The sequence below is a fragment of the Rubripirellula tenax genome, assembly GCF_007860125.1.
Classification (GTDB): domain Bacteria; phylum Planctomycetota; class Planctomycetia; order Pirellulales; family Pirellulaceae; genus Rubripirellula; species Rubripirellula tenax.
The window spans coordinates 276,896-334,566 of sequence record NZ_SJPW01000008.1; the positions used below are offsets into that span (position 1 = coordinate 276,896).

Below are 57,671 nucleotides of genomic sequence, written 5' to 3' on the forward strand. Positions count from 1 at the left end.
CGCGAGTTGGTCGGTTCGCTTACGCGCCCCCCGGCCACCGAACTCCATATCGAGCGGATCACCGAAGAACCGGGCCAGGACTTTGACGCGCTCGGGTACAGCTTGCCCGAAATGGCGACGATTGTCGTTCGAATTTTGCAAGACATTGGGATGGTCGAGAGCTTGCCGCCGATCACGGTCTTCTTTGGACACGGTTCGAGCAGTTTGAACAACCCGCACGAATCGGCTTACAACTGTGGCGCGTGCAGCGGAGGTCGTGGCGGTCCCAACGCGCGAGCTTTCGCCATGATGGCAAACGATTCGCGTGTTCGCGCACTCGTCGCAGAGCAAGGTATCGTGTTACCCGATGACGTGCGATTCGTCGGCGCGTACCACAATACGTGCAGTGATGATGTCGAATACTACGACTTGGATCTCTTGCCACGCAGCCACCGCAACCTGTTTCGCCGCATCGAAGCGTCGGTCAACGAAGCCCGAGCGCGAAACGCACATGAACGATCCCGCCGTTTCGAGTCCGCACCGTTGGACATGACACCGAGTCTCGCACTCGAGCACGTCGAGCAGCGCAGCGAAGATCTGTCGCAAGCCCGACCCGAATACAACCATGCCACAACGGCCATGGTCTTGGTCGGTCGTCGAGAATGGAGTCGCGGCTTGTTTTTGGACCGTCGCTCATTCTTGACGTCCTATGATCCGACGATCGATGATGAAAACGCGACCATCCTGGCTCGCATTTTGGCTGCGGCGATTCCTGTTTGCGCCGGGATCGGGTTGGAGTACTATTTTTCGACCGTCGACAACGAAGGCTACGGTTGCGGATCAAAATTGCCACACAACATTGCATCGATGTTGGGTGTGATGACGGGTGCGTCCAGCGATTTGCGCCCCGGACTTTCACAGCAGATGGTCGAGATACACGAGCCGATGCGAATCCTGTTTGTCATTGAAACGACGCCCGCACGGATGCTGGCCATCATGGCAGGCAACGAAACCATCCATCGTCTTGTCAGCGGACGGTGGGTCCAGTTGGCCGTTTATGACGCAGAGACTTCAACGATTCAGCAGTACGTCGATGGTCAGTTCCGAGCGTATGTTCCAACGACGGACGAACTTCCAATATCGCCGTCATCGATCGATTGGTATCGAGGGCAACGCGATCACTTGGGATTCGCAACACTGAACGCCGGCCATCCACGAGGTGAGCAATGAACGCGACGGAACTGGTTTTTCAGGCGTTGGGCACTGCCGTCGTCGTCAGCCCGCTGATTTTGGTCGCTATCCTTGGCTTGTCGGCGCTAGTGGGTCGGGCTCTAAGTGAGACCACGATCTCGCGATTGACCCAGGCTTCGGTGCTGTTTTCGCTGATGCCGGCGATCGGCATTTTGGCGATGATGTTGATTTTGGGAACTCGATATGTTCCCATCGAATGGGGTGACTGGGTGTCGATCCCCGAACAGGACTTTCACTTTCACGTGAAGTTTGTTTTCGATCGATTGAGCGTTCCGTTTGTGATTCTGTCGTGCGTGCTGTGCGGTGTCGTGGGCGCGTTCACGCGGCGGTACCTGCACCGTGAAGACGGCTACTCACGCTTCTTTTTGTACTACGCCATGTTCTTCACTGGCATGGTGATGTCGTCGCTTGCCGGAACAATCGAAACGCTGTTCGTCGGCTGGGAAATGGTCGGTTTGTCGTCGGCACTTTTGGTCGCCTATTTCGATCAACGTGAAAACCCGGTTCGTAGTGGACAACGCGTGTGGTCGATCTATCGCCTGTCCGATGCTGCGTTTTTGATTGCGGCAATTTCGATCCACCACATGACCGGCGAAGGTGATTTCGGCGGCTTGATGAGCAGCGGTATATGGCCCGAAGGCACCGCGGCAGTCACGCCACAGCAGGCGTTGTTCGTTGGCGCGTTGTTGTTAGTCGCGGCAGCCGGCAAGTCCGCGTTGTTCCCGTTTTCGGGTTGGTTGCCGCGAGCAATGGAAGGACCGACACCGTCAAGTGCCATTTTCTACGGCGCCCTTTCGGTTCACTTGGGTGTGTACTTGTTGTTGCGAGTCAGCCCATTGCTTGACGTTTCGACGACGCTGCGAGTCATGGTGGTCACGTTGGGGGTCGTGTCGGCGGGATGCGGCGCGTTGATGTCGCGAGTCCAACACGACGTCAAGGTATCACTGGCCTACGCGTCGCTGACGCAAGTCGGAATCATCGTCGTTGAGATCGGACTGGGGCTGCACTATTTAGCGCTGGTCCACATCATCGGCCACGCTTGCATGCGAACGATGCAACTGCTTCGTGCACCGACGTTGCTGCGAGACTACCAGAACATGGAAAACGCCATGGGCAGTCGCTTGCCGGCGGGTAAGTCTCGTCTTGCAAAGTGGATGCCCAACTCGATCGAGCAATGGTGTTATCGATTCGGCTTCGATCGAGGCTTTATGGATACGGCATTGGATCAGTGGATCGTACATCCGTTCGTGTTTCTATTCCAAAAGTTTGATTCATGGGAACGAGCGACGACGGATTGGATGTCGCACGAACCGTCACGCGAATCCGACGCGACCAAACTGCATCCCGAATCAACGCGAAAGACTGCTTAGAATGGGTGAACTTCATTTTCCCTGGATGGAAACGTCGATCCTTGTGCCGCTTGTTGGCGCGGTTTGGATCCGATTTTTTGCCAATCCCGACAATTCGTTCCGTCAAGCGATCGCGATCAGTGCCTTGACGCTTGCGTTAACAGTCGGCGAGTTGATTGACTTTGTCACGCTGGGCACGTTCGCGGCTCACGATCACTGGGCATTGATCGATTGGTTGTTTCATCAAGAAGTCTTTGTTGTTGACGAACTGAGTGCGTTTCTGTTGCCGTTGGGGGCGTTGATCCACTTGGTAACGGTGCTGTCGACATTAAGAACCAAGGCTCCCCGGTTTTCATTGACGTCGTGTTTGGTTTCCGAATCCATCTTGTTGGCGACGTTCAGTTGTCGTGCATCGTGGACACTGGTCGCGTTGTTAACCGCCGCCACAGTGCCGGTCTATCTGGAATTGAGACGACGCCGACGCTGCACACGCATCTTCGTGTTCCATATGTCGGCATTCGTTGGATTGCTTGTCGTCGGCTGGGCGATGTTGCAGTACACGGGTTCGTCGTCTGAGTACGTGTTGATCCCAGGCGCCCTGCTGACGGCCGCCGCACTGATCCGAAGCGGAATTGCACCCGTTCACCTTTGGATGACTGACCTTTTCGAGAAGTCAACTTTTGGCACCGCAATCTTGTTCGTCACACCACTGACCGGCGCCTATGCGGTGATGCGATTCGTGCTACCGATCGCCCCGGCATGGGCGTTGCAAAGCATCGCGGTGCTGTCATTGACCACCGCAGTTTACGCGGGCGGCATGTCGCTGATTCAAAAAGAAGCGCGGCGGATGTTCTGTTTCCTGTTTCTAAGCCAAGCGTCGTTGGTTTTGGTAGGCTTAGAAATTGTCACGCCAATCGGCTTGACGGGAGCCCTTTGCGTTTGGTTATCCGTCGGGATGTCGCTGACCGGATTCGGAATCACCCTTCGATGCATCGAAGCGAGAATTTCACGGATTTCGTTGGCCGATTTCCATGGACTCAATCGTCAGATGCCGACTCTTGCTGGCTTCTTCTTGCTGACCGGACTAGCATCGATCGGGTTTCCATTCACCGTCGGCTTCGTCGGAATGGAGCTGTTGATTGACGGTGCGGTCGAGGTGTACCCGATTGTCGGAACTATGGTTGTGATTGCAGCGGCATTGTGCGGAATTTCCGTCATGCTTGCCTACTTCCGCATCTTTACCGGACAAGCGAAAACGACGTTGATTCCGATGCATGCTCGGATGTCCGAACGAATTGCTGTTGTGATGCTTAGTGTGTTGATTATCGGTGGCGGCCTGGTTCCTCAACCCGGCGTAGCATCACGCTATCACGCGGCCAATGAACTATCGCAACAACGTCAATTGAACCCCATGACCACCGTCAACGGCGTGGTACACGAACACGTGACGGCCGCCGACGACGCAGGAGCCCCGGATCCAACTTTCTCCAACGAATCCGTCATTTTGAATCCCCCCGACCAATCACACCCGACCAATCACACCCGACCAATCACACTCGACCGATTGAAGACAACTCAACCGTGAATCAACCCATGACACATGATCGCGAGATTCCGAAGGGCAACGCGGAAGGTTTCATCAAATACTTTAAGCACGACTTCGTGTCGGGCCTTTCGGTATTTTTGATCGCTTTGCCTCTTTGTTTGGGAATCTCGATTGCAAGCGGTTATCCGCCGATCGCTGGGATCTTTACCGCGATCGTCGGTTCGATTGTTGCCACGCTGATCAGCAATTCGGAACTGACGATCAAGGGTCCTGCCGCCGGCTTGATCGTGATTGCGGTCGGTTGCATCGAAGCGTTTGGCGGCGACGGAATGGCCGGCGGCTGGACAGAGATCGACGTCACAGCCTATCGATCTGCCTTGGCGGTGGGTGTTGCCGCGGCGGCCCTGCAGGTCTGCTTCGGTTTTTTCCGCGCAGGCATTTTGGGAGAATTCTTTCCGAACTCGGCAGTCCATGGCATGTTGGCGGCGATCGGCGTGATCATCATCGCAAAACAGATACCGGTCGCGTTGGGTGTCGTCGGATCGGGTGGCCCGCTTGAAATGCTTCGACAGATTCCGGCGTACGTTGCCGAGGCGAATCCTGCGATCGCATCGATCGGTGTTGCCAGCATCTTGATCATGTTTCTTTGGCCGAACGTGGGGAAACGCTTTCCCATTGCAAAGGTATTGCCGTCGCCGCTGATCGTCCTTCTGGTCGCCGTTCCGATGGGCATGCTCTTTGACCTGATGCACTCGCACTCGTACACGCTTCAAAACCACCAATACCAGTTGGGTGAGCAGTATCTGGTTGCGATGCCCGATCGAGTCTTCGGGATGTTCGACCAAATCACTACTCCTGATTTTTCGGCGCTTCGACAACCCAAAGCCTGGACATGGGTGTTCATGTTCTTTGTGATCGGCAGCCTCGAATCGCTGCTGTCAGCGAAAGCAGTCGACTTGATCGACCCATGGCGTCGCAAAACCAACATGGACCGCGATGTGATCGCCGTCGGTGTCGGCAACCTGTGCGCATCGATGGTCGGCGGATTGCCGATGATTTCAGAAATCGTTCGCAGCAAGGCTAACATCGACAACGGGGCCAGAACACGGTTTGCCGATTTATGGCACGGAATATTTTTGTTGGTTTGCGTCGCGATGATCCCGATGGTATTGCACCGGATTCCGATGGCGGCGTTGGCAGCGATGCTGATCTACACGGGTTCTCGCTTGGCACACCCAAACGAATTCATGAATGTGTGGCGAACCGGGCGCGAACAGTTGCTCGTGTTCGTCGTCACATTGGTCGCCGTTTTGGCCACGGACTTGTTGATCGGAATTGGGATCGGAATCGCGACCAAGGCGGTCATCCACTTGTCCAATGGAGTTCCTTTGCGATCGATGTTTAAACCCGACATTGAGATCGCCGACGACGACGGCGAAACGGTTCGGATTGTGGCGTACAAGTCAGCCGTTTTCAGCAATTGGATTCCGATTCGACGACGCATCGAGAGCGTGGGTTTGCTGGAGCGACGAAACGTAGAATTTGATTTATCGGAAACCGAGTTTGTCGACCACAGCGTTATGGACAAACTCCACGAAGTCGAAGAAGACTTCACCCAAGCCGGATTGTCGTTTCGTGTCGTCGGACTAGACGAGCACCAACCCCTGGCAAGCCACCAACACGCCGCGCGGCGAAAGGGTCTGTGTTCGATCAAACGCATCACGATGATGACCGCACCGGAAAACGAAGCGATGCTGACGGCCGAATGCATTCGACTGGGTGCGACGGGTTACACATCGGTGGATTGTCGCGGAGTCGGCAAGCAGGGAATTGACAACGAATCGATCGTCGCGATTTCCCAGGTACGCATCGAGGTGATGGCGACACAGGACGTTTGCACTTCAATCCTAGACTTCATTCGTCGCGAAGTTCAGCCGAACCACCGATTGACGTTCATGGTTGAATCGGTCCAGGTTTCGCGTTTGCACGCTTTCGTCACCCCCCCAAAAGATTCGCCCTCCCACAACCAACCGGTCGAAGCTTAACAGAATGTCCAAGCATGCGGCCTTGTAAAAGTGCGTTTGACGATCGTCAGATTTGGAAGTTCAGATCGTGTTCGAGCACTTCGTTGTCAGCCGACGCACCGCGAACTTTCAATTGCGGTTTTTCCAACACCACCGTCGTGCTTGGTGAAACGCTTTTGGTGATCCAGACGCTTGACCCGATCACTGAATTGCGGCCAACCACCGTACGACCACCCAATATCGTTGCGTTCGCGTAAACGACCACGTGATCTTCAATGGTGGGATGCCGCTTTTGCCCACGGATCAGCGCGCCTTCGTTGTCCGTTGGAAAACTGAGCGCGCCCAAGGTGACGCCCTGATATAGTTTGACGTGCTCACCGATCTCGCATGTTTCGCCGATGACGACGCCGGTACCGTGATCGATGAAGAAGTAGTCACCAATGGTTGCACCGGGGTGAATGTCGATGCCCGTTTCCTTATGCGCCCATTCGGTCATCATGCGAGGAATGAACGGCACATCCAGTTGCACCAATTCGTGTGCGATTCGGTAGATCGTGATTGCTTCGAAACCGGGATAGCAAAAGACGACTTCATCCGTTGTCTGGCATGCCGGGTCGCCGTCATAGGCGGCTTGGACATCTGTCGCAAGCGTCTTGCGAAGCTTGGGAATTCGTTTGAGCAACTCGATCGCCATCGTTTGCCCCTTGGCTTCGAAGTCGATGTCGCTTTCGCAGTCGTTGTGCTTCGCCGTCACACGATCCTCGTGACGCAACGCCCGAGCGATCTCTGTGGTCAATTGGTCATGCAACGTATCGACCAGCCCGCCGACGTGGTAGCGAATGTTACCCGTATGCAAACCGACTTTGCGGCGGTAACCGGGATACAGAATGTCTTTGATGTTCAGCAGGATCTCGACGACCCCGGTGTAGGATGGCAGCGCGCAGTGACCGAGGTGGTTGATCGAGTCTTCCGCCGTGTAGGTGGACACGATCTCGTCGGTCAAGTTTGGAAGCTGTTCTTTTAAGCGAAAGTCAGATGCCACGGTGATCTCTCGATGCGGGTTGGTGAATGGCTTTGCGCTACCCTACGAACAACGACCAGTTCGGGATTTCCCGACTGGCCGCTGTGTGTCTTTTACAATCTCTGGACTGAGTTCTCTCCGATTGGCTCGCGCCATTCCTTGCGTTTCAAGCAGAATTCCTCTCCTCGAATCGTCGGATCGACTTAGAACCCGATTCCTGACTTGACCCTTAGCGGCCGATCGTTGGCGGGTTGTCCACGAAGAAGTCTCGTGGGCCGCGAACGCTATAGTAAGGATAGGCAACTTGAGCCGATGGCGGGCCCGGGGTAAATGGGCGGCTATTCAGCGCGTTGCCCGCTTGATGGCCCAAAAGGCCCGGTTGCAGGTGCGAACTATAATCCAAACCGCCTTGCTGCCATCCCAACGGTCCGGCTTGGCACCCGGTGCGACATCCGCCGTTACAGCATCCGACGCCGGCCATTCCGCCGAGGTGTCCGATCAATCCACTTTTGCCACAGTTGCACGAACCGCTGCCGTTACAGGCATCGGCCGCACGCTTACTCTTGAGCCGGCTTAGCATGCCGACCGGGCCGCTGTTACCACACTCGTTACAGCCGCCGCATTCGCCGCCGCCGCACGACTGGACGCTCGACCCACATGCGCCCGATTGACAGCCACCGCCGCCTCGCACGTTGTGGTGCAGGCAACCGGTCGATCCGACAAGCAAGGCCGCGATCGACCCCATCCATAGCCAACGATACATTGCGGAATCCTTCCGATTTTACGCCCGCCCGAGGGCGGCAATTGATGTTTGGTTCATTGAAGCGGTACTTACACCTCGCTCCCGTTGGTAGTTTCGGCTTCCCATTCGGTCCCGTGCACACAATCGGCTCTACCAGACCAGTCTGAATAAAAAGACGGCGTCATCGTCTCCGCAAATTGCCCAATCCCCCACATTTTGTTCTCGTCTTGCTCTCGGCGGCTCCGAATTGGTAGGTCCAAGCAACTTTATGAGCCTTGGGCGACAATCTTCTGGGAATCCGTTTCGATGCCAAAAACCAACACAACACGCCATTCGCCAATACGTGTCGCTTTGATGCTGATCGCGGCCGCCACAGCCTTTGGTGTCTCGACAAACGCGGCTGCCCAAATCGTTTCGCCGTCACTGACCGTCACTCCGCGCGACCCGATCGCAACGCTTTCTGACCAACTGATCAATCGACTCCACGCGACCCAGCAAGACCAACGCGAGTACTTGGCGATCGTGCTGGGAAAAGTCAAATCCGGCGCCCTGGACGCTCGGCTCGTCGTTGCGATTCAGCGTTACGCCATCAAGCGGAACTCGTCATTCCCGTTCCCGTTCTTCGAGCGAGCGATGCAGTACGAGGCGGCCAAGCGAGGCGTCAAGCTGCCGACGTATCACGAAGTCGCATCGACATCGAGGCCCATGCCGGGTCGCTGAACGCTGGAATCACCGAAGAATACCGCTGGCCGAATTCTCTTCGGGCGCGCATCCGGCGCGGACGTCGACTAAATTCATTGTCGATGGTCGGTGGGACGTTCAGGTCCGTAAAGTCGCCGCCATTCCCGCGATTTCAGGATCGAGCCCCGCATGTCATTTCAACGCACGATGTTTCGCATCGTCCTTCTTATCATGGTCGGCGCCATCCACGGGCCAACCGACACAGCGATTGCGCAGCAGGACATCGGCGCCGAACGCCCGAATGTCGTGATGATTGTGATCGACGACCTGAATGATTGGGTCGGATGTTTGGGTGGGCACCCACAAGTGCAAACGCCTCATATCGATTCGCTCGCCAAACGTGGCGTGACGTTCACAAACGCCCATTGCCAGGCCCCCATTTGCAACCCGTCGCGAATCAGCATGTTGCTGGGCCAATTGCCGTCCACGACCGGGCACTACTTCCTAACGCCCGGCTTTCGCGATGTGGAAGTCACTCGAAATGCCGAAACTTTGTTCCAGTCCGTCCGTCGCCAGGGATATCGAACCGAAACGATGGGCAAGATTTTTCACGCCAGCGCCGACAAACCGTCGTTCGATCTTGCCCAACGTTCAAAAGGGATTCGCGGTCTGCCGAAAAAGCTGCACTATGATTTGCCCGGATCCCATCCCCTGTGGGATTGGGGACAAGTAGATTTTCCCGACGAAGATCAGCGTGACTATCACACGGCATCATGGGCGGCCCAACGGTTTCCCGAACTGGCCAAGGCAGACCAACCGTTCGTGATGGCCGTTGGTTTTTATCTGCCGCATGTTCCCATCTATGCATCCAAGAAATGGTTCGATCTTTATCCGATGGACGAACTGGTGATGCCAACCGTCCCCGAAGGTGATCTCGACGACGTCCCGCCGATTGCGATCGAGTTGAGCAAGAATATGACGGCCCCACGCAACGAATGGATGATCGAAAATGGCGAGGACAAAGAAGCGGTACGTGCTTACTTGGCATCGATATCGTTCGTCGATCACTTGGTGGGAATGGTGCTGGATTCGGTCCAAAAGTCTGGTCACAGCGACGATACGCTCGTCGTGCTGTTAAGCGACCACGGTTTTCATTTGGCTGAAAAGAATAAGTGGGCCAAACGCAGTCTGTGGGAACGGACGACGCGAGTACCCCTGTTGGTTGCTGGACCTGGAATCGCAAACAACGCGCGTTGCGATGCCCCCGTCGGCCTGATCGATGTCTATCCGACGCTGTTGGATTTATGTGCCTTGCCGCAGCAAGAGAATCTGGACGGACATAGCCTGCGGCCATTGCTTGAAGACGTGCAATCGCCATGGCAGCACCCAGCGATCTGTACATTCGGCCCTGGCAACCATTCGGTTCATTCCACCGACTACCATTTCATCCGTTACCGCGACGGATCGGAAGAACTCTATGACCGGCGAAGCGATCGACTGGAGCAATACAATCTTGCAAACGATTCATCGATGTCCTCAGTCCTTGATGAACATCGAAAGTGGATTCCCCAGAACGACGCGCCGATGGTTCCGGGCAGTCGAGGTTCCGACTCGCCACTTTACGGTGAATCCAACGGGCTTCAAAAAGCGATGAAGCGAGAGAAATAGAGGATCACCAATCGCCTTCGATCACTTCATGCCCATTGCGAGTCCCCAGTGCGTGCCAAATCGTGCGGTCGATTGAATCAGTAATCGACGACACGCTGCCATCCAGCTTAGCGGTGTTGACGAGCCCGACGTGATGGCTGCGTGAAGTGATAGCCGCATAAGTCGGATTTCCCGCGGATCCGTCTTTGCCTTCTTGCCACGAATTGAAATCCGTTTGCGGATACGTTTGCCCGGCGATCGTGAAGGCAACATTTGCGTTAGGCGGAAGCGTGACCGTGAACCCGGTGTGGTGGACTCGACCGTCCGGCCATTCGGTGTGCCCGGTGTCTTTGAACTGGGCTCCGCTGGCGACGACCATCTCGGCTTCGGCGGTCGTTTCGGGCAGCGAAGTCGATGATGGGCCACCGTTACGTTGATAGGGCGTCCACGCTTTGACTTCCGATGTCAGCAACGTATGACTGGTGCCGTCCAAACAGTCACGGAAATCAAAGAACTTGTTTGGCGCAAACATGCCATCACCCGACTTCTCCGTCGCCGGATCGAAAACGAACCAACGACCAAAATTGAATCCGTAACATGTCGGATAGAGCGACGGCCGGTTGTCTGAAAACGTTCGCACTTGATCGCTTCCTGGATCACTCGGGCATGCATAAACGGGAACTTTCAACCCATCGATCAAGCGTTGATCGTCCCAAGCCAGCGAAAGGTCGACCGTTTCATAAATGTTGCCCTGTTCCAAGAACGGCAGAATTCGGCCGTGTACGCCCCACGAACCGTTGTTGCCCGTCGCATTGACCGACAGATCAACAATCGCCGAAGGTGGAAGTCGTTTGAACGCACTTTGATAGTTGTGGCACGCCAACGCGATTTGCTTCAAGTGATTGCTGCATTGCATCCGCCGAGCCGCCTCACGTGCCGCTTGGACGGCCGGAAGCAACAGACCCACCATCACTCCGATGATCGCGATGACGACGAGCAATTCGACGAGGGTGAAGCCACTGTGTCTGGATCGCATGTTTCGCAAAAAGATCGAGGATGAAATCGAATTTACCGTTCCGATTCATCAACGTACGCAGACACCGTGCCAAACCCGCGATCGTTCCCAAACACGCGATTGAGCAGGGTCGACGACGACGGTCCATCACACGGGGCGGTGTTTTCACCTCGCATGGTGGTTTTTCCGACACCGGTCGGCGATGCCAGCGATCGATCCAAGTGAGCTGCGGCGAATTGACCTTTGGGGCTGCCAGCAATTGCCGAAACAACGGGATCCGGCGAAAATGAAGAACGTACAGTCCTCGAGTATTCTCCGACTTTCCCCGTGTTTCAATCGGCGTGACCCTTCCCAAGTTGTTTGTCGGCAAACGAACCCATCGCAGCTGCATCGGATGGACGATGTTGGCAGTGATGGTCGCTACGCTATTTGGCGTGCCTTCGATGGGGCGATTCGATCGCCAAAGTGCATCCAAGACCGAAGAACGTTTTCCGTGTGAAGATTGTCCGTGCGGTTGCTCGACGGCTGAATATTGCTGGGACAAATGTTGTTGCCATAGCGATCGCGAAAAGTTGCGATGGGCGGCGAAAAACGCGGTCAAACCGCCTCGTTTTTTGGTGAAACGGGTCGCCGACGCAGATTCTGTCTTGGCGTGTACGATTTCTGCGACGAACGATGACGGCAAAGTGTCTTCGTGCTGTTGTTGTGCTAAGAAACCCACTCCCAAGCCCACGAAAGATTCCGTCGCCGATGATTCGACCATCGGTACTTCGGTGGTTTTGATTTGGAAGGCTGCGGAATGCCGCGGCTTAAAATCGTTGTGGACGTTGTTGTCGACGGCGCTGATCGAAGTGAAATCGTTGTCGATGGATCCTGGCACGGCCATCGTCGACCGAATCGTTTTTCAGGACCACTTTTTGCTCGGTCGCGTTGATCATCCAGATCCGCCGGTGCCCTAGCACCCCTTCTTGATGGGCGGCGAGCAATCGCTGCTTTCTCATTATTTCGTTTGAACACCCCGACGCGGTGCTAGCGTTGTGCAGGAGGGTTGGTCGTGAATATCACGATTGCTCGACAGCCGATGCTGGCGTATCGCCGCGGATCAGCACCTTCGTTTTTCGATGGATGCGGATGCGCCGCGTATCGGGCTGCGCAAGCGATGCCTATCGATCCAAAAATACCTTTCGCTTGATTGCAATTTGATATGAACTATCCAAGGATTTCTCCTATCCACAAACCACTTCCATCCGGTCACCGTCGCTCGTTCGGATTCACGTTGGTGGAGTTGCTGGTCGTGATCGCTATCATCGGCGTCCTCGTCGGAATGTTGCTTCCCGCCGTCCAAGCGGCGCGCGAGTCAGCGCGGCGAATGAGTTGCAGTAACAACTTCAAACAGATTGGGCTGGCGCTTCACAACTATGAATCTGCCTTCAAGACACTTCCTCCGGCCGGAACGCTTGATGCAGACTTTTCGGTTCAAGCCCGCATCCTGCCGTACATCGAGCAGTCTGGGTTGAACGACCAACTCAGCTTCAACGTGCCTGCGTTCAGCGGCAATTGGGCCGGAAAAGTACCGCATCCCGCAAACGCCGCGGCGTTTGCGAATGCAGTAGGAACTTATCTATGCCCCAGCGATCCCGCGGCGGCAACAACAACCGTCACGGTGTCGGGCAACGATTACACGTACGGTGGAAACAACTACCTGGCCAGTTTCGGCAGCAACCGAAAACAAAACTATGATTTCCGTTGGAAGACGGACGGCATGTTTTTCTCGCCGCACGGCGTCAAGTTCAATCACGTTCTCGACGGCCTTTCCAATACGGTGATCATGAGCGAGACAGTACGCAGCGAAGGCGGCGACCAAACATTGCCAACCGGTCAACTTCCGCGAAGACCGTACACCATGACGTTGAACGGGTCATCGGGTGTCAGCCCGGCATTGCAAACGAAGCAGGGCATGTCGGCGGGCGGCGTTTGGGCGGCGTATTTGAACGCCGACGGGTTGATCGAAAACCCCGACGTCGCCGCGATTTGGAACACGTTTTCGAATTGGCGTGGTGGATCGAGCCCCGCGATTCGTGGCCGGGGAATGAGCTGGGCATTTACGGGCGCAATCAACTCGATGACCAACGGCTACCTGTCACCTAACAGTCCCACGCCCGACATTGTCACGCATTGGACCGGATACTTCGCGCCACGCAGCTATCACACCGGTGGCGCACTATTGCTGTTTGCCGACGGATCGGTCCACTTCCTAAGCGACAGCACGGATACCGAACTGCATCGTGACTTGCACAGCGCCAACGGTCACGAAGTGATTCAGGGTTTCGCACCATGAACGATTCACCCTCTACCCAATCGAAACCAAGTGGTCGTCGGCAATGGCCCGACTATGCGTCGGTTTGGCGCTGGCATTTTTACGCAGGAGTGTTTTGCATTCCGTTCGTGATCGTGCTATCGATCAGCGGAACCATTTACCTGTATCGGCCTCAGATCGAGGCGTGGCAAGAAAGACACTACGACCAATTGCCCGTGGACGGACGATCGCCCATATCGCTGATGCGTCAAGTTGAATCTGCCGTCGCGAGCGTGGATGGCGGTCGATTCGTTTTGGCAGAACGCCCCCACGCCTTCGATGACTCCGACCCTACGACATCGGCTACACGAGTGATCGTCGATCGCGGAGGTGATCGATTGCGAATTTTTGTCCACCCCATCGACGGATCGGTCTTGGGAACCGTCGAAGAGGATCAGCGGTTCGTCCGTGTCGTGCGGCGCATTCACGGTGAACTCTTGCTGGGAAAGCGAGGCTCGTATCTGGTCGAACTTGCGGCAAGCTGGACGATCGTGATGGTGTTGACAGGACTGGTGCTATGGTTGCCGCGCAAGTTCCAGCTTGCCGGAGTGGTCTATCCACGATGGAACGCCAAGGGGAAATCGTTTTGGAAAGACATCCACAGCGTTGGCGGTCTGTGGGCGTCCGGACTGATTGTGTTCTTAGTCGCAACCGGGTTGCCTTGGTCACTTTTCTGGGGCGACTATTTTAAGTCGATCCGCAAGGTGACGGGTACGACGCACGCCAGTTCGCATTGGGACAACGGATCACCGAAGGGCGAACATGCCAATCACGAGGAGAAACGTCCGGCCCGATCGGGTTCTCCGCCTTGGAGAAGCCCTATACCCGATCCATCCACATTCCATTTATCGCAAATCGATCGCGTGGCCCCGTTTGCACAGTCATTGAATTGGTTGCCGCCCATCACCCTTGCACCGCCCAGCAACGGCGGTTCGATTTGGACAATCAAATCGGAAACCGCGAATCGGCCGCACCAGCAGACGTTGCGATATGATGCCGAATCGCAAGAGCCGGTCGGTGTCGAAACGTTTGCGGACAGGCATTGGGTTGATCGTGTCGTTGGTCAAGGAATTGCCCTGCACGAAGGACAACGATTCGGCCTTGCCAATCAATTGATCGCATCGGCCGTGACCGGAATGCTGTTGATTCTGTCGGTTACGGGGATCGTCCTTTGGTGGCGTCGGCGCGATTCGTTTGGGCTCTCGCCGCCCGCGTCGATTTCTCGACACGGCAGGATCACCGATCGCATCAGTCGCGGACGCTGCATCGGACTGGGGTTAGCAGTCATCGGACTGACGATCTACTTACCGCTATTCGGGCTTTCGCTGGTGGTGGTTTTGCTGCTCGATGGGTTGGTCTTCACCAGGTTCACGCCCCTAGCGATCTGGTTGGGGCGCCGATGTGCCGCCGTTGGACCGTGAAAACAACGGCGATCCATTGAAAACGCCGCTGCTGAACTAACATGTACCGGAACAGCCGACCACGCTGAAAATGCCGCGAAAGAAGGGAGTTCCGTAGTGACCGTTGCGCCGTCTGCCGACCGACGGTGCGGGTTTGTGAATGACCGATACGTTTACCCGTACGATACGGGTATAACTAAAGGAAGTATTCAAGCGTCTTGATCCCCGTGGGGCATCTTGACGCGGGACACGATGACGATGGGAATGCAACGTGTGGCGGAGCAGACGGAGACGTCACAGTCCTTTCTGTTGCGACGCTTGTTCGAGTTACACGATTGCAAATGACCTCAGGAGGATCGAGATAATTCATCATGCTTTCCATCTCCAGCACCGACATCCAGCTTCCTTCGCCGTTGCCAACGGGCCTCGATCGATACGCCGATCGGAAGGAAATGGCTCGCGGCGGCAATGGACTTCTCTATTCGGGGTTTGATCTGATCGTCGGACGGACGGTTGCGATCAAGATGTTGTTGCCCGAGCATCGTCTGGATCGCACGTTTCGCCGGCGACTGCTTCGCGAAGCACGCGTCACGGCCCAATTGCAACACCCCGGTACGGTGCCGGTGTACGAAATCGGTGAAGACGACGAGTGCGGCATCTACTACACGATGAAGCGGATTTCGGGCGAAAATTTCTTCAACGTACTGCGGTCCATCGCAAAGGGCGACGAGGAAGTGTTGCGGGCTTTTCCGCTGTATCGACGGATCGAGATCATTCAAGACGTTTGCCAAACGCTCGCCTCGGCGCATGTAAGCGGCGTGATTCACCGTGACGTAAAGCCTGAAAATATTTGGGTTGGAAATTTTGGTGAAGTCACATTGCTGGATTGGGGCACGGCAAAGGTTTGGGGCGAATCGATGCCGTTCATGACCGAGCCCGAAGGCCAGCGTCGCAACGTGATTCGCGACTCGGCTTCGGACGACAGCGTCGTCCACCAAACGGGCGACTACGATCTGCCGCCGTTGACACCGGCCGAGAAAATGGTCGGGACCCCGACCTACATGTCGCCCGAGCAAATCGGAAACCGCGACATCGACGATCGCAGCGACATTTTTTCCGTGGGAATTTGCCTGTACGAAGCGATGGCGATTGCGGAACCATTTCGAGGGGCCGATCGCGACGAAACGTTCGACAACATCTGTTCGCGTCAACCGACACCTCCGAGCGAGCGATCCCCGACGCGAGGGATCCCGGAATTGGCCGATGATATTTTTGCCAAAGCGACTAGCAAGCAGCCGTCCCGTCGACAACAAACCATGCGTGAGTTAATTGCCGATTTAGATAAGCTCTTGCAAGTGGTTGGTCAGTCGCCCGACCCGTAGCGATCCCGAACTCCCTGCGTTGATCGTATTCGCGTGCTAGCGAGGCGATCGCCGCGGCGGCCTTTTCCTTTTCCAGCTTTTTCGGAAATACGCTGGGATGTCGATCGCTCGACGGCATCCTTGAATGTGACGACCTTGATTGGGACGGAACAGTGAAGCCATGGGCGACCATGCGGAAACTCGGCACGCGTGACTGGAGACGCATCGAACGTGATCGACGCGGCAGATCTATCGCAACTTTGGAACGATCACGCGAGCCGTTTGCTGCTGATAGCGCGGTCGATGGGTGATGCTCGCGGTGTGTCACTTGCCGACGATGCGGTGCAGGAAGCGTTCATCGCCTTGGCGTTGCAACCAAAGTTGCCCGACGATCCGTTCGCTTGGATGGTACGCGTCGTACGGAACCAGATTCTGAGTTGGCACCGATCGGGTGGTCGCCGAAAGAATCGCGAGTCCATGCTCGCGAAATGCGACTGGTTTCAAACGGACGTCGCTGCCGGCATCGACGCCGACGAAGTGACACAACGATTGATGCACTTAAACTCGCCAACTCGCGAGGTGATCGTGATGCACGTTTGGGGCGAAATGACTTTCGATGCCATCGCCGAGGTACTTCAAATTTCGCGGTCCAGCGCCCATCGCCAGTTCACCCAAGGCATTGATTCGCTGCGACAACAACTTGCCCCGCCCGACCTGGCTACGGAAGTATCCCATTCCGAGAGATCATCATGAACGACAACGACAACCAGACGTGGGTCGAGAATCTGCGACGATTGCAACCGACGCCTATCGAGTCACCAAACGAAACGATGTTTCGAATCGGTTACGCGACCGCGCAGCGTGAAGTCAGTCACGAGCGTCGCAGTTTTCCGATTCGCGGTTGGATGATTGCCGCGTCTTTGGTCGCTTGCACCGCCGGTCCGCTCGGTTACTGGACGATTCAACTGCGACGCGAATTGAGACACTTGACCAACGTTGCATTGCCGAAGGCGACGTCTAAGCAGGAACCAACGATCGGGATTGCTGCCCGAGCCCGCCAAAACCCTCTTCCGATGAAACCAACTCGCGTCTTCGTCGACCCCTCGTTGCCCGACGACATGCTTGTCGCCTTTCATCGGTCGATTGAAATCAACGAAGACGGCAGCCTTCCGATGATGGACCGTTGGACTGGGTTTCAGCAGGCTTCGCGAAGCCAGCACAGCGACTCCGCCGCACAACCGTCGACGCTATCCGTTCGCGACTTGCATACAATGACCCACGCATTGGAGACCCGACGATGAAAAACGTCTTTTCGTTACGAGCCATCGGGTCGTTTTGGATCGTGGCATTGGCGTCTACGGCGCCGATGACCTGGGCCGACGACGGCGCGGCGCCGCGAACCGTCTCGATCGCACCGATGGCTGCCCCCGATCCCATGCTTCGCTATCGCTTTTGGCCTGCTGCCGAACATCGCCAGGACCGCGATCCAATGCCGGGTGTTTTGCGGGCGTTGATCCTGATGCATTCCGCGGTTGCGAACGCCGCGGACGACGAACCGAACGAATATGAGCAGCATTTTCAATGGAATGAACTGCCGCTCGACCAGCTTCCCGTCGACGACGTGCATCGCTCGCTCGACCGATTCAATACATCGATCAACGAATTGATGCGAATCGAGAATGCGATGAAGATTCATTACGACCTTGGCGTCGAAGCGTTGTCGGTGAACGAGACGATCGGGCTTCTGTTGCCTGAATTTCAAGACATGCGGATGCTTTGCCGGATCTTGGAACTAAAAGCTCGGCTGGCAATATTGGAACATCGCTACGACGAAGCGATCGAAACCGTGCGCATCGGATTCAGATTGTCGGAAGTCGCGTCGCAAAGCACGCCATTTTTGGTCGGGCGACTGATTGGAATCGCGATCGCCGAAAGAATGCTGCAAGTCGTCGAGGCCGCCGTGGTGCAGCCCGACTTCCCCAACGTCTATTGGGCGCTGGCGGCGCTGCCCAGCGAAAGACTGTTCGAAGTACGTCAGGCGATCGAGTTCGAATCGACGCTGCTGACAAAAATGTTACCCGGTGCGCCCGACATGTCGTCACCAACAATCGGTCAAGACGCGGCAGCTTCGCAACTTCTCGATTTGGCGGACCAAGCACACGGCGTCCTCGTCGGAACGACGTCTTCACCAGACGATGATCATCGCGCTGCAATGCTGATGATGGGAATGTACGTCGCGATGATGGCGGAACCGTCTCGGGATGGGCTGCAATCCACAGACGTTTGGAAAAACCGTGCGGGTGAACTTTCGGATTGCGAAGCGGTGTTACGTTGGACGAGCCTTCGTTTGCGTCGCTTCCGAGACCAATGGGAAGCATGGCAGACGCTCCCACCCGACGTGTTCGCCGCGTCTCAATCCCAGCGCTGGATGCTGGCCGATGATTCCGAATCGCGTGACTTGGCTGTCCGTGTAGCTCGTGAGCTGACGCCGTCGTTTCAACAGTATCTATACAACTTGCGAGCATACCAGCATCGGTCTTGGTTGATGACCATCGAAGCAATTCGAATGCACGCGGACCAAACGGGCGAACTTCCGGCGACGCTAGAAAAACTTTCGCCGGTTCCGGCTTGGGACGACCCGATCGCGAGTGGACCGTTCGTGTACCAACGTACCGATGCCGAACACGCCACGTTGACGAGGGCTAGCACCAGCGGCAACGACGTTGACTTGACGGTTCAACTTGTCTTGAAAGGAAAATCATGATTTCGTTTCGTTTGCTCGGTTCGATACTTGCGTTGCTTCTGTTTTCCCCGGTAGAAGCCATGAGTCAATCGGTGCTTCATGTCGAAATACCGCCGGTCCTGATCAACGATGTAGCCCCCACCGGTGTCAGACCTCACGCTATGACGCCCTATTTGGAATCGTCGTCATGCATCTTGATGGAGCTTGGGATCAAGGAACTAGATTTGGAAAGCGTTTCGCTTTGGATCGGCGAGCTCGGCGATGAAAGTCCGATATTGAAATCTCCATGGTTTGAAACCATTCGGCGGATCGCCAAAAAAATTGTCACCGAAGGTGGCAACCGGGCGTTCGTCGCTGCATCACCACGAATGTATCTTGAGGGCGCACCGCTGGTGATGATTCCGACATCGTCTCCTGCCGCGGCGAGTCGGCTTGCCAGTTCGATTGAATCTGTCCTGGATTCATCACCGTGGAAAATGCTCGTGCGTGTTCAGACAGATCACAAGTCGGTTTTGATCGGGACCGCTGAGACGATTGGGCGCGTGATGCAGCCGCGACCGGCCGGACGTGGGGACCTGTCATCACCGCTAACCAGCGCCGATGTGTTTCCTCATCGCGCCGTCATTTCGATTAGCGATGCGACTCGCGGAAACTTGGTTGCACTGTGGCCAGATACGCTGCCCGGTCGCTGGGGTGTGGACCTGAACCCGAAGCAAACAATGGTCGATGTCATACGAATGACTCTATCGATGCGATTAACGCCGAAGCTTGACGCCAGCTTGAAACTCGAGACCCCGGATCTGGCCGCGATGGAGCGGACGCAGGAAGCCGTTACCCGATGGATTTCTTCAAGATCTGGCTGTGATGGAGTGACGGTCGCTGATGAAGGAACCGAACTTACTGTGTCGCTGCCAGAATCGTTTTTCGCCGAAATCTTGAAAAGCAAGAAATTCCAAGCTCAAACGCCCGACTGATTCACACGGCCGTTCATTACCGCAGTAGGGTCGTCTGTGGTTTTTCCTTGTTGGCAATACGAACCGTTCCTTCCGCGTCTTGCCAGTGACGCTATAAAATAAGGCTGCCGTCTCGAACGTATCGATGCGACACAAGACGATCGACACACGCGGGAAACGGTCATGGGATTTACGATTCAGTACTGTTCGACCGAGGCGATGCATCCGGCCCAGGCGTTCGAGATCAAGCAGGACGCAAGCATTTTGAGCAGCGGATTCACGTGGCTGAGTTGTGAACCGGTCATTTTGAATCAAAAGTCGGACGGCCGGTTGGCGGGTGCCAGCAAACCGAACTTCTTTGCCGATCCGCCCCCAAGCGATGATACGAATGCCGAGGGACTTCCCGATGGCAACGTTTTGACCATGACCGACGTCCTTTGCGAACTGTCGCGCCGGCACAAAATCAATTGGAAGATCGGCCACGATTATGAACAGGACCCCATCGGCGAAATCCGTGCCGGTGTCATCGACCCGGACCTTCTAGAACAACTGGAAGCATTCGGATCGATCGGCGAGTTGCTCGACAGCATGGCGGACGATGACGAGGAAGAAGACGATCTTGCATTGAGGGCGAGTAGGCTCTCGTTTCTTGCTGATCAAGACAACGTCAACAAAGGCAAAGTCGACGAAGACCAAGCGGATGATGACGATGAACCTCGCTTGTTGAAGTTTCCCGGACGAGACTGAAACGATTTCTACGCCTGAATCTAGCCTTCGATGGTCACCGGACGGGGACCTTTCTAACTCGGCCGTCGTCATGCGATTGCTGCGATTGGCTTGGGGCTACCGTGGTTGGTGCGCCGCGATGTTGGTTTTACAGGCGGTTCTGATGGCACTCGCCGTGATGTTGGTCCAAATCGGTGGGCTTGCAATCGATGTGATCCGCTTTCATGCAGGCGACACCCCGTCGATGCCGACACTTCCCTTTGGCATTCGCTTTCCCGAATCCTGGCCTGCGATGACGCAGGTGATCGCCTTGTCCGGATCGATGATCTTGATCGCAGTGGTCCGCGCGGCGTTGAACTATTCGTATGCGCTCGTTTCTGGGACTCTGGTCCATCGCAAAATCGTCGTTGATCTTCGAGCCGACGTTTACGCGAAACTGCAACGGCTAAGTCTGCGGTTTTATAACGACCAACCTGCCGGCACCATCATCAATCGCGTGACCGGCGACGTCCAATCGACGCGAACGTTCATCGATGGCGTTTTGATTCAGTTGTCGATCTTGGTGATGTCGCTGGTCGTGTATCTGTTCTTCATGTTACGAATCGATATCGGTTTGACGATTGTTTGTCTGATGACGACACCGATCGTGTGGTGGACCAGCATTCGGTTTTCGCAAGCCGTGCGGCCGATGTATGACCAAACCCGCCATTTGTTTGACGCACTGGTCTTGCGAGTATCCGAATCCGTCGATGGTGTCACCGTGATCAAATCACTCGGTCGCCAATCCGCAGAGATCGCGCGGTTCAAGGAAGCCAACGATCTCGTTCAGACTCAACAACAAGCAGTATTCGTAAAGGTCAGCCGATTCGGTCCGTCGATTCAATTTCTGACTCAAATCAACTTAGTCGTTCTGTTGATGTACGGCGGATACTTGACTTCGATCGATCGATTGTCGCTGGGCAGCGGGTTGATCGTCTTCGCGGGACTGCTGCAACAATTCAGCAACCAAGTCGGTAACCTGTCGGGCTTGGTCGGTACCGTTCAACAGTCGCTGACCGGTGCCCGGCGCGTTTTCGAAGTGCTTGACGCGGCAGAGGAAGTCGTACCGCCCGATGATCCATGGGTACCCGAAACCGTTCGCGGCGAGATCCGGTTTCAAGGCGTCTGGTTCCAATACGGAGATGGTTCGCCAGTGTTGTCGGACATCGTTCTAAAAGTGCGCCCGGGCGAGAAGATTGCGATCATGGGTGCGGTGGGGCAGGGTAAATCGACACTGCTGAGCTTGATTCCCCGGTTCTATGATCCGCAGTGCGGAACGATCGAAGTGGACGGCGTCGACGTGCGCCGCTGGGACCTACCAACGCTACGCCGCAGCGTCGGCCTGGTGTTGCAAGAACCGCTGTTGTTAAGCAACACGATCGGCGCCAACATCGCCTTTGGATTCCCGAATGCTTCGCGAGAGCAAGTTCGTATGGCTGCGCGATTGGCGGCGGCGCACGAGTTCATCGAAGCATCGCCGATGGGTTACGACACGATGTTGGGCGAATTTGGGATGTCGCTATCGGGCGGACAACGGCAAAGATTGGCGCTCGCGAGGGCGTTGCTGACCGATCCGGCGATTCTGTTGCTTGACGATCCGGTCTCGGCGATCGACCCGGAAACCGAACACGAGATCGTGTCGGCAATGAACGCGGCAAGCGTCGGACGGACCACGTTGACGGTCGCCAATCGAATCAGCACGCTGCGGGGCGCCGACCGAATCATCATTCTTGATCATGGAAGGATCGTGCAAGAAGGCAGCCACGAAAAGCTGATCGACGAAGCCGGCCACTACCGCGACGTCGTGCTCAGCCAATCGTCATCGGAGTCGCAGCCATGAACTCCTCGAACGCTTTCCCCGCAATGGTCAAGGTGATCCGCGATCCGGATGCCGAGGCACGGCGCCGCCCGCTTTCGATGGCGTTGATTCGTCGACTGTGGACGCTGATGCGTCCGTATTCGCGCAAACGAAACGCATTGACCGGACTCGTGTTGCTTCGTGCTTGCCAATTGCCAGCCCTAGCATGGTCCATCGGCGCCGTGATCAACGGCCCCGTTTCTGGCCGGGCCCCGTTCGCCTCCATCGCGTTTGCTTCGCTGGGCGTGTTGGCGTTAGCCGCCTGGACTCAGTTGACGCTGGTTTATCGGCAACGAATGGCACTTGAACTGGGCGAGGCGATCATTCACGACCTGCGTGGACGCGTGTACGAACATCTGCAAACGATGCCGATGTCGTTCTACACGAAAACGAAAACCGGTCGCGTGATCAGCAGGATCACCAGTGATTGCGATTCCGTTCGTACCGGTGTCCAAGACGTGTTGTTTGTCAGTATGGTTCAAGGCGGCCAAATGATCATCGCGGCGATCGTGATGGGATGCTATGACCTGCCGCTGCTTGTGGTCGTGTTGGCGATGAGTCCGATACTTTGGCTGATCGGTAAGGTCATGCGAGGTCGCTTGAGCCAAGCGTACCGCGACGTCCAAGAGAGCTTTAGCCGCGTGACGGCAACGATCGCCGAGTCGGTCTCGGTAATCCGAGTGACCCAGGCACTTGCTCGCGAAGAAACCAATGCCGAATTGTTTCGCCAGCTGACCGTTGACCACGCCGAATACAACATGAGAAGTACGCGCGAGGGTGGCCGAATGATGCCGCTGCTTGAATTGACAGGCCAAGTTTCGCTGGGGCTGGTCCTTATCGTGGGGGCCTATCGGGCGATCATCGCCAATGATCCCATGCCGGTCGGCGACCTCATTCAGTTTTGGTTCCTAGCAGGACTATTCTTCAGCCCCATTCAAGTGCTTGGCAATCAATACAACCAAGCACTGACCGCCATGGCGGGTGCCGAGCGGGTGTTTGCATTGCTGGACACCGAGCCGCTTTGGACGGACCTTCCCGATGCCAAACCGTTCGCCGAACCGATCCTCGGCAAACTTGAACTCAGCGAAGTAACGTTCGCATACGAACCCGCGCGTCCGGTCTTGATCGACGTTTCGTTGCACGTCCCCGCGGGTTCGATGGTGGCGTTGGTTGGCGAGACCGGCAGCGGCAAGTCGACACTGGCGTCTTTGGTAGCTCGGTTTTATCTTCCCGACCAGGGAACGATTTGTATTGACGACCAAAACTTGCGTGAGATCACCACCGCATCGATCGCCCGCGCCGTATCGGTCGTTCCCCAACAGAACTATCTGTTTAGCGGCACGGTGCTGGATAACATCGTGGCCGGCCGCAGCGGCGCGACCGAGTCGGATGCGATCGCTGCTCTTGAATCACTGGATTGCAGTTGGTTGATCGATGACTTGCCCGAAGGGCTACACACCCAGGCCGGATCACGTGGCGGGCGGGTCTCGCTGGGCCAAAGACAATTGATTTGTTTTGCTAGAGCATTGGTGGCTGATCCGCGCGTCTTGATTCTTGATGAGGCCACCAGCGCCGTGGACAGCTTGACGGAGGTGCGAATTCAAGCGGCATTATCGCGATTGCTTCAAAACCGAACCAGCTTGGTGATCGCCCATCGTTTGAGCACGATTCGGGCGGCCGACCAAATCCTGGTATTGTCCAACGGTCGCGTCGTAGAACGAGGCCAGCACGCCGAAATGCTGCGTGCTGAGGGGCCCTATCGACGCCTACACGATCGTTTTGTGGCGGGGCACGACGTGTTTTAGGGAATCGGGATTGAGCCGGCGGACTTCGTCACCTAAAGGTAATGGCAAGGATTTAACTATGAAAAACAGCATCGATCTTGCCGGCGACCTTGATGAGTTTCTTATCCTGTTGCGCGGATTGGTTCGTGAACCGTCGGTGATTGGCAGCGAGGACGCTTTCTTTCGCGTGCTCCGTCGCGAACTCGACGAACTGCCGATCGAGGTGACTCGGTACCACGGACTGTTGGTTGCTCGTGGAAAAGCCCCCAAGGGCCAGATTTTGTCGGCTCACGTCGATCGGCACGGACTGATTTGCACCGGACCCAATGAATTCCAATATGCCGCGTTTATCATTGCCAATCGCAGCGAAATGACCGGCGACAGCGTATCGGAACAAACGATGGAATTGATCGCCGATCGGTTCCACGGCCAACGCGTTCAAGCTCACACCCCGTACGCGGGAAGCTACCTGGGCCAGGGCACGATCAACCGATCCTTCATCTGTCCGAAGCGACGAAACCTGATCTTTGAAGTCTCGGGGCTCGACTTCTTGCAACCTGGAACGCCCGTTTCCTTTTTGGACCGATTGACGGTTTCGAGTGGCTTCGTGCGTGCCCAGCTGGACAATGTTTTGTCCGTTGCCATGCTGGTCTATCTATTTCGATGCGGCTTTCAAGGCACAGCGTTGTTCACTGCCGGCGAAGAAGCGGGACGAAGTTGGCAGCACGCGCTTGCATGGTTTCAACGACATGACATCGCCACCGATCGGATGATCGTTTTGGACACCAGCCCCTATTCCAGCGAACAAGATGCATTGGCCCAGCATGTCGTGCTACGTACGCGAGATGCGACGTCGACGTTCGCGTCCAACGTGACACAAGAACTGGAATCACGCTGCAAAACGCTGGGAATCGAATACACCTACAAAGACAAGTACGTCGAAATGCTGAACCGATCTCGCGAGAAGCCCCTCTCGTTCGGCCGCACAGAACTAGGCCGACTGATCGGTGCTACCGAAGGGCGCATCACCGGAACGACTTTGCAAGTCCCAACGACCGGCTATCACACCGCCAACGAAACAGCGTCGCTCGAATCGATTCAAGCGACGCTGCAATTGTTGAAAACGTATATCCGCTAAGCAATGTGCGGCGTCTTATTCTTTTGGTGCGTACTTGAATTCGGGATTGCCGACTCCGATGATTCCGAGTCCCACGCGAGGACCGGCCGCACCGCTGGGCTGACTGGTCAAGTCGTCCTTGTCCGCGTGAATCACAAAGGCACGACCGAGCACAAAGTGCAGTTGGGTGTTCTTTACGGTAATGTCGATACTCGCAACGCCTTCGCCATCGGCGGTGATGTTTCCAAGGTCACCGACGTGACCGTGATCGGGCGCGCCATGCGGGGCACCGCTGGGGTTGAAGTGACCGCCGGCGCTGGTGCCGTCTTCCATATTACGTAGGTCACCAAATTCATGAATGTGAAACCCATGTTCGCCCGGTGACAAGTTGCGAATTTTGCCGACCACGTGAAGGTGATCGCCGGTTTGGGAAAGGCGAATCACGCCCCGAACTTTGTTTTCCTTTGTCGGCACCACGACCGCAATTCCAAGGTTAGGCATCGCCGCGTGAGCACCCTCGGCATGATCAGCGTGAGCCTTTACTTCTTGGGCTGAAAGCTGTGGTACGGTCAGAAACGCAATGGAGAAAACGGTGGACGCGGTAAAGAGAGAGCGAAGCATGCGCGATCATCCTCGGTATCTAGAGTTGATGGGGGGGAACAGGAGTGGAAGAGTTTAGCAGCTTGAAAGTTGGATCAACAGGAATCATAGCCGCATACAAGCAAGACTGGATAAAAGGTCAGTCAGCGGCGACGAGTTGCCCTGATTCACCCAACAGCCCCATCGTCGCTGACGAGCTCTGATCGAGCACAAAAGGGCCGATGGTGCGATCCAGGTGGAGCATTAGTTTCGTCTTCGCCGAGACCGTCAAACGGCGAACGGGCGAAAAGGCGTCCGCATAGTCAGCTCCCTCGGTGATGCGGACTTCGTCAATTTTCCCAAGAAAACTGCGAGTCGCGCCCCCATTGGGGTTCGTGTCTGCACCGATGTAGAGCGGCAAACGGTTTCGCTTGCGTGTGCCTTGACCGGGCGTTGAACCGGCCAAGTTTCCGTTGACGTAGAGCCGTACCGTTGTACCGTCGAAAACCCCGGCCAAATGAGTCCACTGGCCTACCGACAATAACCCGGTCGCCTTCGCTGAAACATACTTGCCATTCAAATGTACATCGAATTGCGGCACGCCTTCATCCATGAAGATTGCAAACTCACTGCTTTCAGTTTTTGCGACCACGCCACGCATGCCAGCCAACTGCGAAGGATTGACCCACGCTTCTAACGTAAAAGGGCCATCGCCCAGCTTCAGATCAGAAGATTCGATTCGCACGGCGTCACGTTCCGTTGTCATATTCAAACAACGGTTGGGTTGGTCCGCAAAGTAGTCCGCCGGGACAGCCGACAAACCGATCGCAATGGGCGTGAACACCGGCGGCAATGCGATCCGTGCGGATTCCCCGACATAGTCCAAGTCCAATCGAAGTCGTGGGATCACCAAATCGGACTTCGGATCCGGCAACCGACGTAATTCGAGTTCGACCAACTTTGACTGCCCCGCAGCAACAGTGAAGTGATCGTGGTCAAGCGTTGTTTTCCAATCACCACCTGGCTGATCAAGTGACACGGTCACATCCACGGGGTTGGACGCGGGATTCTTGATTGTGAATTCCAACGTACCCGAAGCCGAGCCATCGACGTCCAGCAAAATTTGGTGATCCGTTTGCTCAGGACGAATTCGTTGCGCCTTGCCCATTTCGGCCAAGAATTCTTCCGTAAAATCTTTCGGGTCGATGACCGAACCGATGGGAAGCGCAGAAACGGAGATCCCGCTTTTACGAACGGTCACGACGTTCAAGTGATGCAAGTATCCGGCGCCGGGAAAGTCCGCCGACAGATGTCCGCCCGTCGTCGCCAGCGCGTAGTATTCGATTCCATCCTTGGGGCCATCAAAACGCATCTGGTGAATATGACCTGCAAAAACGGCGGACACATTTCCGGCCGACTTCAAGGTTTCGTGAACGACGTCCCAATTCCCACCAGCGTAACCGCGCCCGACCCAGCGGGGATGGTGCAAGAAAACAAAGACGTTCTCGCGTTCTTTGTGCTCATCGAGTGCTATTTTAAGAAAGTCCAATTGCGCGTCGCTCATCGTTTGCAATCGACCTTCGTGAAAACCCTTGGCGTTTGTTTCGGGGTCACCTTCGTCGCTATACAAGACGATGAAACCCGCGTCTTTGTGTCGGAAGGAATACCACAACGGACCAAAGTGTTTCTCGTAATTGGATTCATGCTGACCAGGCGGTGGCGGCGTTTTGCCTCGCCAATAAACATCGTGATTTCCGGCAACGGGGAACCATCGCATTTTCAGCCCGTTCATGATCTCCTTGAACTCGACCATCTGCTCCATCCATTCCGGCGGCTCGTTGTAGCCTTGAATCAAATCGCCCACCGTCATGACCAGGTCGGGATCGAGCAAGTTTGTATCGACCACGGCTTGTTCTAAAACCTTCAAGCCCGCAGGAACGCCACCGGTTCGGTCACCATAGATGACGAAATGAAAAACGTCCTCTTCTTTGGTCAGCGGCAGCGACTTGTGCTCACCACGGGTGGTAAAGATCTTTCGCTGATCTTCTGAAGTCGACGCGTGGTCGTGGTCGTGATCACCCTCATGACCCTCATGACCTTCGTGGGCGAGAGCCAACGAAGCCAGTAAAAGACTGGCCATCGACGCGGTCATGCAAAGCCGAAAGCGAAACAGGAAGAGATTCATGGCGGGCGATGTCCGATTCAGGGGCGTCGAGGCGGGGGCAATGGCGGGTCGTTGCGGTTGCAATTCTACATGCAACGTATTTTGCCGTGTTTGAATCCTGGCAGAGCATTGGGCGAAACAAGCAGGATTTGGCGAGCACCCCCCTCCAACGCGTCAAGAGTCTATGCCGATTGGCCGATTCCGCTGACAATGGATGCGTAGAGCAACCCTTCCCCCAAGTGATGAAAATAGTGCCTTGCGATTTCAACTGACCTCAATCTATTCGTGCCTTGCGACCGGACTGCTCTTTAGCTTCATAGGATGCGATCGCGTCGCCAAACCCGTCGCGCCGCCGACTGCTGACGTCTCGGTCGCATCGGAACCCGCGCGGATTACCGCAGAAGCGCCGGCACCCGTTTCAACGGAGACTCCAGCAGCGGTGCCAACAGATTCGGCGTCGGTCGCGCCCCATGTCGGCGAAAAGATCCGCATCTTGGCATGGAACATTGAATCCGATGGTGCGAATGCTGACGTGATTGCCGACCAGCTGGACGCCATGCCCCGTTACGACGTCTACGGATTCTCGGAAGTGCGTCCTTTGGACTTTGCGGTGATCAAGGATCGCCTGGGGGACGAATACACTTGTCGCTATAGCAAATCAGGCTACGACGATCGGTTGGCATACGCTATACGCAGCGACCGGTTCGAGATTGTCGAGCAATACGAGATCAAGAATTTCGAAGACCACGTCTTGAACCCGGGCAACTATCGATCGCCTTACATCACCGTCGTAAAAGACCTGAAGTCGGGCCAGACGTTGACGTTGATGCTGAACCACCTGGCGCGTGGCAAGGCCGAAGTTCGCGCCATGCAAGCTGCTGGTCTGCGTGCATGGGCAGCGGCGCAAGGCGATGAACCGATTGTAGCGATCGGTGACTACAACTTTGACTATGTGTTTGCGACCGACAAAGGGAACGAATCGTTCGATGAGTTCTTGCGAGACGATACGTTCGTTTGGCTACGTCCCGAACCGATGATCGACTCGAATTGGTTCGATGGCGATGGGGATGGAAACGACGACTACCCCGGCTCATTGCTGGACTTTGCGTTTGTCGCGGGAACCGCGAAAGAGTGGAAAGCCGAATGCCGAGTCCTGGTTCGTGACCAAGACTTCCCTGACGATAAAACCACCAGCGACCATCGCCCGATCGAACTGACGATTTGGCCAAGCTGGTAGTGGCTCCGCGTTGAGAGTTCTGCGTCGTTGCCCGACGAACCTGAAAAGAAAAAGTTTTCAATTTCTGCGTTGGTCTCCCGATAGCTGCCGCACCCGACGTGGCACCAAGGCGCCACGCAAATCAGGAATCTGCAAGGGTCATTGAATCGCGAAGAAGGGGGCCCAGAAGGCTAAAACGCAACCCTTCAAGTCCGATCGAACTCTATCGGTTTGAAACGAGGTTTTCGCGAAGCCGTTGCGGGGCTGGCCCCATGCGCCGACGAGCACAATGAGACCGAAGAAACGGCATGATTTTTCGGACCGGCCCTTTCCTGGGGCGACGTAACCTATAAACTACGATATTCCAGAGGCGGAAACTGGATGAAGCTCGCAGCGGGTTGCCCTGCATTTTGTAAATGCATCTACCCCGTCAATCGTTGACTTAGCAACCTGCTAACGAACGGTTTCCCCCGGTGCGATCACACCACTTCGTCGGTCTCGTTGGATCTATGACGCACAATCGTTCGCAGTCGCAAGCCTCTGCCACCCAAAATCAATCACAAACGTCCGCCCTCACTGAGCAAGGCTTCGTCGCACCTCAATTGGCCGGATACAAGTGTGAAGGATTTTTCGACGAATTGGTGGATGAAAACAATTTCGCCCGTCCAGATGCGGAAAACCTGATCGAATTGATCAACCGTCTTCCGCCGGAAGAACTCTTGCGGCGACAAAATGCGATCGAAAAATCGTTATACCGGATGGGCATCACCTTCACGGTCTATAGCGACGAAGCCGGCACCGAAAAAATCATGCCGTTCGACGTCGTACCGCGAATCGTTTCGGCCATGCTTTGGCAGCACATCGAAGCCGGCCTTAAGCAACGAATCCGTGCACTCAACCGGTTCCTATCGGATATCTACGGCGAACAAAAAATCATCCAAGACGGTGTCATACCGCGCGATATCATCGACTCGGCTCCTTCGTTCTTGAAAGAGTGCATTGGCTTGAAACCGCCCGGTGACGTTTGGTGCCACATCACCGGCACGGATTTGGTGCGAGACAATTCGGGCGGCGTCTACGTTCTGGAGGACAACCTTCGCTGCCCATCGGGCGTTTCATACGTGTTGCAGAATCGCCACGTTATGAAGCGAAATTTCCCGCAAGTCTTTGCCGCTTCGCAAGTCCGTCCCGTGAACGACTATCCATCAAGGTTGTACGGGATGTTGCAGGCGATCGCGCCGAAGGGTGTCACCCATCCGATGATCGCAGTGTTGACGCCGGGCGTTTACAACAGTGCGTACTATGAACACTCGTACTTGGCCCAACAAATGGGCGTCGAGCTGGTCGAGGGTCGCGATCTGACGGTCAAGAACGACATCGTTTACATGCGAACCACGGACGGATTGCAACGCGTCGACGTGATCTATCGCCGCGTCGACGATACGTTCCTAGATCCGGAAACATTCCGCAAGGATTCGTGCCTCGGTGTGGCGGGTTTGATGAAAGCTTATCGAGCGGGCAACGTTTCCCTAGCCAATGCGCCGGGCACTGGCATTGCGGACGACAAAGTCGTTTACGCATTTGTACCTGACATGATCAAGTACTATTTGGGCGAAGAATCCATCTTGGCGAACGTGCCAACCTACTTGTGCCATCGCGACGAAGATCGTGAGTACGTGCTTGCCAACCTCGACAAGTTGGTTGTTAAGGCGGCAGGCGAATCCGGTGGCTACGGAATCTTGATCGGCCCGCACGCTTCGCCCGCCGAACGTGAAGAGTTTGCTGGCAAGATCCGGACTGACCCCCGCAACTATATCGCGCAACCAACACTTCAACTTTCCCGCGTGCCGACGTTGGCTGGCAACGCGCTGGAAGGACGACACGTCGATTTGCGGCCTTACATTTTGTGTAGCGGCAAAGACGACATTTGGGTCATGCCGGGCGGACTAACTCGAGTCGCGTTGAAGAAAGGATCGCTGGTTGTCAATTCGTCCCAGGGCGGTGGCAGCAAGGATACATGGGTCTCCGCCGAGGCGGGGCAAGATATCGCCAGCGACTGGCAAGACGAGTAAGAAAAGTCATTGGCAGGTGGTTCCGCCGGCAACAATTGACTGCCCGATCCGCACCATTCGCTTTCAATCAGTGTCTTCGACACCAAACATCTACAACCTAGCATCTAAACCTTAATCCCATTTGCCTCATGCTCTCCCGCGTTGCCGAATCGATTTATTGGATGAGCCGCCAAATGGAACGGGCTGAAAACTTGGCCCGCTTCCTGGAAGTCACGCTGAACCTCACACTGGATCAAGCTGACTCGCTGGTGGATCCCTGGGAACCACTGGTCCAGGTTACCGGCGACACCGAGTGGTTCGTCGAAAAATATGGTGTGCCGACCCAACAAAGTGTGGTCAACTTCCTGGCGTTCGACTTGGAATACCACTCGTCCATGTTGACCTGCTTGCGAGCAGCGCGCGAAAACGCAAAGAGTGTCCGTGAGATGCTTTCCAGCGAAGCTTTCGAGCAAATCAACGAGTTCTATCACTTCGTTTCTGATTCCAGCGCGACTCAGATTACCGATCCGACGGCGGCATTCTTCGACAGTGTCCGGGACTACTCGCTGCTTTGGTCGGGAATCCTAGACAGCACGATGGCCCATGACATGCGTTGGCACTTCGCCAACGTCGGTCGGTTGCTGGAACGAGCGGATAAGACATCGCGGATTTTGGATGTCAAATACTTTAACCTGTTGCCCAATGTTACGGACGTGGGAACCGCGATTGACGACCTTCAATGGTCAACGCTTCTGTTGGCGATTAGCGGGTTTGAAGCTTACCGGCGCGAACACCATCTCGTGAATATCGAGAAAGTCGTCGCGTTCTTTTTGTTCCACCAAGCGTTCCCTCGTTCCGTTCGATCATGCGTTGCCGGCGCACACTGGTCGCTGACCGAGATCGAAGCAAAGTCAAATTCCGACGAACCCGGCGAAGCCATTCAACATATCGCCACCCTGCAACACCGATTGACCGAAAGCAACGTCAAGGAAGTGATCGCTGGAGGTATGCACCAGTTTATCGACTTGGTTCAACTCGAATTGAATCAAATCGGTGAGTCTCTCACTTACGACTATTTCAACGCACCTAGGCCTTCATGACCATTCGCGTCGCGCTCCACCACGTCACACGTTATCAGTACGATCGTCCCATTGCTGTCGGGCCCCAACTGGTCCGCCTTCGTCCCGCTTACCACGGCCGGACAAAGATTGAGGCGTATGATATTCGGGTTTCGCCCAAGCAACATTTTTGCAATTGGCAACAAGATCCTTTCGCCAATCCGATCGCGCGATACGTTTTCGAGAAGCCGACGGACCATTTCTCGGTTACCGTCGACTTGATTGCCGACATGACGGTGATCAATCCCTTCGATTTCTTCGTGGAAGAGTCGGCTGATTGCTGGCCATTTGAGTACGACGCGGAACTGAAGCTTCAACTGTCTCCCTACTTGGTCAAAGCGGAATTGACACCGAAGTTGGCCGAGTGGGTCGAATCGATGCCAAAGAAGACGGATCGCATCATCGATTTCTTGGTCGAAGTCAATCGACGCGCGCAAGAACGTGTTAACTACAACATCCGGCTTGAACCGGGCATGCAGTCGCCCGAAGAAACGCTGACGATCAATAGCGGATCATGCCGCGATTCGGCGTGGATGCTTGTCGAGTCGTTCCGCCAAATGGGCATGGCCGCTCGCTTCGTGTCCGGATACTTGATTCAACTGGTTGCCGACGAACCGCCGATCCCCGAAGCCGACGGCAGCGTCGCGCCAACGGGTCCGCAAGAAGACTTTTGCGATCTGCATGCTTGGATCGAAGTCTATTTGCCGGGTGCCGGATGGGTCGGATTGGACCCAACCAGCGGGCTGTTTGCCGGCGAAGGCCATATCCCACTGGCCAGCACGCCTTCGTATTCGGGGGCGGCACCGATTTCGGGCGGACACGAAAAAGCGGAAGTCAAGTTTCATCACGAAATGAGCGTCACGCGGGTCTACGAAACTCCGCGAGTGACGAAACCCTATAGCGACCAGCAATGGACGCGCATTATGGAAGTCGGCGACGAAGTCGACGACTTGCTTGACAAAAATGACGTTCGGCTGACGATGGGCGGCGAGCCGACTTTCGTTTCCATCGACAACATGGATGATCCACAGTGGAATAGCGAAGCAGTCGGCGAAGAAAAGCGTGTGCTCAGCAATGTGCTGCTACTGCGTCTTCGTGACAAATTGGCGCCGGGATCGCTGCTGCACTACGGTCAAGGAAAATGGTATCCCGGCGAGTCTCTGCCGCGTTGGGCGTTGACGTGTATGTGGCGCCGCGACGGCCAGCCGATTTGGAACAAACCAGAATTCATTGCGGACGAGGGAACCGATTACGGCCACACACCCGATGACGCAAAGAAGTTTGTGCATAGCTTGGCTGCGGAGCTGAACATCAGCGCTCGTATGACGGTGCCGGTCTACGAGGACTTGTTCCATTACCTGTGGCGCGAAGATCGATTGCCCATCGATGTCGACCCGACCGATCCGAAATTGGACGACCCCAACGAGCGTGCGATGATGATGCGCGCGTTCACGCAGGGCCTTAGCAACCCCGTTGGCTTTGTATTGCCCGTACGCCGCGCATGGTGGCAAGCACGCGCGGGTTGGGTCAGTGGTCGGTTGCCCGTTCGAAGCGACAAGCTGTTCTTGATCCCCGGCGATTCGCCGATCGGATTGCGATTGCCGTTGGCCGCCCTGCCGACAACTTATGCTGCGACAGCACCGTTCTATACCACGCCTGCGGATCCGTTTTCGAAGCGAGCTCCGTTGCCGGGAATGCCACGCGGGAACGAACCGGCGGTTCGCCATAGTGAACCTAGCCGCGGACCGGGGGAATTTGGCGGACGGGTCAACGAACAAGAACTGGACGAAGAGAATCCCGACGATTTGCCGACCAGCGATGACGTCGTCGGTACGGCGCTTTGCGTTGAATGTCGTTTCGGGCGTCTGCACGTTTTTATGCCGCCGACTCAGCGACTGGAAGACTATCTGGATTTGATCACTGCGATCGAAGCGACGTGCGAACGACTGAATACGCCCATCGTGGTCGAAGGTTATCTGCCGCCGCCGGATGATCGCATCGACTACTTCAAAGTCACGCCTGACCCCGGCGTGATCGAAGTCAACACGCAACCGACGTCGTCGTGGCCTGCGTTGGTCGAGCAAACGGAGTCGCTCTACCACGAAGCCAGAATGAGCCGCTTGGGCGCCGAGAAGTTTGACCTGGACGGTCGTCACACCGGCACCGGTGGTGGCAGCCACGTCGTTCTGGGTGGTTCATCGCCGTCGGAAAGTCCTTTCATTCGACGTCCCGACTTGTTGGCCAGCGTGATTCGGTTTTGGCACAACCACCCCGCGCTGTCCTTCATGTTCAGCAGCCGATTCATTGGGCCGACCAGCCAAGCACCGCGGATGGACGAATCGCGACGCGATGCGGTTTACGAAATGGAAATCGCGATGTCTCAACTCGATCGGATCGGCGAGCATCGCCCGCCTTGGTTGGTCGATCGATTGTTTCGTGATCTTTTGACGGACCTGACGGGGAACACGCACCGCGCCGAAATCTGTGTCGACAAACTTTACTCACCCGACTCGTCGACCGGACGATTGGGGCTGGTCGAGTTCCGCGGTTTCGAAATGCCGCCGAACTCACGCATGAACCTGTCCCAGCAGTTGCTGATTCGTTCCGCCGTGGCAGCGTTTTGGAAGCATCCCTATCGTCAACCGTTGGCGAACTGGGGAACTAGCCTGTATGACCGCTACATGCTGCCGCACTTCATTTGGCAAGACCTTTGCAACCTAGTCGGCGACCTTCGCCGCGAGGGTATCAATATCGAAAGCGAATGGTACGCGCCCCATCACGACTTTCGTTTCCAAAAGATTGGCGAAGTCTCCTTCAAAGACGTTCACCTACAGCTGCGAAATGCCATCGAGCCGTGGTATGTGATGGGCGAAGAACCGGCCGCAGGCGGAACAGCCCGCTACGTAGATTCCTCTCTTGAACGGATGGAGGTCCTTGTCGATGGATTTGATTCGGCGCGGATGGATGTTCTTTGCAACGGCATTCGCGTCCCCATGCACCCCACGGGCGTCCAGTCGCAATCCGTTGCCGGTATCAAGTATCGTGCTTGGCAGCCGCCGCGTTGCCTGCACCCGACGATCGGCATTCATACGCCGCTGCAGTTTGACATCGTCGAGCGGGCAACCGGTATGTCGATCGGCGGCTGTCGCTATCACGCTGTCCATCCGGGCGGTCTGTCGCACGCTTCGTTCCCGATCAATGCGAACGAAGCCGAGTCGCGACGAGCTTCGCGTTTTCAAGCAGGCACGATGACGGGCGGCGTGATCGACGTCCCCCGTGTTCCGCCACCGACCGGCGCAACCGAGTACGCTGTAACCCTGGACATGCGGTCGGCTTTCTAGGATTGTCGCTGAGAAACGCAAAAAGCCTCACCAAGAATTTCCTGGTGAGGCTTTTTTAGTCAATCCGCGTCGTCCGGTAGAGTTACCAGTTCAGTTCTGCACCTACATAGGCTCCGTGCAACAGATAGCTGTCGTCGGCATGAACTTGGCCGCTGGCGGCAACGGAAGAGTAGTAGTCGGGATAGTTATCGACCGAGCTTGCGACCCCGGTGATTCCCATCACGCGGTAGCCACCACGAATGGTCCAAGCGTTGCTGATGCGGTATCCAAGTCCCAGATCCAATTCGCCGAGCGTCGACAAGACCGTATCCGTCGACGTGGTGTTGATGTCGTCGGTTCCCGAAGCGGTCAGGTAAGCGATCTGATCTTCGGTTCCCAAGCGGTGCTTCAGTTCTGCACGGTTTCCGTAGACACCGAACTTGCCGCCGATGTTCAAGTCCAGGCGACTGCCCAAGCAGTAAGTCAAGCGACCACCGAACTGGTATCCGAACAGGTTGTTTTCGACATCAACATTGTCGTAGATATCGCCGACTTGATAGCCGGGTGCACCGTCAACATTGTAGGCGGTTTCGATGGAGTCGTTGATTTGGAACCAACGGAAACCGTGGCTCGTCATCACACGCACTCGGCCGCTGTTGGATCGTGCAAGCGGGCCGGTTGCTCCGCCGAAACCGCGTCCGCCACCAAGCCCCAGTCCATTGCCGAACACGGAACCGTTGCCGCAACCGGCATAGGCAGCCCGTTGGGCACCCATCAAACCGAAGCTGAACAAGTTCGCTTCAATGCCCTGGAATTGAACGTCACGATTGACGCGAACATTCGTGGCCCCCAGCGAGTCGACCGAAGTCCCGTCGATATGATCGTAGACGCTGTCGGCTCCGCTACCGAAGTCGAGGTTGACGTCACGGTACTGCGGCATCGAAGCACGAATCGAACCTGCTGCTCCGCTGGCGATGACCTGTTCGTCGCCGGGGTTCCACAAGAAGTAGCCGATTCCCAGACCGAACCGTCCGTTGTCCAAGTAGCGGCCGGCCGAGATGTCGAATCCAGTCGAGTAACCAGGATTCACCATCGACGTGTTGAAGCCATTGCCAAAGTTCGTTCCCGTCGCGATCTGGCGACCGACGCTTTGCTCAAGCGTGAAGAACAGCAAGTTCGCGCTGCCGAAATATGGGAACAGTGCCGGACGCGACGCTCCATATCCGGCTGATGCACCCGAGCTGCAAGCCGATCCGCCGTCGTAGGTCGTGCCGTCCCAATTGGACGAGACCGCGTTGCTATAGGCGCTTCCGCCTGAGCAATTACCAGACGAATGACCGCTGGAGCCGTAGCTCGAGTAGGGCTGCGATTGGCAGGGCGCGCAACCGGCCGCCGAAGGCGTCGAGTACGAAGCCGATGGCGAGTATGATGGAGCAGCGGGCGAATAGTTTGGAGCTTCGCTTTGCATGGGCTGCGAGTAGTGCGCGCCATGATCGGGCGTCGCAATCGGAGCTGGCAATTCTTCGGCTGGGCCACGCAGTGTCTCAATGGCCGACTTCGCCTGTTCGGCCGCGCTATTGCCAGCACTGTTTATTTTTTCCGATACAGGTCGGAAATTATCCCAACGCGAAGGCGCGCTGTACGTTGATTGAGCGTGGGCCGCGGTTCCCGCCCCGATGATTCCTAGCCCAAGGGCTACCGCTGATGTACGAATTAGGTTGGTTCTCATTAATCGAATCCTTTGCAATGTCTCGTCGCCGCGTAAGTTCGGATTTTTGGAAATTCCGTCGAACCGAAGCCTCGACGAGCGAACCGGATGGAGGGCGGAGTCCTTTCCGTTGATATCGATTCCGTTCTGGGAAGGTACCGGTAAAGGAAGACGCGGCTCCTGCCACGCCCAACGATCAAAGAACTAATCGCAACCTTATGGAAGTCTTCCTGCGGTAAACATCGACACAACACCAGCCGTGGTTCCCAACGAACTTGCAATCGACGGCCGAACAAAGTGACAACCAAGACTACAAGTCGGTTTTCAATGCCGATTTGACTGACCGGAAAACTGGCCATCGATCGTCGGACTCTCGTCAACCGCTACAGATTCACAACCGGCCAAGCCCCTTCGAGCGACCTGTACAACGATCGCATCGACACAATGAATGAAGACGATCGTTGTCAATCGTCGTTGCCGCGAGTCAAGTGGCCACTGCGGTTGATGGCCAACAACAGCCACATCATCACCGAGATGCTGCCCAGGATTCCAAGGATGCCGATCGCACTAAGATCTTGAATTCCCATGAACATTCGCTCGTGAAATAGCAACGGCGGCACTTTCATCGCCAAGATCAACGACGACCCCAGGAAGACGGCACTCGCCATCAATCCCAGCACCATCCGGTTGACGGTCGGCCCAAGCTTTTGATGCTCCAGGGTCACCCGAATGTCGCCCTGACGGGCCATCTTCAGCAGTGCGATCAATTCATCAGGCGCCGCTTCAAGAAAGTTTTCGGCTTCCAAATAGACACGGCGCGCCTGTCGAAGCCGTCGACCGGGGCTCAACCGTTTCAGCATCGATCCGCGCATGTACTGGTGAACGACGTCCAACGAATCGAAACTTGCGCCGAGCTCGCGGAGCGTACCTTCTAAAGAAATCAACATCTTCAGCAGCAACGCCGATTGGTTGGGTAACTTGATCAAGTGCCGGTGAAGCACATCCGTCAATTCATTGAGCGCGCCGGTCAGATCAAACTCGCCGAAACTCTGTTTTCCATAGGTGCCAATAAACTCAGCAACGTCGATCGCCAATCGCGATTCGTCCAGCGTCGGTGGTGGATCGCCGATTCGGCGAATCAGTCTGGTCAATCGATTTTGATCACCTGATGAAATCGCGACCAACATGTCTTCGATCGACTCACGAAGATTTTCGTCGATCCGGCCGATCATCCCAAAGTCAAGAATTCCTAGTTGCCCGTTCTCCATGACAATCAAGTTGCCCATGTGGGGATCCGCATGAAAAACCGCTTCGTCAAAGATCATGGTCAGATAGACGTTTGCGATCGATTCACACAAGCGATGCTTGATCTCAGATCGCGATTTCGCTGTCATCTCATTCGATGGCGACTCGTCGCTGGATTCCTCGGCCAGAAACTGGGCCAACGGTTGACCGACCAACTCGTCCATCACCAGCACGCGCCGTGTGCAAAGCGGCTTGTGTGGACGCGGCACTACCACATTCGATCCTCGTCGATCGAACATCTCGGCGAACAGTTCAAGATTTTGACGTTCGCGAGTGAAATCGAGTTCACGACTGATCATGGGTGCGAGTTGGCGAACCATGTCGGTGGGTCGCCAAGCAGCGAACCCTTCCACGCGCTCGGCCAATTGTGCGACGCCTGACAACACTTCGACGTCTTGTCGCATGGTCGGTTCAATATTCGACCGCTGGACCTTGATGACGACGTGAGAGCCATCGTTGAGAATAGCGCGGTGTACCTGTCCGATCGAAGCGGTCGCCAAGGGTTGAGGATCAATCGATTGGAAATGGGTTTCATAGTCGTCACCCAATTCACTTGCCAACGTTTTACGAACTTGCTCGATCGTGTCCGCTTGAACATCGGCGCGAAGACGTTTCAGTTCTTCGCTCAATTTTGGACCGACCAAATCAGGCCGGGCAGCTAGAATCTGTCCGACCTTGATGAACGTCGGCCCCAGATCCACGATGGCCATGCGAACGCGTTGCTCGCGCGAGTATTGCGACAACGGGACACCACGACCGTCCTTGAGCATGTCGCGAAACGGCAGCCGAAACTCGGTCAACCAGTCCGCCAAGCCGTAACGCCGCAACACCGTCAGTATTTCCCGCCATCGCTTCAGATTGCGGTACAGTTGAGGAATCGAGGTGATTTTCATGGACGAAAGGCAACGAGAAAACGAACCGGGCCGAGCAAGCAGGGATGGTTTAAGATGCGGTCAAAAGCGACAAACTGCTTGTTCATTCTATTTCCGCAAAGGGACTTTCCTTGGCCTGGTTTACTCCGCTGATGATGACGCTGCAATTGATGGCGGCTTCGGTCGCGATCGCAGCGATTATCGGTATTGTAGGTGCATGGGCCGGATCGAGCCTTCAATTGGGCGGCCGATCCTCGCGTTTTTTGAGCAGGCTGTTTTTCGTGTCGATGACCGCAGCAGCCGTCATGCCCATGATTTTGCATGCAACGGCCTGGGAAGCGACGGCGGGAAAATTTGGCTGGTGGCTACTTACCCAGACCGGATCTCGGACCAATGAATCAGGCGTCTACGGCTTTTTCGCCGGATCAGTCGCCTCGGTTTGGATCCACGGTATGGTAGGCGCTTCGCTGGTCACGATCGCGACTTGGTTCGGTGTCACGCGAATCTCGCCGGCGACCGTCGCGCAAAGCCGCCTTGATTTCGGGCCGGTCGCGGCGTTCTTTCGAGTTCAGTTGCCACTCGCCGCGCCATGGTGGATCGCAAGCTTGGTCGCAACGGCGGCGCTGGCAGCAACAGAAATGACCGTCGTGGATTTGTATGGATATCGAACGATCGCGGATCAGTTCTATTTGTTTTACGCGATGGACCCGAGCACGTTTTCGATCATCGCGACCTGTATGATTCCACTGGCAACGGTGTCGACCGCTTTCGTTTGGATGTTTGTTTCGAAACGCAACCTGAGCGTCGGACGATTGCGAACGGTTGAGTCATCGATGGCGACAGAGTCGTTTTCGTGGCAGCATCAGTCTGTTGCAGCGGGGTTGGCGGCCATCGTCGTCTTGATCGTGGCCGTGGTCCCCATTGCCGGGCTTGTGCTGAAAACCGGTCAAGATGTCATCGTCAAAAACGATTCCGTCGAATGGACTTGGTCAGCAGCTGCATTCGTACAACGGCTGGCGGAATCGCCGGTTGTGTTTGCGAGCGAGTTTCAGTGGACGATTGTGCTTGCGTCGTTGACTGCGTCCGCGGCGGTCGTATTGGCGTGGCCAGCGGCGGCGATTGCCACTCAGCGGCCGCGACTTCGGTGGGTCTTTGACGCCGTTTCCATTTTGATGATTTGCATTCCCGGTCCGATTATCGGTCTAGCCGTCGTTCGCCTCTTCCAGTTCGATGCATTGTGGTTACGAACGCTATACCAACAAACTTTGCTACCGACCGTGATGTCGCTGTCGATGCGAGCGGTTCCCGTCGCCTATTGGGTGCTTCGCGCCCGGTACCAGGGTATCGATCGTGTCATCTTCGAATCGGCTGCGATCGATTGCACTTGGTGGCAGCGCATTTGGAAGATTGACCGCTCCTTAATCAGTCGATCGCTTGTTTCGGCGTGGTTGGCCGTGGCCGTGATTTCGTCCGGTGACGTTCCAGCGACGCTGCCCGTGATTCCGGCAGGCGTGACAACTGTTTCGGTAAGACTGTTCGGCCTCCTGCACAGCGGAGCCCGCTATCAGGAATCATCCTTGGCGATCCTTTACGTCACGATGCTGGTTGTGTTGGTTGCGATTTGCTTTCGACGTGAAGGGCAACGACGTGCTAAAATGGTCCGTGGGGCGTGAGCCGGTCGCTGACCCCATCCTTCTTCTTGCCTCGTTGTTGCTTTGGAAACCGAATGCCAAGGTTGGTTACACTCGTCATCGTTTGCATTTTCCTTCCCGCGGTGGCCAATGTCGCGGCGGTGGAAACGGTGCGTTTCAATGATGGCGCCGTCGAGCGAAGCGTCGTGGGAAAGCTTTTGGTCGAAGCCCAAAACGGCGACGTCATGATTCAAGCCGATGACGGACGGATCTGGACGATCGAAATTGACGATCTGATTGATCGGAAGTCCGATGACACCGAATTGGTACCCATCGACAAGGACCAGGCGGCCAAACGACTGCTGGACGAACTCGGCGATGGATTTGCGGTCTACCAGACTCAAAACTATGTGATTCTTTATAACGGCGATGAACGATATGCGAGGCAGGTGGGTGGGCTGTTCGAGAAGTTGCATCGCGGCTTTTTTACGTTCTGGAAGAATCAACGCTGGGAGCTTCCCGAACCAGAATTCCCTCTCGTGGCGGTGGTGCTTCGTGACCACCAAGCGTTTCTAAGTCATGCGGGAAATGAAATCGGCACTCGCGCCGAGTCCGTGATCGGTTACTACAACCTAGCGACCAACCACATGACCACATTCAACGTCCCCAACTGGGAACGGAATGTCGCAACGATCATCCACGAAGCGACCCATCAATTGGCGTACAACAGCGGAATGCAACAACGCTTCGCGGACAATCCGATTTGGGTCAGCGAAGGTTTGGCGATGTTCTTTGAAACGCCCGACATGAAGAATCCCGGAAATTGGCGATCCATCGGAGCAGTGAATCGTGTCAAGTTAGCTCATTGGCAAAAGTACGTTCGCTATCGACCGGACGAATCATTGGCGACGCTCTTGTCCGATGACACTCGCTTTCTCAATCAGGCGACCGCGACAGAAGCGTACGCCGAGGGATGGGCGTTGACTTACTTCTTGATCACGACGAAGCGCGAAGAGTACATCGAGTACTTGAAGAAACTGAGCGAAGGCAAGCCGGCAGCCGTTCAAACTCCACGCGCACGCATCCAAATGTTCGAAGAAGCCTTCGAAACAACACTGGCGGATCTCGACAAAACGTTCGTCAACTACATGAGGCGCGTTCGCGGTTGACCGTTGAATCGAAGGCAAGTGCTTTGAAAAAGCTAAATGTAGAGTAGGCAACTTGCCAATGGTGTTCAGCACGGAATTGGTATCCACAGGATATGTAGCAAAACGATCCTGCCTTGCGGTGGATTTGGCGTATCGAAATTCCTACTCCACCGTGAACTCATTCAACTTCGCAGCGATCTCTTCAATGACGCTGATGGGCATCGATTCGATGTGATTAACACCGCTGACCTCGACAAAGTGTTTGGGATCGCTGCGGGCCGAATCGTAAAGCGTCTTACCACGGACAAACGGGATGACCTGGTCATCGGTGCTGTGGACCTGAATCAGCGGTCCCTTGTAAACGGTCAGCTTGGCAACGGAATCGTATCGATTGCGCATCAAGAATCGAACTGGGACGAACGGATAGCGCAGCGCGGCGACCTCAAACATTCGATCAAACGTGCTCTCCAAGATCAAAGCCTTGGCACCATTGCGGCTAGCAACCGCGACGGCGCATCCGCCGCCCAATGACCGACCGTAAAGGACTAAGTCCGTCTGCTTCAAATCGTATCGCTTGCACAGGTAGTCGCTTGCCGCCACGCAGTCCTCGATCACGCCCCGTTCGTTTGGCGTGTTATCGTCTTCAAACCCACGGTACTCGGCCGCCATGACGGTTGCGTCGCATTGTTGGGACAGTTCGATCAGCCATCCGTCGAGCCACTTCGCCTTACTCTCATTGCCGTGAAAGAACAGGATCGTATAGCGGCTGCCTGGACGCTCGAGCAATCGACCGGATAACTGGATATCACCGGGCGAATTGTAGGTGACCGTTTCGACCGGCGAAGAAGCCTCGGCGACCGGTTTGCCGTCGTCCTTCATGTAGGCACCCGGATAGACCAGCCGGTCTTCCATCAAAACGAGGACGACTAAAATTGCCGCGTAGCCAATCCCGATGATTTGAAGCAGAGCGATCACGGCACGCGCGGCCGGCGACCGATACTTCACACGTTTCTTGCGATTGGGGTTGGGCTGGCTCGGTTGATGCGTGGCTGGGCGTTCTCGGCGTGGCGTTGCTGAGGTTACGGTTTTTTTGGGTGCGCTTGGATTCTGGGCCGATGCGATGTTTTCGTTCCGGTCGTCAGATTTCGCCATGGTCGGTTTGTCGGGTTAAGGGCAGTCGCCGATCATCAGTGTTAAAAAACCGACAATTCGAGCCTTCGGTCCAATCGTATCCGATCGAGCCCCGGTTTGGCCCTGGCCTTCACGACACGAAGGTCCTGCGGGCCAATTGTGTGCTAGGTTTTTATAGTCCGTTGTCCGGTTGTAGCGACTTCGAAGAACTTTCATGTTGCGACTCGATTCCACCACCGACCCCATTCACGATGCCGAGAAGCTTCGCAAGTGGCGATATGGTCGCATTGTCATGCGCGGCGGAGCTTTTGTCGAAGTCCAACGCCGTTTGACGTGCGGCAGCGTTTCCATGGCCCAGGTTTGGTGGCAAGCCAAATATGGCCGCAACGACGATGACGTCTGCTGGATCGACTATCACCAACCGCTCGGCATGCGGTCTTTTTTGACGCTCGACTATATTCGAGCCGGAACGTTGGCCGGATACAAATCGTTTATCGGCGCCTGTAACGTGCTTGACGAAGTCGCACGGATTCGCGGCGCCAACGCGATTGTTGCGCACGTTTCCAACGGAAACATCAGTGACCGATTGTTGACGCGATTGGGGTGGGAGCGGCACCTGTTGAGTTGGAAGGGTCGCCACTGGATCCGACGTTTCTATGACGGATATCCACCATCGACGTTGCATCGTTACGCAAACGTCTAGTTCGAATCACAGGGCGATCCGCCCTATGCGATGCGAACTTCGATTTTTCCGCCCTGTTCGCGGACATCAAATGTTTTCATCAGCGGCTGCCGGTTGATCGTTTGAATCCCGGTTGCCAATTCGTATTGCCATCCATGCCACGGGCAGGTCACGCAACCGCCTTCGACCTTTCCCTGAGCGATCGGGCCGCCTTGATGGGCACACATGCCGTCCATCGCGAAAAGTTCGCCGTTGTTGCGAAATACGGCCAAGATCAGGTCGCCAACGACGACTTCGATCGCTTGTCCTTCATCGATCGCGTCGGCGTCCGCGATTGGGGTCCAAGGGTTGTTTGTCATTTGATTTGAAAGGGTTTTTGCGGGCTGTTATCCGTTCGGATCGACAAGGGTACAATCCGTGTCTGATCGATCAAGTTTGTCTATCACCTAAGGAGTATGGCCGTGGCCATGGATCACTATCAACCGGACCCGACGTATTTCACGAAAGCGCGAGGCACGTCTGTGTCGTTGGCTTGCGTGGCGATTTGTTTTTTAACCGCACAAGTCATGCGGGCTGACGAGCCCATCACCGCGACTGACGAAAAACCAGCAAAAGTTCAAACCCAGGAAGCCCCCATGGATGGCGTTGCGAGTAAGAGAATGCCCGGCGTCGAAAAAATTACCGAGATCGAAGGGATCTCGGAATATCGACTCGACAATGGAACGCGGATTTTGTTGTTCCCGGACGAGAGTAAAGAAGTTGTGACCGTGAACATGACGATTTTCGTCGGTTCGCGTCACGAAGGGTACGGCGAAGCCGGCATGGCCCACCTATTGGAACACATGCTGTTCAAGGGCACTCCGATGCATCCCGATATTCCAAAGGTTTTGAAGGAACGCGGTGCTGGGAACTCGATGAATGGCACCACTTGGATGGACCGCACCAACTACTACGAAACGCTGCCCGCCACGGGTGATAATCTTGAGTTCGCGATCCGCTTGGAAGCCGATCGATTGGTCAACAGTTTCATCAAGGGTGAAGACCTCGAGAAGGAAATGACCGTCGTCCGCAACGAATTCGAGAGCGGCGAGAATTCGCCGATCCGAGTCCTGATGCAGCGGATGCAATCGGCGGCATATGATTGGCACAACTACGGTCGATCGACGATCGGCAATCGCAGCGACATCGAACGCGTGCCAGTCGTCAATTTGCGGCGTTTTTACCGCAAATTTTATCGCCCGGACAATGTGATGGTCACCCTCGCGGGCAAATTTGATCCAGACGAGGCCTTGAAATACGTCGATCAGTATTTCGGTGCGCTCAAGAAACCCGATACGCCGATCGATGCCACCTACACGACCGAACCGGCTCAGGATGGCGAACGAACGGTGTTGTTGCGCCGCGTCGGCGAGATCCAATTGGCTGGCGCCGCCTATCACATTCCGGCCAGCAGCCACCCCGACTTTGCCGCCGCAAAAGCGTTGGTTTATGTCTTTGGCGACGAACCGAGTGGGCGTTTGTACAAGAACATGGTCGAAACAGAAATCGCGTCCAACGTCTACGCGTTGGCATACGCGTTCACGGAACCAGGCCTTTTCATGACATTGGCAGAGGTCCCTGTCGAAAAATCGGTGGAGGCTGCTCGATCGACCTTGATCGAGCTCATGGAAGAATCGCTGAAGAAAGACCCCATTACCCAACAAGAACTGGACCGCGCGGTTCAACAAATTTTGAAGCAACGTGAGTTGGCGGCGGGTGACTCGGATAAGGTCGCAATCGCGCTGAGCGATTGGGCTGCGCAGGGCGATTGGCGACTGTATTTCATGTTCCGTGACATGGTCGAATCGTTGACGTTGGAACAAGTCCAAGCCGTTGCCGAAAAGTACTTCGTTCGCAACAACCGCACGGTGGGATTGTTCATTCCCAGCGAAACATCTGAGCGAATCGAGATCCCGGAAGCTCCCGACTTGAAGACGGTCTTGAACGACTACAAGGGACGCGAAGCGATGGCGGCCGGAGAACAGTTTGATCCGTCGCCCGAAGCCATCGAAGCACGTACCGAACGCGGCAACCTGATCAGCGGCATTCAATACGCGATTTTGCCTAAGAAAACACGCGGAGCAACCGTATCGTTGATGCTGACGCTTCGGTTTGGTACTGGCGAAACGTTGAAAGATCGTCTCGGTGCTGTCGAGTTGCTTGGATTGGTAATGAACCGCGGTACCCAAAACCTGGACTACACCGCGCTGCAGGATGAATTGACGCGTTTGCGAGCCGAATTGTCGATGAATACGACCGTCGGTTTGATGCAAATGACGGTCAAGACGAAACGAGAATCGTTGCCCGAAGTGATCGGGCTGATTGGTGATATCGTTCGTCGTCCACGGCTAGACGGTGACGAATTGGATGTGTTGAAACGCCAAATCGTGGCGAGTTTGCAAAAGAGCACGACCGAACCGCAAGCTCTTGCGCCGCGAAGTGTCCAGAAGTCGTTGTCGCCATATGGCCCCGATGACATCCGGTACGTGATGTCGGTCGAGGAAGAGATCGCGATGTATAACGCTGTCACGATTGAAGAACTGAAGGATCTGCATGCCAAGTTCTTCAGCAATCAGGCCGGCGAACTGTCCGTCGTGGGCGACTTCGATGCTGATGAAGTCAAATCGCTTTTCAAAGCTGAACTGGCAGATTGGGCGACCGACATGGCTTACGAACGTGTGGATCGTGATCCACACACCGACATTCCCGGTTCGACCGATTTGATCGAAACGCCCGACAAAGCGAATGCATTTTACTACAGCAGCCAGCAATACCAGTTGCATGACGACGATCCCGAGTATGCCGCACTGGTGCTGGGGAATTTCATCCTTGGTGGCGGATCTCTGAGCAGTCGGCTCGGCGATCGCGTACGGCAACAAGAAGGTTTGTCGTATGGCATTCGGAGCGGGTTGAGTGCGCGAACGAAAGACGATCGAGTTGACTTTACCCTGTACGCGATCACAAATCCGCAAAACAAGGATCGACTCTCCAAAGTCATTCGCGAAGAGATCGACCGAATCCGGACGGACGGCGTCACGGCTGATGAGCTCGAAAAAGCCAAAGTTTCGTACTTGCAGGCTGCTCGAGTTAGACGCGTTGCCGATGCGTCGTTGGCGGGCGAACTGTTAAGCACGATGTTCAACGACCGTACGATGGCATACTACGCCAAGCACGATCAACAGATCAGTGATGCAACGGTTGACAGCGTTAACGCGGCGATTCAAAAGTACATCAACCCGGACAGGTTGGTGATCGCAATCGCTGGTGACTTTGCCGCTGTAAAGGAATAGCTTCCGGCGGACGCAATCCGTTGGCGTGTGCATAAAAAAAGGCTGGACTCTCTTTGGAAGGAGTCCAGCCTTTTGCGTTGATTGAGATCCGTTCGGCTGCGGTCTGTGAAGAGTGTAGATTAGAACTCGAACTCTTCTTCGCCCGCGGGCTTTGCTTCGGCCGCGGCAGCCGGCGCCGCGGCGCCAGGTACTGCAGCGGGCGCTGCGTCGGCGTCACCCATCGGTTGGGCTGCACCGGGTGCTGCACCGGGTGCTGCACCGGCTACCTTGTCGTCGGCTCCAAAGATGGCTTCCTCATCGACGGGGTCTCCTGCGATCAAACGCAGGGCTTCGGCCTGGACTTCGAGTCCTTCGATATACTTCGTGCGATCGTCCAGCATTTCATCGTTCAAGCCGTCAACGACCTCTTGCATCGACGTGACCCACGCTTCGATGACAGCCTTCTGATTCGCGTCAGCAGATGACAACAAACCGCCGACGTTGCGAGTTGGCAAGCCTGCGACACCTTGACCGGTCACGCCTTGGTGGAGTTGTTGCAGCATAAAATTGAGCTTACGACGTGATGCCAAAACTTCGGGAGGCTGAGGCTTTGCTTTGGGGAGCATCGTGCCCATTCCCATTCCCATTCCCATCATGTCCATTCCCATCATGTCCATGTCGTCGTATCCCATTTCCATATCCATTCCCATCTCAGGGCCGCCGTAGCTCTCCATTCCCATATCCATATCTTCCATTCCGTAATCGCCGCCTCCCATGCCGCGCATTCCGGGACGGATCGTCGTCTTGACGGCTTTGTTGACAAGGTCGCCTGGTTTTCGCGGCTGCTTGGTAGCTTGTGGCAAACGCTCGAGAGCTTCCAGCCGTTCGACTTCGTCTTTGAAAGATTCCCTGATCCGACGCGCCCAGCTGGCCAGCACTTTCTCGTGGTTGACGGCGGCGCCTTTCATCGACGGCCCGATTTCGCCGATTCGTGCAACCGAGTGCATCGCGATCATGTCCGATGACTTCTCGGCCGTACTGATGCTGATCAGTTTGGTTCCAAGCGTCGCATCATTGGCCGCACGAAACGTGCTGAGAATATCAACGGCATATCGCTGAAGAAACGCATGAACATCGTCGGTGCGGAACATTGGTGGTTCGCCGTCAAGCAGCGTCGTCATCTCGCCCGCGATCTTGCCACGCACGTCTGGCGGAATGGCGGGAAAGCCGAGCGTGACCTGGCGATGGATACCCTGCAACGCCGCTGCCCGCACGCCGTCTGGATTCTTCTCGTTCGAATAAATTGACATGAACACCGGCAGCGCGGCCAAGTAGGGAACCGGCGGCGTCTTGGTTGCACTTTCGGCTTGTTTCTGATCCAACCGTGACATCAGAAGAATTGCACTGATTCGGCCCGCCGGTAGGTAGTTTCCCTCGGCAACTCTCTTCAAGCCGTTGAATGCATCAACTGTGATCTTCTGGCTGATCTCAGCCCGGTTCGATCGTGCCGCTCGCGCAATGTACCCCGAAACATCGGAAACGATCTTCGGCATCTCTTTGACCGAGTCGGGAGCCGTCAGCATCGCCGGAACGTAAAGCGTGTAGTACGCCGTCACCATACGGGGGTTGCCGCTGCCGTTGGACGCGTAAGATTTCGCGGCGGACTCGACCTGTTTGATGACCGGTTCGGTCAAAGCCTGGTGCATCGCAATGGTGTCGTACTTTTCGCCAGCTTGTGCGAAAACGCGCGACGAACACAGCGCCGCCACAACAAAAACCACGGATGTCATCAGCACCCAGTTCAGCCGATCATGGGCGTGTTCATCGGATCGGACTGCGGCTGAAGGACCAACGTGGGAATTCGAGGTCGTTCGAGGACTCATGGGCATTCCACCATGGAGAAAGGGGTGTGAGTACAAGCGCTGGCATCATTGGCCGGCAGAGAAGAGACTTTTTCACAACCTAAGTATCCTCGAACGGGGCCCTTGCCGTCAATGAAATTCAGGGGTTCAACCCGGTAACCACGGTAAAAAAGACACTCTGGCGCGTTCCGGGGACACATGACGGCCCGGTCGTGGCCGTGTCGCAGTTGCATCACAGCGGCGATGGTCGCCGGGTAAGCCCTACAATCGATTCCCCGTCCCGTCGTCCTTTTCGTGCCCAGCGGGCCAAATGGACTTTCAAGCGTTCCGACGTTTTTGATAGTTCCCAACATCATGGAATGTTCATCTCGCACCACCGCCGGGGATCCCCGGTCGTCGACGTCGTTTTTTGCCGGGTTGGATGCCGTTCGCGCCGGGGCCGCCCTTGCCGTGGTCGCGTTGCATGCGGGAACTCCGTACTTAAAGCACTCGATGCCGGGTTTGACGTGGTCGATGCGAGACGCGTCGAGCCCCGTGGTCGACTTTGTTTTTTGGTCGATCGAGCTGATGATCATGCCAATTTTCTTGGTCGTCGCCGGTTTTTTCGCATTTCAATCACTCAAGCGAGGCACGCCGAAATCGTTGGTTTCTTCGCGAGCCCGGCGGTTGCTGGTACCTCTCGCCTTTGGCGTGTGCTTCATTCTTCCGCTCAGCCTCTACAGCTGGGTTCTCGGCTGGGTCATTGAAGGCTGGGTGGCACCGGTGAAGCTGCGAAGCTTGAAATTTGACGGGGTGATCGACCGCGATTTATGGGGTCTGGGCCATCTTTGGTTCCTTCAATACTTGTTCACGTACATGATCGTTTTGGGTGTCGGCGCCGTTGGGTTGGATCGAACGAGCGCCTGGCGAAGCCGACTTGCCGTTTCGGATGCCGCGAAACGAATCGCTGCGATTCCACGTCGGTGTTTCCTTGTCGCCGCATGGATCACTGTTGCGGCGACGGTTCTGTGGTTTCGGCCAAACGTTGTGTGGGGATTTCAGCACGCATTTTTTCCCGTACCGAGCAAATGGCTGTACCACGGACTGTTCTTTGCCGTCGGAGTCGCACTGGCGAGAGTTGATCCGAAATTTGCGTGGCTGAAGTCGGTCACACCGCGACTGGCGGCTCCGGCCGCTTTATTGGCGGCAATGACAGTGCTAATGGGGCAATGGCACCTTGCCGGTACGAATACCGAATTTGCCGCGGCGCCCCTGTCCGTTGCTAGCGGACTTGCCGATCTGACATTGGCGGTCATGACGGCCTCCGCCGCCTTGGCATCGACGCTCGCTGTCATCGGCCTAGCGGTCACTTATCTACGCCGAAACATGGTCGCAGTCCAGTACTTAGCGGCGGCGTCTTTCTGGGTGTATTTAGTACACCATCCGATCCTGAGCATCGTTCACATCGATCTAAAATGGCTAACCCCTGGGCTCGCGCCGGCGGTAAAAGCGTCGATCGCATGCGCTGTTGCCATCGGGTTGAGTCTTGCGACTTTCGAGGTTTTCGCCCGGAAAACTCGCCTGGGCCGACTACTCGGATTCGATTGGACGTTTCCCAGCAACGAAGTTTCTGATTCAAAGCAAAGCAATGACCGCGATACCAACAGCGATTTTGAACGCGAAGTGATCTCAATCGAGTTCACAGGCCGGTCGGAACCACCGGGTCCGTCTGAAATCCCTTCAAGTGACGGTATTTCCACTCGCCGAGCGGCCTAGCGCGTCGTCAAAGCTTGGCTTCCGCTCCGAAAACATCGTGATACTGGCATCCGCTTCGGTTGCTGATCCCCTCGTGAACGAACGGTCGTTGCGGTAAGTTGATCGATCAAAGTTTGTCGAGTTGGTTTGGCGAGGAAGTTGATGGCGAAGGGTCTGTTCACGCAAGGAATGTGCATCCTGCTGCGCAATCCCATCGCGATTGCCAGCTTGGAAGAAAGGCTGAAAGACTTCCAGCTTGTCGGTCGTCACGATTCGATCGAGGACGACCACGCACCGCGAACCTTGGTCTATGACTACCGCGCCGACGTCGGCGGGCATCTGTTGGTCACGCCATCAGACACCGTTTGGCCCGACGACATGGGCGATCCCGATGAGTCGCCCGAACGGTTTGTGGCTTGGTCGCTGGGCCAATTTGGGCCGCTTGCTTTTCCAGGTTGCCTGCGTCGGTCGACCGAGCAGTCTTGGCAGTGGGAAGACGGCGAATCAATCGTCAAAGAACACACCGCGCACATTCGATTGCTGATCAGCTATGTCCTTGGGGCCGAGGATCCCGTGGACGACGACGACGATATGCCGTTGATCCCAGATGACTATGATCCGCTGGACGAATTGTCGTTCATCACACGCGCCGTCACGACGCTGCTGGAGGATGAAGATGCGATCTGTTACTTCAACCCGGGTGGTGAAGTCCTGCTGGACGAAAATGGTCTACGACGCGGCCTCAATCACGCTTGGAACCAGGAGGTTCCGCCTCTGGAAATGTGGACCAACGTGCGTTTGTTCCATGCCACCGAACAATGGTCGTTGATGGACACGGTCGGCAATGCACAGTTCGATCTGCCCGATCTGGAAGCTGTTTACGATGCCGAAAAATTCGAAGCCGGTGATGTGGAAACTTTTCTGCGCAGTGCTTCGTTGTACATGATGCGGGCGGACGACGGCGTCGAGGACGGCGATACTGCCGACGGTCCCGGCGAAATCAGTTGGAAGGCGATGGAGTGCTTTGATGCACTTTCGGATCCACCACGCGAAACGATCCGCTGGCTTCCCCAAGACGGCTCGACGCCGCCCGACGAGTTGCTCGAACGGGGTGAGGAACCCGACTACGACTACGACGATGATGTCGACGAAGATTTGTACTTGGACGACGACGGCGACGACGACGGTTTGGATACCAACATCGAGTTTTAACCGCTTCCATTTTGAACGGCCGTCTCAAAACAAGCTGGACGAATCCGCTTGTACCATCGCGTTCATCATTTCATTCGTCATGCGGATCTCTTTACCTTCCTGCACAACAGTGTTGACGATGGTCCGCTCGGTGTCGCTAATCGGAAACGGTGGTGCGTCGGCGCCGACAGTTTGAATCACGGGCGTTGCGTACGAACTGTCGTGACGTCGAACGACCGTTGCGATGGAACCGTCATCAAGCTCAACGCGACTGCTGATCGGGTAAAGCGTCAACTGATTTAGGAATGCGCGCATGACCGTGGAATCAAACACTCCTCGACCACACTGTCGAAGCAGGAATACCATTGCATCGTGTTGCGAGAAGCTGAGCCGCCCTGGCCCCGGTCCAGTCAATGACAAAAAGGCGTCGACGACGCTAAGTAGCTTCGCAATCGGATGAATGATGGTGCCTCGGATGCCGCGCGGATAGCCCGTTCCATCCGCTCGCTCGTGCACTTGATGAGCGATCAATCGCGTTTCGTCGGAAATGACGGTCATGTTTGCCATCAAATCAACGGTCACGGTCGGATGTCGGCGGTACTGCCACACCTCGTCGGCGTTCATCACTGAGGACGGGTCGCGAAATTTTGCCGGGAATCGGTAGAGGCCAAAATCGTGGACAAGTCCCGACGTTCCCGCCTGGACCACTTCGTTTTCTGTCATCCCCAACTCGATAGCAGTCCCAATCGCCAAGACCGACATTCGAACGCAACGGTCCGCCAGTGGGTCGGGCGACTGTGCTTCACCCGATGTCACGATCGCAAGCGCCGAGTCTTCTTCGGCCAACGCCATCAGCGTGGTCGGGATTTTGCGCAGCGACTTCAATTCGCATATGCTGGCCCAATCGATCTGCGAACCCACAACTGAAACGAAATTGATCGCTGAGCTGACTTTCGATCGCATCATCGCCGCAAGCTTGGGCGAGTACGCTTCGCTTGCACGATCGACCACACGCGACTTCACCGATTTATCGACGACCGACTTCTTGCTGACGACTGGCGGTGCACCACCTTTCGGCATTTCGCCGCGAAGCGATTTCGCGTCGTCGGGATGAACTTCAAGAAACGACACGCCGCGCTCGAGGATTTGGTCGCGCACCGTCGCCGTAAGCGGACGACCATTGCCCAGCAGCAAGATCCCCAGCTCGTCGGAAATGTCAAATCTACAGGTGGCTCCCAGACTGATTTCGTCTAGGCTGACGCGCACCGTGCCCTGATCCTGCATGGTACGTTTGCCCCTACGCATACCGGATAAATCAAAATTTCGAAGCACTCATTGCGAGTGCGATTGTCTAGTCGTCATCGTTGTCGGCGCCCTGATCACTCCATCCCATCCTTCGATAGGGCATCAGCATCGTTGAAAGGCATTTGACCGTACCGGTTCTAACGATTTTCGGTTCCGCCTTCGTTCAAGCCAAGGTCGTCGGTTAGGCTTGCTTCGATGCCGGACTGGGCCGCGTCAAGACTCGCTTCGATGCGTTCAACAGCCGAAATTTCGGTAGCGTCGGCTTGCTTTTTTGTTTGCGACGGACCGGGCCCTGTCGTCGGTGCCTTTGCGCGTGGGACGGCGCCGCGTCGTCGGGATTCGTTTGATGCGGTCGTCGCCGGCGGATCATCCGTTACCAACGCGTCGGTTCGGATACCCATTCCGCAAAGCAATGCGTCGAGTTGTTCACAAAGTTCGCGATTGTTGCTGTCGTTGCTCGACTCGATGGACTGCAACAGGCTTTTCAAACGGTCAGTCGTCTTCGATATCACTTCGATGCGGACCGCTAGCGAAATATGGCTTCGATGTCGAAGGCTATCGACAAGGTTCTCGAGACGGCGAGAAACTTGAAAAATCTGAACCAGCCCGAGGCTGTCTGCTGTGCAAACAATTTTATGAAGGGACTGATAAATCGAGTCGACAAGATCGCCGCTGACTTGATCTTCGGTCGTTTCTAGCTGCTGTAAGTTCGTTCGGACATCGGAGAGGTACCCGCATGCACGATCGGCGAATTCACGAATCAAATCTGCGTCGAGCATGGCTCTCTCTGCCAACGATTGAAGGCGTGGCGATTGCTGGGGAGGACGGCGGAAGACGGAGGAAATGTCCGTACCTGTTGCAGTTACCTATGTCGCCGATAGTGCTGGGGCAAACGCTTTCTGTACCAGAATCGCCGATTCCCCGTACCAACATGTACCGAACGCAAAAATCAGTTAAATCCTATGCAAAATCGTTCGAAGGCTCGTCCTTTGATGTATATCAAAATCGAAAAGCGTGGCCAAACGCGTCGCAAACGACCGCAAAAAGTTCGTCCACACTGCCTAGGCAAAATACAAACCGATCAATCCGCCTGCCTGAAAGCTTGAACGTTGGACGGTGAAACGGAATATTCGACACCGGACAACACCAACGGCTGGATGATCGAATCGGCGGTCGCTTTGACGATCATTTCGTAGTCATCCGTCTCGACGCGGATGAGTTCCGCTGGAACCGATTCGGCGATATCACCCACGTGAACCGTCATCGTGACTCGGACCGTCCCCTTTGCACGCTCCAATTCAGCTGTCCAGTCCGCAAGCGATTTTTCCGTGTCGTCGCCTTCATCGGTGGCTTTCGATTGGATCAAGCCCGCGACGACATCATGATCGACCGGGACTCTGTCTTCCCATGCTAGCCGTTTGCCGACATCAGGCCCGAACCAAATTCGCGATTCGTCGTTCCACCGAAAAGCGATGGCGTCATCCATGGCAAACGCTGCGGCAACTTCAAACAGCCGACGCGTCGCCATCGGAAGTTGATCGATGATCGCAATTTTTAATTGCTTCGCCTCTTTTTGGAACGCGTCGCGATTCCGCATTGCAAGCGCTGAACTGCGAACCGTCGGAATCGATACTTCGAACAGCAAGTGCTGTCCGGATTCGGACGTGACGGACCAAGCCGTTGAAATTTGCTTGCCAGTGGGCTGAGGAATGTCGCGAGCTTCCACTGTCTCGCCTAACTCACGCTCAAACGTTGACGTCAAAATTTCGATCGTCAGTGGTCGATCGGCCGGAATCCAAAGAACGCCCTCGCTTTCCGCGACAAAGTAAGTGACCCAAAGCGGATACGTATCGATGATGGACGATCGCAACGCTTCAACGTCTCTTACCAGCCATCGACGACGGGTCGGTGACGTCAACCATGAAGAAACTTCTTCGCGATCGACGTCTTTCAACAGTGAAACAAGTTGCTCGTTGTCGCGAAGTGCGAGCGCGATGAGCGCTTGATCCGACAGAGAATCTTCCGCATTGAAAAGGGATCGCTTGATCGAACCGGTGTCGACCACGGGACGATCACGCACGACGTTCGATGCTTCTTTGAAGTCTTCGCATTCCAATAACGCTTGAAGCCGCAGATTGCGTTGGATGGCGATCCAAGGTGGTTGCGACTCGACGTCCCCGATCGCGGTTTCCGCAACAGCCAATTCCTTGGCGGCTTCGGAAAATTGGCCGGTCGACATCCTCAGTTGGGCGACATTGTCCCGGATCGCAGCGAGATGGCCCTCGTCCTGGATCGATCGGGCTCGTGGGAGCCAAGCCCGTACCGTTTTCGAATCCAGCAACGCTGACGCTTCGGCGATCACACTTCGCGACAGTTCTGCAAGATCGCCATCGTTAATCTGAATCTCGCTGGGCACGACTCGATTGGCAACGATGGCTCGCGCGCGGTCACGGAGCGTTGTCGACTGAAGTGACGTGTCCTGTTCGGTATCCATTGTTTTCGCGATCCGCAAAGCCTCGCGAAAGGAATTGTCGGCCGCTTCGACTTGGACTTCATTGAACGCAATGAACGCCTTCAGCATCTCGCGTGTCCAAGCGATTTCCGGATCCGAAAAGCCCATGGTTTTCGCAAGAAACGATTCGGAAGTCGCAGCTTCCTCTCGCTGTAAATACTCAACAATCTGCAATTGCACATCGATGTCGTTCGGAAATTTTTCAGCGACGGCTTCCGACTGCCCCATTTCCAGCATCGTTTCAACAATCACTCGCCGCAGTGCTCGGGTCACGTTCGCAGCTTGCTCATCCGATTGCGACCGATTCCATACTTCGAATCGCGTCAGCTCGGGCAATGCCAGGGGGTTCTGATCAAGAACGTGATGGCAGTAGCCTTGGATAGCGTCACGAAAATGACTCGCCCGTTCACTTTCCTCGACCCGCAGGTCAACGGCGTCGGATTGCAGCGCATCGGACAAGGATTGCAAGTCGCCATAGAAGTCATCGCCAAAAAGCCACTGCGTGATCGTAGCGAGTGTCTGCGGCAAATCGTCGGTTTCGCGAAACAATTCCGGATACCGATTGCTTTCGATTCGAGCGTCCAAGTGGTCTTGGATCGCGACATCGTGAATGGATCCCGGACCGGATTTGTCCCGAGCAACTAAAAACCACTCGGCCGACTTGTCATAGTCCCGTCGCGACCAAGCCTCGTTCGCTTTCAGGATCGCCACAACAGACTCATTCACGCTTTCACGCAACGAAACTTCGGCCACAACATTGCTTGCCCAAACCGAATCGTACGTGATTGCATCAGCAAGGGTCATCCAGGCATCGTCCCCGTTCGCCACGATCGCATCAAGCAATGTTGGTAGATCTCCTTTGCGGCGGTTTCCAATCACCATATCGATGATGGCCATATCCAATGGACACCCCCGCAGCGCAAGCACCGCTTCGTCTGCGGCCTCGTCGTCACGCCCAAGGGATGCCAGGACCGTCGACATCAGCCAATGTGACCGCGGGTGGTTTGGCGATTGGGCACTGGATTTCATAGCCGCTTCGAGAGCTTTTCCATCTTGATCGGCGTCCAAATATCCGAGCGTCAGCATCGGCCAAACGCCCCACATGTGATCAGGATCATGAATGGATTCGAGCAGTCCAACGGCTTCGTCGTAGCGATCCAGTTCGATCCACGCATACGCGATCTGAAGCAACGCGGTGGATCGGTCTTCTTTCAACGTCTGGACGCGGTGACAGGACTTTAA

At 55.7% G+C, this 57,671-nt stretch carries 41 protein-coding genes (2 of these 41 running past the window's edge); 28 read left to right on the top strand and 13 right to left on the bottom strand.

From position 1 onward, the window contains the following. The 4 genes in view from Poly51_RS27075 to Poly51_RS27090 are tightly spaced (at most 8 nt apart) and all read left to right on the top strand, a layout consistent with a single transcriptional unit that may run on beyond the window. Positions 1 to 1,209, top strand: partial view of a DUF2309 domain-containing protein gene (locus Poly51_RS27075; protein WP_246114810.1) — the final stretch only. It extends 1,530 nt beyond the left edge of the window; 1,209 of the gene's 2,739 nt are visible here — the last part of the coding sequence; its start codon lies off the left edge, out of view; the stop codon is at positions 1,207 to 1,209. Next, a complete protein-coding gene (locus Poly51_RS27080; RefSeq protein ID WP_146462027.1) occupies positions 1,206 to 2,600 on the top strand; it encodes a proton-conducting transporter transmembrane domain-containing protein in 1,395 nt (464 codons plus the stop codon). The genes Poly51_RS27075 and Poly51_RS27080 overlap by 4 nt, the downstream gene beginning before the upstream one ends. A 1-nt stretch (position 2,601) precedes the next feature. Then, entirely contained in the window at positions 2,602 to 4,164 is a 1,563-nt protein-coding gene (locus Poly51_RS27085; RefSeq protein WP_146462029.1) for a proton-conducting transporter transmembrane domain-containing protein, read from the top strand. An 8-nt stretch (positions 4,165 to 4,172) separates the two neighbouring features. Then, a complete protein-coding gene (locus Poly51_RS27090) occupies positions 4,173 to 6,170 on the top strand; it encodes a SulP family inorganic anion transporter (RefSeq protein ID WP_146462031.1) in 1,998 nt (665 codons plus the stop codon). Between the two features lie 46 nt (positions 6,171 to 6,216). Here the strand turns inward: Poly51_RS27090 and epsC are convergent, their stop codons facing one another. Together epsC and Poly51_RS27100 are read right to left on the bottom strand one after the other, a co-directional pair. Further along, positions 6,217 to 7,191, bottom strand: a complete 975-nt coding sequence (epsC, locus tag Poly51_RS27095; protein ID WP_146462032.1) for a serine O-acetyltransferase EpsC — start codon at positions 7,189 to 7,191, stop codon at positions 6,217 to 6,219. A 208-nt stretch (positions 7,192 to 7,399) separates the two neighbouring features. Further along, positions 7,400 to 7,933 carry a hypothetical protein gene (locus Poly51_RS27100; protein ID WP_146462035.1) on the bottom strand — a complete coding sequence of 178 codons (534 nt, stop codon included), beginning with the start codon at positions 7,931 to 7,933 and terminating at the stop codon, positions 7,400 to 7,402. A 285-nt stretch (positions 7,934 to 8,218) separates the two neighbouring features. Here Poly51_RS27100 and Poly51_RS27105 point away from each other — a divergent pair, with 285 nt between their 5' ends. Further along, positions 8,219 to 8,632 (top strand): hypothetical protein, encoded by a 414-nt coding sequence (locus tag Poly51_RS27105; protein WP_146462037.1) that lies wholly within the window; start codon positions 8,219 to 8,221, stop codon positions 8,630 to 8,632. A 150-nt stretch (positions 8,633 to 8,782) separates the two neighbouring features. Beyond that, positions 8,783 to 10,261: a sulfatase gene (locus Poly51_RS27110; protein WP_146462038.1), complete on the top strand. Its 1,479-nt coding sequence runs from the start codon at positions 8,783 to 8,785 to the stop codon at positions 10,259 to 10,261. 4 nt (positions 10,262 to 10,265) lie between these two features. On the opposite strand, the gene Poly51_RS27115 is transcribed toward Poly51_RS27110, so the two are convergent. Continuing rightward, on the bottom strand, positions 10,266 to 11,276 hold the full coding sequence (locus Poly51_RS27115) for a DUF1559 domain-containing protein (RefSeq protein WP_186775849.1): 1,011 nt from the start codon (positions 11,274 to 11,276) through the stop codon (positions 10,266 to 10,268). A 320-nt stretch (positions 11,277 to 11,596) separates the two neighbouring features. On the opposite strand from Poly51_RS27115, the gene Poly51_RS27120 reads away from it, so the two are divergent. From Poly51_RS27120 to Poly51_RS27175, 12 genes are all read left to right on the top strand, one after another. Then, a complete protein-coding gene (locus Poly51_RS27120) occupies positions 11,597 to 12,214 on the top strand; it encodes a hypothetical protein (protein ID WP_146462042.1) in 618 nt (205 codons plus the stop codon). Between the two features lie 245 nt (positions 12,215 to 12,459). After that, positions 12,460 to 13,593 carry a DUF1559 domain-containing protein gene (locus tag Poly51_RS27125; protein WP_146462044.1) on the top strand — a complete coding sequence of 378 codons (1,134 nt, stop codon included), beginning with the start codon at positions 12,460 to 12,462 and terminating at the stop codon, positions 13,591 to 13,593. Continuing rightward, entirely contained in the window at positions 13,590 to 15,032 is a 1,443-nt protein-coding gene (locus Poly51_RS27130) for a PepSY-associated TM helix domain-containing protein (RefSeq protein WP_146462046.1), read from the top strand. Before Poly51_RS27125 ends, Poly51_RS27130 begins: the two co-directional genes overlap by 4 nt. Before the next feature lie 347 nt (positions 15,033 to 15,379). Beyond that, entirely contained in the window at positions 15,380 to 16,393 is a 1,014-nt protein-coding gene (locus Poly51_RS27135) for a serine/threonine protein kinase (protein WP_146462049.1), read from the top strand. 189 nt (positions 16,394 to 16,582) lie between these two features. Beyond that, on the top strand, positions 16,583 to 17,125 hold the full coding sequence (locus Poly51_RS27140; RefSeq protein WP_146462051.1) for an RNA polymerase sigma factor: 543 nt from the start codon (positions 16,583 to 16,585) through the stop codon (positions 17,123 to 17,125). Then, positions 17,122 to 17,673 (top strand): hypothetical protein, encoded by a 552-nt coding sequence (locus Poly51_RS27145; protein WP_146462054.1) that lies wholly within the window; start codon positions 17,122 to 17,124, stop codon positions 17,671 to 17,673. Before Poly51_RS27140 ends, Poly51_RS27145 begins: the two co-directional genes overlap by 4 nt. Further along, positions 17,670 to 19,136: a hypothetical protein gene (locus tag Poly51_RS27150; protein ID WP_146462056.1), complete on the top strand. Its 1,467-nt coding sequence runs from the start codon at positions 17,670 to 17,672 to the stop codon at positions 19,134 to 19,136. The genes Poly51_RS27145 and Poly51_RS27150 overlap by 4 nt, the downstream gene beginning before the upstream one ends. A 59-nt stretch (positions 19,137 to 19,195) precedes the next feature. Next, entirely contained in the window at positions 19,196 to 20,089 is an 894-nt protein-coding gene (locus Poly51_RS27155; RefSeq protein ID WP_186775850.1) for a hypothetical protein, read from the top strand. A gap of 162 nt (positions 20,090 to 20,251) precedes the next feature. Continuing rightward, on the top strand, positions 20,252 to 20,815 hold the full coding sequence (locus tag Poly51_RS27160; protein ID WP_146462060.1) for a hypothetical protein: 564 nt from the start codon (positions 20,252 to 20,254) through the stop codon (positions 20,813 to 20,815). Between the two features lie 70 nt (positions 20,816 to 20,885). Next, positions 20,886 to 22,673: an ABC transporter ATP-binding protein gene (locus tag Poly51_RS27165; RefSeq protein ID WP_146462062.1), complete on the top strand. Its 1,788-nt coding sequence runs from the start codon at positions 20,886 to 20,888 to the stop codon at positions 22,671 to 22,673. Then, complete coding sequence (locus tag Poly51_RS27170; protein WP_146462064.1) at positions 22,670 to 24,496, top strand: ABC transporter ATP-binding protein; 1,827 nt, start codon at positions 22,670 to 22,672, stop codon at positions 24,494 to 24,496. Before Poly51_RS27165 ends, Poly51_RS27170 begins: the two co-directional genes overlap by 4 nt. Positions 24,497 to 24,554: 58 nt before the next feature. After that, a complete protein-coding gene (locus Poly51_RS27175) occupies positions 24,555 to 25,613 on the top strand; it encodes a peptidase M42 (protein ID WP_146462066.1) in 1,059 nt (352 codons plus the stop codon). Between the two features lie 15 nt (positions 25,614 to 25,628). Here the strand turns inward: Poly51_RS27175 and Poly51_RS27180 are convergent, their stop codons facing one another. Further along, positions 25,629 to 26,213, bottom strand: coding sequence for a superoxide dismutase family protein (locus Poly51_RS27180; RefSeq protein ID WP_146462068.1), 585 nt, complete (start codon positions 26,211 to 26,213; stop codon positions 25,629 to 25,631). Between the two features lie 118 nt (positions 26,214 to 26,331). Further along, complete coding sequence (locus Poly51_RS27185) at positions 26,332 to 28,356, bottom strand: LamG-like jellyroll fold domain-containing protein (protein WP_246114811.1); 2,025 nt, start codon at positions 28,354 to 28,356, stop codon at positions 26,332 to 26,334. Positions 28,357 to 28,591: 235 nt separating this feature from the next. Here Poly51_RS27185 and Poly51_RS27190 point away from each other — a divergent pair, with 235 nt between their 5' ends. The 4 genes from Poly51_RS27190 to Poly51_RS27205 all read left to right on the top strand — a co-directional run bounded on the left by Poly51_RS27190 (position 28,592) and on the right by Poly51_RS27205 (position 36,061). Beyond that, positions 28,592 to 29,572, top strand: a complete 981-nt coding sequence (locus Poly51_RS27190; protein WP_146462070.1) for an endonuclease/exonuclease/phosphatase family protein — start codon at positions 28,592 to 28,594, stop codon at positions 29,570 to 29,572. A 488-nt stretch (positions 29,573 to 30,060) separates the two neighbouring features. Then, positions 30,061 to 31,623 (top strand): circularly permuted type 2 ATP-grasp protein, encoded by a 1,563-nt coding sequence (locus tag Poly51_RS27195; protein ID WP_146462215.1) that lies wholly within the window; start codon positions 30,061 to 30,063, stop codon positions 31,621 to 31,623. A gap of 128 nt (positions 31,624 to 31,751) precedes the next feature. Next, complete coding sequence (locus tag Poly51_RS27200) at positions 31,752 to 32,702, top strand: alpha-E domain-containing protein (RefSeq protein ID WP_146462072.1); 951 nt, start codon at positions 31,752 to 31,754, stop codon at positions 32,700 to 32,702. Beyond that, complete coding sequence (locus tag Poly51_RS27205) at positions 32,699 to 36,061, top strand: transglutaminase family protein (protein ID WP_146462074.1); 3,363 nt, start codon at positions 32,699 to 32,701, stop codon at positions 36,059 to 36,061. The genes Poly51_RS27200 and Poly51_RS27205 overlap by 4 nt, the downstream gene beginning before the upstream one ends. Positions 36,062 to 36,143: 82 nt before the next feature. Here Poly51_RS27205 and Poly51_RS27210 read toward each other — a convergent pair whose 3' ends face one another. Both Poly51_RS27210 and Poly51_RS27215 read right to left on the bottom strand, forming a co-directional pair. Then, on the bottom strand, positions 36,144 to 37,769 hold the full coding sequence (locus tag Poly51_RS27210) for a BBP7 family outer membrane beta-barrel protein (RefSeq protein WP_146462076.1): 1,626 nt from the start codon (positions 37,767 to 37,769) through the stop codon (positions 36,144 to 36,146). A gap of 443 nt (positions 37,770 to 38,212) precedes the next feature. Next, complete coding sequence (locus Poly51_RS27215; RefSeq protein ID WP_146462078.1) at positions 38,213 to 39,946, bottom strand: ABC1 kinase family protein; 1,734 nt, start codon at positions 39,944 to 39,946, stop codon at positions 38,213 to 38,215. A 110-nt stretch (positions 39,947 to 40,056) separates the two neighbouring features. Between Poly51_RS27215 and Poly51_RS27220 the strand changes: the two genes are divergently transcribed. Further along, positions 40,057 to 41,598, top strand: coding sequence for an ABC transporter permease (locus Poly51_RS27220; protein WP_146462079.1), 1,542 nt, complete (start codon positions 40,057 to 40,059; stop codon positions 41,596 to 41,598). 53 nt (positions 41,599 to 41,651) lie between these two features. Next, a complete protein-coding gene (locus Poly51_RS27225; protein ID WP_146462081.1) occupies positions 41,652 to 42,725 on the top strand; it encodes a DUF1570 domain-containing protein in 1,074 nt (357 codons plus the stop codon). A 141-nt stretch (positions 42,726 to 42,866) separates the two neighbouring features. On the opposite strand, the gene Poly51_RS27230 is transcribed toward Poly51_RS27225, so the two are convergent. After that, positions 42,867 to 43,856: an alpha/beta hydrolase gene (locus Poly51_RS27230; protein ID WP_146462083.1), complete on the bottom strand. Its 990-nt coding sequence runs from the start codon at positions 43,854 to 43,856 to the stop codon at positions 42,867 to 42,869. 193 nt (positions 43,857 to 44,049) lie between these two features. On the opposite strand from Poly51_RS27230, the gene Poly51_RS27235 reads away from it, so the two are divergent. Further along, a complete protein-coding gene (locus Poly51_RS27235) occupies positions 44,050 to 44,538 on the top strand; it encodes a hypothetical protein (protein ID WP_146462085.1) in 489 nt (162 codons plus the stop codon). Positions 44,539 to 44,561: 23 nt separating this feature from the next. Here the strand turns inward: Poly51_RS27235 and Poly51_RS27240 are convergent, their stop codons facing one another. Further along, positions 44,562 to 44,876 carry a Rieske (2Fe-2S) protein gene (locus tag Poly51_RS27240; protein WP_146462087.1) on the bottom strand — a complete coding sequence of 105 codons (315 nt, stop codon included), beginning with the start codon at positions 44,874 to 44,876 and terminating at the stop codon, positions 44,562 to 44,564. Between the two features lie 108 nt (positions 44,877 to 44,984). Here Poly51_RS27240 and Poly51_RS27245 point away from each other — a divergent pair, with 108 nt between their 5' ends. After that, on the top strand, positions 44,985 to 47,846 hold the full coding sequence (locus Poly51_RS27245; RefSeq protein WP_246114826.1) for a M16 family metallopeptidase: 2,862 nt from the start codon (positions 44,985 to 44,987) through the stop codon (positions 47,844 to 47,846). Positions 47,847 to 47,965: 119 nt separating this feature from the next. On the opposite strand, the gene Poly51_RS30755 is transcribed toward Poly51_RS27245, so the two are convergent. Continuing rightward, a complete protein-coding gene (locus Poly51_RS30755) occupies positions 47,966 to 49,708 on the bottom strand; it encodes a hypothetical protein (RefSeq protein ID WP_186775851.1) in 1,743 nt (580 codons plus the stop codon). Between the two features lie 333 nt (positions 49,709 to 50,041). On the opposite strand from Poly51_RS30755, the gene Poly51_RS27255 reads away from it, so the two are divergent. Next, entirely contained in the window at positions 50,042 to 51,442 is a 1,401-nt protein-coding gene (locus tag Poly51_RS27255) for an acyltransferase family protein (RefSeq protein ID WP_146462089.1), read from the top strand. A gap of 141 nt (positions 51,443 to 51,583) precedes the next feature. Beyond that, the gene (locus Poly51_RS27260) at positions 51,584 to 52,633 is read left to right on the top strand and encodes a DUF4261 domain-containing protein (RefSeq protein WP_146462091.1); all 1,050 of its coding nucleotides are present in this window, start codon (positions 51,584 to 51,586) and stop codon (positions 52,631 to 52,633) included. 24 nt (positions 52,634 to 52,657) lie between these two features. Here Poly51_RS27260 and Poly51_RS27265 read toward each other — a convergent pair whose 3' ends face one another. The 3 genes from Poly51_RS27265 to Poly51_RS27275 all read right to left on the bottom strand — a co-directional run. Beyond that, complete coding sequence (locus tag Poly51_RS27265) at positions 52,658 to 53,917, bottom strand: HD-GYP domain-containing protein (RefSeq protein WP_146462093.1); 1,260 nt, start codon at positions 53,915 to 53,917, stop codon at positions 52,658 to 52,660. 137 nt (positions 53,918 to 54,054) lie between these two features. After that, entirely contained in the window at positions 54,055 to 54,696 is a 642-nt protein-coding gene (locus Poly51_RS27270; RefSeq protein WP_146462094.1) for an Hpt domain-containing protein, read from the bottom strand. Between the two features lie 302 nt (positions 54,697 to 54,998). After that, positions 54,999 to 57,671: the 3' portion of a tetratricopeptide repeat protein gene (locus Poly51_RS27275; RefSeq protein WP_146462096.1), read on the bottom strand. Its footprint extends 738 nt past the window's final position; 2,673 of the gene's 3,411 nt are visible here — the last part of the coding sequence; its start codon lies beyond the right edge, outside the window — the gene reads right to left on this strand; its stop codon occupies positions 54,999 to 55,001.

Bases quoted from the DNA above. Each gene is read 5' to 3' on its own strand.
- Poly51_RS27080 (WP_146462027.1), top strand. From the start codon at position 1,206: ATGAACGCGACGGAACTGGTTTTTCAGGCGTTGGGCACTGCCGTCGTC.
- Poly51_RS27085 (WP_146462029.1), top strand. From the start codon at position 2,602: ATGGGTGAACTTCATTTTCCCTGGATGGAAACGTCGATCCTTGTGCCG.
- Poly51_RS27090 (WP_146462031.1), top strand. From the start codon at position 4,173: ATGACACATGATCGCGAGATTCCGAAGGGCAACGCGGAAGGTTTCATC.
- Poly51_RS27100 (WP_146462035.1), bottom strand. From the start codon at position 7,933: ATGTATCGTTGGCTATGGATGGGGTCGATCGCGGCCTTGCTTGTCGGA.
- Poly51_RS27105 (WP_146462037.1), top strand. From the start codon at position 8,219: ATGCCAAAAACCAACACAACACGCCATTCGCCAATACGTGTCGCTTTG.
- Poly51_RS27110 (WP_146462038.1), top strand. From the start codon at position 8,783: ATGTCATTTCAACGCACGATGTTTCGCATCGTCCTTCTTATCATGGTC.
- Poly51_RS27115 (WP_186775849.1), bottom strand. From the start codon at position 11,276: ATGCGATCCAGACACAGTGGCTTCACCCTCGTCGAATTGCTCGTCGTC.
- Poly51_RS27125 (WP_146462044.1), top strand. From the start codon at position 12,460: ATGAACTATCCAAGGATTTCTCCTATCCACAAACCACTTCCATCCGGT.
- Poly51_RS27130 (WP_146462046.1), top strand. From the start codon at position 13,590: ATGAACGATTCACCCTCTACCCAATCGAAACCAAGTGGTCGTCGGCAA.
- Poly51_RS27145 (WP_146462054.1), top strand. From the start codon at position 17,122: ATGAACGACAACGACAACCAGACGTGGGTCGAGAATCTGCGACGATTG.
- Poly51_RS27150 (WP_146462056.1), top strand. From the start codon at position 17,670: ATGAAAAACGTCTTTTCGTTACGAGCCATCGGGTCGTTTTGGATCGTG.
- Poly51_RS27155 (WP_186775850.1), top strand. From the start codon at position 19,196: ATGAGTCAATCGGTGCTTCATGTCGAAATACCGCCGGTCCTGATCAAC.
- Poly51_RS27160 (WP_146462060.1), top strand. From the start codon at position 20,252: ATGGGATTTACGATTCAGTACTGTTCGACCGAGGCGATGCATCCGGCC.
- Poly51_RS27165 (WP_146462062.1), top strand. From the start codon at position 20,886: ATGCGATTGCTGCGATTGGCTTGGGGCTACCGTGGTTGGTGCGCCGCG.
- Poly51_RS27170 (WP_146462064.1), top strand. From the start codon at position 22,670: ATGAACTCCTCGAACGCTTTCCCCGCAATGGTCAAGGTGATCCGCGAT.
- Poly51_RS27175 (WP_146462066.1), top strand. From the start codon at position 24,555: ATGAAAAACAGCATCGATCTTGCCGGCGACCTTGATGAGTTTCTTATC.
- Poly51_RS27180 (WP_146462068.1), bottom strand. From the start codon at position 26,213: ATGCTTCGCTCTCTCTTTACCGCGTCCACCGTTTTCTCCATTGCGTTT.
- Poly51_RS27185 (WP_246114811.1), bottom strand. From the start codon at position 28,356: ATGAATCTCTTCCTGTTTCGCTTTCGGCTTTGCATGACCGCGTCGATG.
- Poly51_RS27195 (WP_146462215.1), top strand. From the start codon at position 30,061: ATGACGCACAATCGTTCGCAGTCGCAAGCCTCTGCCACCCAAAATCAA.
- Poly51_RS27200 (WP_146462072.1), top strand. From the start codon at position 31,752: ATGCTCTCCCGCGTTGCCGAATCGATTTATTGGATGAGCCGCCAAATG.
- Poly51_RS27205 (WP_146462074.1), top strand. From the start codon at position 32,699: ATGACCATTCGCGTCGCGCTCCACCACGTCACACGTTATCAGTACGAT.
- Poly51_RS27210 (WP_146462076.1), bottom strand. From the start codon at position 37,769: ATGAGAACCAACCTAATTCGTACATCAGCGGTAGCCCTTGGGCTAGGA.
- Poly51_RS27215 (WP_146462078.1), bottom strand. From the start codon at position 39,946: ATGAAAATCACCTCGATTCCTCAACTGTACCGCAATCTGAAGCGATGG.
- Poly51_RS27225 (WP_146462081.1), top strand. From the start codon at position 41,652: ATGCCAAGGTTGGTTACACTCGTCATCGTTTGCATTTTCCTTCCCGCG.
- Poly51_RS27230 (WP_146462083.1), bottom strand. From the start codon at position 43,856: ATGGCGAAATCTGACGACCGGAACGAAAACATCGCATCGGCCCAGAAT.
- Poly51_RS27235 (WP_146462085.1), top strand. From the start codon at position 44,050: ATGTTGCGACTCGATTCCACCACCGACCCCATTCACGATGCCGAGAAG.
- Poly51_RS27240 (WP_146462087.1), bottom strand. From the start codon at position 44,876: ATGACAAACAACCCTTGGACCCCAATCGCGGACGCCGACGCGATCGAT.
- Poly51_RS27245 (WP_246114826.1), top strand. From the start codon at position 44,985: ATGGATCACTATCAACCGGACCCGACGTATTTCACGAAAGCGCGAGGC.
- Poly51_RS30755 (WP_186775851.1), bottom strand. From the start codon at position 49,708: ATGAGTCCTCGAACGACCTCGAATTCCCACGTTGGTCCTTCAGCCGCA.
- Poly51_RS27255 (WP_146462089.1), top strand. From the start codon at position 50,042: ATGGAATGTTCATCTCGCACCACCGCCGGGGATCCCCGGTCGTCGACG.
- Poly51_RS27260 (WP_146462091.1), top strand. From the start codon at position 51,584: ATGGCGAAGGGTCTGTTCACGCAAGGAATGTGCATCCTGCTGCGCAAT.
- Poly51_RS27265 (WP_146462093.1), bottom strand. From the start codon at position 53,917: ATGCGTAGGGGCAAACGTACCATGCAGGATCAGGGCACGGTGCGCGTC.
- Poly51_RS27270 (WP_146462094.1), bottom strand. From the start codon at position 54,696: ATGCTCGACGCAGATTTGATTCGTGAATTCGCCGATCGTGCATGCGGG.